A 57,671-nucleotide genomic window follows, 5' to 3' on the forward strand; every position below is an offset into this window, starting at 1 on the left:
ATGCTGCGCTCCCACGTGGCGATGGGTTCCACGCCATCGTAAAAACCTCTCACGGCCACGCGGCCGTCCTCGTCATGGAAGGAAGTGATTATTTCCGCCAGGGCCGCAATGGGGTTGGCTACCGCGCCGCCGAACACGCCGGAATGAAGGTCCGCGGAAGGGCCCTTCACGATAATTTCCGCCCCGGCCAGGCCGCGCAGGCCATAGGAAAACGTCGGTGTGTCCGGAGCGGCCATCCCGGTATCGGAAACCACAATCACGTCGCAGGCCAGTTCGTCCCTGTGGTCCTTGATGAATTGGGAAAGACTGCCGCTGCCCACTTCCTCCTCCCCTTCCAGCAGGAAGATCACGTTCACCGGAAGGTGGCCGCCGTTCTGGCGGAGCAATTCCTCCACGCCCAGAATATGGGCGAACAACTGCCCCTTGTTATCCGTGGCGCCGCGGGCGTAAATCTTCCCGTCCCGCACTTCCGGTTCAAACGGGTCGGACTCCCACAGCTCAACCGGGTCCACGGGCTGCACATCATAATGGCCGTAAATCAGCACGGTTGGCTTGCCTTCCTCCCGCGGGCTGCGGGCCATCACAATGGGATGGAGGCGCGTCTTGTGGGCCGCGGCTTCCAGCCCCATGCCGGACAGCTTGTCCACCAGCCAGTCCGCGCAGTCGCTCACGTCCTGGGCGTGCTCCTTCTGGGCGGAAATGCTGGGGAATCTCAACAAGGTTGCCAATTGATCCAGTCTGTTCATGGCACCATCAGACCACGCCTGAGGCTTCAAATCAACCGGTAAAGTGTGGCATTCCGCGCCGGAACGGGCCTTTTTTCAAAAAAATGAGGCTTGCCCGCGGGTCTGGGAACAATATTTGATTGCCCTCGCGCGAGATTTGTTCCTTTATATAGGATTATGTTCAGCAAATCCAAAGTGAAGAAAGTGGATTTCGTCACCCTGTCCAAATTTTACGGCAAATACAAGGAAGCCCTCCAACTGGAGCTCATCAACAGCCCCGCCGGCCTCAGCCGCCACATTTGCGAACCCGCCCTCAACCGCCCCGGGCTGGCGATCGCCGGCTTTTACTCCTACTTTGCCAACAAGCGCATCCAGGTCTTCGGCTCCGCGGAGCTGGCCTACCTTCAAAAACTGCCGGAGGGCATGCGCAAATCCCGCATCCAGCGCATGTTCCGGTGCGAGGTGCCGGGCATCGTCTTCTCCCGTGACCAGGACCCGCCCCAGGAAATCGTGGAGCTGGCGGATGAGGCCGGCGTCTGCGTCTTCCGCACGAGCCTGGTGACCATGAAATTCGTCAACTCCGCCACCATCATTCTGGAAAACGAATTCGCGGAAAGCCTCACCCTGCACGGCTGCATGGTGGACGTGCGCGGCGTGGGCGTCCTCATCCGCGGCAAGAGCGGCGTGGGCAAGAGTGAAACGGCCCTGGGCCTGATTGAACGCGGGGCGGCCCTGGTGGCGGACGACATGGTGTACGTGCGCAACGTGGGCGGAGAACTGGTGGCCAGCGCGCCGGAGATGAGCCGCGGCTTCATGGAAGTGCGCGGGCTGGGCATCGTCAACATCACCACCCTCTTCGGCCTCAAATCCATCCGCCACAACAAGCGGCTGGACCTCATCGTCACCCTCATTCCCGCCAAGGACCAGGAAGCGCTGGACAGGCTGGGGCTGGAAAGGGAGGGCCTGGACGTTCTCGGGGAAAAAGTGCTCCATGTGCAGCTCTCCGTAGCCCCCGGCAGGGACATCGCCCGCCTGGTGGAAGTGGCCGCCATGGACTACCATCTCAAGGACATGGGCATCGACATGGCCGGGGAGTTCAACCGCCGCCTCATGTCAAACTTCCAGCCGCCTGAAAACCAGGACTGACAAAAAACTCTTGGAAAAAAACTTCAATTAGTGTACTTACCGTTCTAGCAACCGTTATCACCCCTTACTTCAAATTCCATGGTTACCAAGGAACTCACCATCATCAACAAACTCGGCATTCACGCGCGTCCGGCTGCTCAATTCGTCAAACTGGCCAGTAAATTTGATGCAGACATTGTCGTGGAGAAGGATGGCGAGGAAGTTGATGGAAAGAGTATTCTGGGCTTGATGATGCTGGCGGTAGGCCACGGCTCCAAGATCACCATCACGGCGGAAGGAAAGGATGAGCAGGAAGCGTTGAACGCGCTGGAAGACCTGATTTCCCGCAAGTTTGAAGAAGATTGAACACTCCGGCTCACGGCCATATGAGACCGGGCCATCAAGCCCGCAGATGATTCAGGAACCCATTTCCACGGAAGAAACCTGGCTTCAGGGCATTCCCGTTTCCCCCGGCATCGCCCTGGGCAAGATCAAAATTCAGATCAGCGGTTCCAAGGAACCCGTGGCGTATGAAATTTCCCCGGAGGAGGTGGATGCCGAATTGGTGCGCTTCCACCAGGCGCTGCAAACCACCGCGGATCAGATCCGGACGCTGCGTGAGCGCATGATCCAGATATCCGGGGAAAAGGACGCCTCCATCTTTGACGCCCACATCCTTCTTCTTCAGGACAAGGTCATCCTCCAGCAGGTTCAGACGGAGCTGCTCAAGCGCCTCCAGAACGTGGAGCACATCTTTTATGTGGTCATGCAGAACTACATGGAAGTCCTGCGCCGCGTGGACGATCCCTACCTGCGCGCCAAGACCGCGGACATGGAGGACGTCATGCAGCGGGTCATCAACAACCTCCGCAGCACGGAACCCCTGGAAGACGAGGAAGAAGCGGAGGAAGCCCAGGTGCTGGTGGCCTATGACCTGACCCCTTCCGACACGGCGGCCATGGACGCCAGCCTGATTCACGGCTTTGCCACGGAAATAGGCTCCTCCGTTTCCCACACCGCCATCCTCGCCCGCTCCATGGGCATTCCCGCCGTGGTGGGGCTGGACCAGGCCCTCCTGCGGGTGGAAAGCCACGCCCCCGCCATCCTGGACGGCTACAAGGGAGTGCTCATCCTGAAGCCCACGCAGGAGACGGTGGAGTACTACAACCGCCTCCAGGTGGAAAAGGAAAAGGCCTACAAGGCGCTGGAAGCGCTGCGGGACCTGCCTACCATCACCAGGGACGGCCGCAACATCCGCCTTTCCGTCAACGTGGAATTCCCCCATGAATACTCCGGCATCAAGGAGGTGGGGGCGGAAGGCGTGGGACTCTTCCGCACGGAATTCTTCCTGCTGGGCAATCCAGCCGGCATGCCGGACGAGGAGGAACAGACACGCTACTACAAGAAGCTGGCGGAAGGCTGCGCGCCCCACGGCGTCATCTTCCGCACGCTGGACTCCGGCGGCGACAAGCTGCCGTGCGAACGGCTCTGCACGCCGGAACCTAATCCCTTCCTGGGCTGGCGCGGCATCCGCGTCTCCCTCAGCCGTCCGGAGCTCTTCAAGCAGCAGCTCCGCGCCATTCTCCGCGCCTGCGCGGACACGCCCGGCTGCGGCATCATGTTCCCGATGATCTCCGGCTATACGGAGGTGGTCACCGCCAAGCACATCCTTCAGGAATGCCGGGAGGAACTGGAAAAGAAAAACGTTCCCTACGCGCGGGACCTGAAGGTGGGCATCATGATTGAAGTGCCCAGCGCCGCCATCATGACGGACGTGCTCGCCCGGGAGGTGGACTTCTTCTCCGTAGGCACGAACGACCTCACGCAGTACACCATCGCCGTGGACAGGGTCAACAACCGCGTCGCCAACATGTTCCGCCCCACGCACCCCGCCGTGGTGCGCATCATCGGCATGACGATCACTGCCGGAGAACGGGAAAACGTCCCCACGGCCATCTGCGGGGAAATGGCGGGGGACATTACCCTGCTTCCCCTGCTGATCGGGCTGGGCGCCACCTCCATGTCCGTGGGCGTGCATCTGGTCCCCATCATCCGGTACGCCATCCGCAACCTGGACTACGGCCAGTGCCGGGACATGGCGCAGAAGGCGCTTCAGGCGCCCAACAGCAGGACCATCGTGGACCTGAGCACGGCTCTGGCACGGAAATCCTATCCGGCCCTGTTTGAATAAGGCCTTCCCTTCCGGCGCATGCCGTACCGGAAAAAACGGCTCTTATCCCCGGCAAACTGCCGCGGGAACACGAATCCTTGACAGAATAGCCCGTTTCATGCGTTATATGAGTACTGGTCTTTTTATCATGAAAACTTTCCGCATTGCATTTTCTCTCATCCCGTTCCTGCTGGGAAGCGCCCTGCCCGCTTCCGCAGCACCCTCAAACACGCCCCGCGCGGCAGCCCAGAAACGCCCCAACATCATCCTTTTCCTGGTGGACGACATGGGCTGGCAGGATACATCCCTGCCCTTCTGGAGGGAAGCGGACGGCACGCCCAAGCCCACCTTCCTGAACAAGCGCTACCGCACGCCCAACATGGAGGCCCTGGGCAAGCAGGGCATGGTCTTCACGAACGCCTATGCGCAGCCCATCTGTTCCCCCAGCCGGTGCAGCCTCATCTCCGGCATGAACTCCGCCCGGCACCGCGTCACCAACTGGACGCTCCTGCGGGACCAGACCACGGATGCCGGCCACAAGGCGCTCAAAGCTCCTGCGGACTGGAGCATCAACGGCGTGCAGCCACTGGGCACCAAATCTTCCGGCACCACCCTTCTCCCCCTGACGGAAGAGAAAATCCAGTACAAGATGGAAAAGCCCTTTACCCCGGTGCTGGGGCTGCCCGCCCTGCTCAAAAAACAGGGCTATACCACCATCCACTGCGGGAAGGCCCACTTTGGCTCCAAAAATACCCCGGGGGCCAATCCCAAACTCTTCGGCTTTGACTACAACATCGCCGGCACGGAAATCGGCGGCCCGGCGGACTACCGGGGCTCCCAGAAATACGGCACGGGGAACTTCCACGTCCGCGGCCTGGATGAGAACAACTATTATGAAAACGACGTCTTCCTGACAGAGGCCCTGACGCAGGAGGTGCTGAAACGCCTGGACGCCATCAGGAACAACCCCAAGGAGGCGGACAAGCCCTTCTACCTGTACATGTCCCATTACGCCATCCACGCCCCCTTCGACATGCGCGGCTATGACAAGCGGTTTGCGGAAGACTACTCCAACCCCAACGACGGCCACAACTGGTCCGACAACGAAAAACGCTACTCCGCCCTGATCCAGGGGATGGACAAGAGCCTGGGCGACATCCGGCAGTACCTGGAAAAGAACAATCTGGATAAAAACACCGTCATCATCTTCATGGCGGACAACGGCGGCCTCGCCATCAGCGGGCGCATGGGCAACAAGGAATCCAACTACCCGCTGAGCTTCGGCAAGGGCTCCAACCGGGAAGGCGGCATCCGGGAGCCGATGATCGTTTACTGGCCCGGAGTCACCAAGCCGGAAAGCGTCTGCACCACTCCCGTCATCATTGAAGACTTCTTCCCGACCATTCTGGAAATGGCGGGAGCCAAAAAAATCCAGGCTCCGCAGGTCGTGGATGGCAAAAGCTTCGTCACCCTGCTGAAGGGCGGCAAAATGAACCCCAACCGCCCTCTGCTCTTCCATACGCCCAACGTCTGGGGGGAGGGGAACGGCAACAACTCGCTTTACTCCCCCAGCACGGCCATGCGCCAGGGGGACTGGAAGCTGATTTACTGGCACCCCACCCAGAAGTTTGAACTCTTCAACATCAAGGAAGACATCAGCGAGGAGCACAACCTGGCGGAACGGCATCCGGACCGCGTGAAAGCCATGGCAAAAACCATGACCGCCCTGCTCAAGGACCGCAAGGCCCAGATGCCCACCTACAAGAAAGACAACCCCGCCGGAGCCCGGGAAGGCTCCCCCGTGCCGTGGCCGGACCAGGCGGCGGCCAGGCTGTAAAGGCATCTCCACCCCTCCCCGGAAAGCCGCATTATTCCCTTTTCTTTTAAGGAAACAGGGAGTATGGTGCGGCTTTCCTGTTTTTATTCCCTTTCTCCATTCTCTTTACAATATCATGAAAAACCTTCTTTCCATCGAACAGCTTACCGGAGACGAAATCAAGGACCTGCTCGCGCTGGGCCACAAGCTCAAGGCGGAACGCGGCCATCACGAACGCCTGCCCCTGAAAGGCCAGACCTGGGCGCTTATTTTCTCCAAATCCTCCACCCGCACCCGCGTTTCCTTTGAAGTGGGCATCAGCGAACTGGGCGGACGCCCCATGTTCCTTTCCGTCCATGACATCCAGCTCGGGCGCGGAGAACCCATCAAGGACACGGCCCGCGTGCTGGGCCGCATGATCCACGGGGCCGCCATCCGGACTTACGGCCAGCAGGAAGTGGAGGAATTCGCCGGCTTCTCCGGCATTCCCACCATCAATGCCCTGACGGACGAGGAACACCCCTGCCAGATCCTGGCGGACCTGCTCACCATTGAGGAAATCTACGGCCCCGGCTCCTGGAAGGACATGAAGATCGCCTTCGTGGGGGACGGGGACAACAACATGTCCCGCTCCTGGATGTGGGCGGCCAAGAGGTTGGGCTTCACCCTCGCCATCGGCGCCCCGACCAACTACCTGCCCCTGGAGGACTTCCGCAGGCACCTGGACTGTGACAACGTCATCTTTACCACGGACCCCGTGGAAGCCGTGAAGGGGGCCTCCGTCATCAACACGGACGTCTGGCTCTCCATGGGCCAGGAAGCGGAAGGCCTGTCCAAGGAAAAACACTTCTACCCCTACCAGGTGAACAGGGAGCTGCTGGAACACGCCGCCCCCAACCACTCCGCCTTCCACTGCCTGCCCGCCTACCGCGGCAAGGAAATCACGGAAGACGTGCTGGAACACTTCGCCCCCGTCATCTTCCGTGAAGCGGAAAACAGGGTCCACGCCCAGAAAGCCGTTCTCGCCACGCTGGCGGACGCCAACCGGGCATAACCGGCCTTTCCCACCAAATCCGAGCCATGAACTACGAAGAACGCCTGCAAGACCTGCTGGATGAACTGGACCTGTTCCAGGACTGGACGGAACGCTACGAATACATCATCAGCCTGGGCAAGAAGCTTCCGAAGCTGGACGAAGCCCACAAGACGGAGGACTCCCTCATCAAGGGCTGCCAGTCCCGCGTGTGGCTGTACACGGAGCCGGACAAGGGCGTGCTGAAGCTCTACGCGGACAGCGACTCCCTCATCACCAAGGGCCTCATTGCCGTCTTCATCCGGCTGCTCTCCGGCCTCCCCCCGGAAGAAATCCTGAAAGCGGACATGTCCAAGCTGGACAGGACCGGCCTGAAGGACCATCTGGCGCCCACCAGGGCGAACGCCCTCAACTCCATGGCCGCCCAGATCAAGCAGGCCGCCATGAACATGGTGGAACACCATTAATTTTTCCGGTACGATGACCCACGGCCTTCTCCCGCATCTCTTCCTTCTCTCCGCAGCCTGCTGCGCGTGCCTCTCATGCAGCAGCTCTTCCAGGGACATCACTATCCGCAGCGTCCCTTCCGGGGCCAGCCTGCGCGTGAACGGAGACTATGCGGGGCAGGCACCCGTCACGCTCTCTCTGAACAGGCACAAGCCCGTGCACGTGGCGGCGGACAAGCCCGGCTTCCTTTCCACGGAAAAAACCTTTTATCCGGAGATGACCACGCAGGGGGCCATCCTGTGGGGCCGCAACAACGAAAAGTCAAAAGACTTCAAGACGGACACCCTGACCATTCGCCTGAAAAAGGCGGACTCCGGAGCGCCGCCCCTGAGGGAACTGCCCGCACAGTGGTAACGGCCTCCCGGCCATGCCTCTCCCCGGGCACGGCTCCATTCCTTCCCTGACGCGCACGGCACGTGCCGCGCGCCCCCTTTGGGTCCTCTCCGCGTCCGGCCTTGATACGCCGGTTTTTCGCGGTAATGGCTATCCTTCCTCCTGCCCCAGGTGCCGGACCATGACGGCGGAACCCACCCTTTTCAGGACCAGGGCCGTACGCGGCAGCAGGTACAGGGAAAGATTCCCGTCTTCATCCGTAAAATGCGGCATGGAATCGTCCTGCCTTCCAAAGCCGCCGAAGCGGGCGCCGTCCGTATCCAGCACGACCCTCCATTCCCCCTTCTGGGGAGCGGGCAGCACGTAATCCATGATCGCCCTGTCTCCGGACCAGTTGAACACAAACAGCAGGCCGCCGCGGTGGAACGCCATGACCTGGTTGTTTTCGTCAATATTCAGCGGGAACGGCGGCGGATTGTTCAGCAGCCGTGCGTCCAGGGCCAGGCGGACCATGGCCTGGTCAAAGGCATTCAGGAACTTGAACCTGAGGGACGGATTATCCACCAGGGACCACTGGCGGCGGCAGTGCTCGTAAGACCAGCCGTTGCCTTCACGCGGAAAATCAATCCATTCCGGATGCCCGAACTCGTTGCCCATGAAATTCAGCCAGCCTTCCCCCCCGGTAGCCAGCGTCACCAGGCGGATCATCTTGTGCAGCGCCATGCCGCGGTCAACAACAAGGCTCTGCTGGTCCACAGCCATCTTCCAGTACATCTCCGCATCCATCAGGCGGAACGCCAGGGTCTTGTCCCCCACCAGGGCCTGGTCATGGCTCTCGCAGTAAGCCACGTGCGGCTCGCCGTAACGCCTGTTGGTCAGCGTATGCCACATGTCGCCCATGCTCCATTCCTCGTCCTTCTTCTCCTTGAGCAGCTTGATCCAGTAATCGGGAATGCCCATGGCCAGCCGATGGGAAAAGCCCAGGCCCCCTTCATCCACCGGGCGGCACAGCCCCGGCATGCCGGACATGTCCTCCGCAATCGCGACGGCGCCCGGTCTTACCCGCTGGATCAGCGTGGAGGCCAGCTGCAAATAAGCCACGGCGTCCAGGTCCACGGACGGCCCGAAGTACGCGCCCAAATCCCCGAACGGCTCGTGGCCCCGGTGGAAATACAGCATGGACGTCACGCCGTCAAAGCGGAACCCGTCAAAGCGGAACTCCTCCAGCCACCAGCGGACATTGGACAGCAGGAACTCAATCACCTCGTCCCGCCCATAGTCAAAGCAGCAGGAATCCCAGTCCGGATGATGGCCGCGCTCCCCGGGCAGGAAATACATGCCTCCGGAACCGTCAAAATTATTCAGACCTTCCGCCTCATTCTTCACGGCATGGGAATGCACCACATCCAGCAGCACGGCGATGTTCAGGCCGTGCGCCTGGTCAATCAGGTACTTCAGATCCTCCGGCGTGCCGAAACGGGAGGAAGGAGCGAAAAAGGAGGAAACGTGATAGCCGAAGGAGCCATAATAGGGATGCTCCTGGACGGCCATCAACTGGACGGTATTGTAGCCCAGTTTGGAAATGCGGGGGAGAACTTCATCCGCAAACTCCCGGTACGTATGCACGCGCTGCTCTTCCCCGCCCATGCCCACATGCGCCTCGTAAACGAACGGCACCTCTATCCGGGAAGGGTCAAAGCCGTTGTTCCTCCATTCATAGGGGTGCTCCGGCATCCATATCTCCCCAGCAAAATCATAAGTGGCGGGGTCCTGCACGGCCCTGGTGATCCACGCGGGAATACGGTCCTTGCCCGTGCCGTCCGCGCCGATTACGTGCACCTTCACCTTCTGCCCGTGGGCCAGCGCGTCAGGCGGCAGCGTTATCTCCCACACGCCGCGCTCATTCCGCACCAGCGGGTGGCTCTCCCGGTCCCAGCCGTTGAAATCCCCCGCCAGGAACAGCCCGCGGGCGGCGGGCGCCCATTCCCGGTACGTCCACGCCCCCGTCTCCGGATCACGGTTAAAGCCGTAATAGCGGTACCCCTGCGCATACCCCTCCAGAGAGCCGGAACGCTGGCTGATCCTTTTCATTTTCAGGTCAAACAAACGCTGGCGGTCGCGTATCTGGCGGGAATACGGCTGGAGCCAGCCGTCCGCCATCACCAAACCGGGAATCGGGGGTCTTCTCATTATCCGATGATACTCCGCCCCAATCAGCAGGGTCAAGGAGAAAGACGTTCTTCCGGGCCTCCCCGCGCATGTCCTGCGCCCGCAGCGTCAGGAACACCTCCTTTCCGGAGAATACGGCGCGGCGGAACGCCGGAACCACGCACCTCCTCCCATGCGCCCCTAGTCACATTCCGGCAAACGCCCGGTATCCCGCATGTACAGCATCCTGAGCAGCACTTCCTTGGAAATCCGGTTCAGGTCAAAATGCACAGGCGGAGAATCAGGAAGGACACCCCAGTCTCCATATTGCCCGTATAAAACCATTTCAGGCACCCGGGGCCCGGGAAAAGTCTTTCCTTCAAACAGGACGCTGGACAGGGGAAACATCCATTCATGACGGAAGGAATGGCGGCACGGTCCGGCAAAGGGAATTTCAAAACCCAGGCAGACGTTTCCATCCTCCACAGGATCCTTCCCTTCCATCACCAACTCATCCCTGATCCTCATTTTATCCTCATAAGAACACAGCGTTTGGTAACGGCGCGACGTGTTAGCTTCATAATCAATCAGCTTAGAAGCCTTGTAATTACGCAGCAGCCATTCCCGCTCCTCCGGATCATCCGGAGACCAGGAGCCGGGAGCAACATCGTACGGGAAAATGTCCACATTGCACAAGGTGCCCGGCAGCCCAATCTGGATAAACGGCTCCAGGCTGACGGAAAAGCCGCGGGAACCAAACAACTCGGCAGCACCCGCTCTCAGTCGTTCATAGTCGCTTCGCAGCATGGAAATATCCAGATCATCATCCCAGGGAATAAACCCCTTATGCCTGACCGCCCCCAGAAGGGTCCCGAAATCCAGCCAGTACTGGTAACCGTTTTCTTCAAGAATACTGCCCACTTCCTTTAAAAAAAATGCCATGGCCTGCTGCACAACCCTCAGCACGCCGGACGCCGCCGGAACTTCCTCCGCCCGGACGGTGGACTTCACCAGCTTTCTCATCTGTGCATGCTCATTTTCCTTCCCCACCCTGAACCGGGCGCAGGGAATGCCGAACAACCTGATGGTACGCTTCTTTCTATCCGTGATTGAAGAAAGCACCGTCAGGCCGCAGCAGCGTACTTCCGTCACCCACAGATGTTTATTTTTCATTAGCTTTCCGGTTCTTCCGGCAGTGATGAACGAAGGCAATCTCATGGTGGGCAAATCTAGGCAGTGAATACGGGAAAATATCAATCTTTCCGTAAGCGAACAACGGGGGAGTCCTGAAACGGACCTTATCCACCGGATACCATAAGTCAATGAAAAACAATGCGGCTTTTTAATGAAAAACAACCATTTCCGTATATTAAAACCATTTTCTCCAAGATGCAGCTTTTGAAAAAAATCCTCAATTCTCTTTTCCCCAACTTCCATAGCATGCGGATTGATCATCCGTTAAACGGATCGCTATCTCCATTTGAAGTTAAATCAATGAAAAGCGGGAAAATAGGGAAGGAAAATGAATTACGTACTTTTCCTTTTTCACCAATGTACTTTCCATTAACATGTTTTTGCAGAAATTTTTACTTTGACGGCGGATGATCAATCCGTTAAACATTGTTCTTGGTTCTTTTTAAGTTCTGAAGACAAATTAGAGTATTTATGCAGGCAATCATTTTAGCGGCCGGAATGGGAAAAAGACTGGGGCATCTCACCCAGGACAACACCAAATGCATGATTCAAGTGAACGGGGTAACGCTGATTGAGCGAATGCTGAGGCAACTGGACAACCTTTCCCCTTCCCTGGAGAAAATCGTCGTCGTCACGGGATACAAGGGAGCAAAACTTAAATCCTTCATCTCTCTTCTGGACATTTCCACGCCCGTGGAATACGTGGACAATCCCCTTTATGCCGCCACCAATAACATTTATTCCCTTTACCTGGCCAAGGAGCACCTGCTTCAGGACGATACGCTGCTCTTTGAATCCGACCTGATTTTTGAAGACTCCGTCATTGACGCCCTGCTCCACCATCCCTACCCCAGCCTGGCCCTCGTCGCCAAATTTGAAAGCTGGATGGACGGCACTGTCGTCACGCTGGATGAAGACGACAACATCAAGCAATTCATTCCCGGCAGCAAATTCTCCTATAAGAAAAAAACGGAATACTTCAAGACCGTCAACATTTACAAATTCAACAGGGATTTCTCCCGTACCCACTACGTCCCCTTCCTCACCGCTTACAGCAAAGCCCTGGGCAACAACGAATATTACGAGCAGGTGCTGCGGGTCATCGCCCTGCTGGACAAACCGGAAATCAAGGCCCTGCGTCTCGGCAGCGAAGCATGGTATGAAATAGACGACATCCAGGATCTGGACATAGCGGCTTCCATGTTCACACCAGACCGGGAGGAACACCTGCGCCTGATGGAGTCCCGGTACGGCGGCTACTGGCGCTACCCAAGCATCAGGGATTTCTGCTACCTGGTCAATCCATACTTCCCCAACAAGCGCCTCATGTCCGAACTCAAGGCGAACTTTGAGCACCTGGTGCGGGAATACCCGTCCGGCATGAGGGTCAACAGCCTGCTGGCCGCAAAATACTTCGGCGTCAGCCAGGAATACATCTGCATCGGCAATGGCGCGGCGGAACTCATCAAGGCGCTCATGTCCCGCATGGAAGGGAAAATGGGCGTCGTCTACCCCACCTTTGAGGAATATCCCAACCGGGCGGCCCCGGATATGGTGGTGCCCTTCCATCCCGCTTCCTGGAATTTCAGCTACACGGCGGACGACCTGATGGAATTCTTTTCCGGCAAGGACATCAGCACCCTGCTCCTTGTCAATCCGGGCAATCCTTCCGGCTTCTTCCTCCCGAAGGCCGACGTGCTGCGCCTCTGCCTGTGGACGAAGGAGCGCGGCATTCGCCTGATCGTGGATGAATCCTTTGTGGATTTCTCTGAAGGCATGCCGGACAACACGTTGCTCCGGGACACCCTCCTTGAGGAGTACCCCCATTTGGCGGTGGTTAAAAGCATTTCAAAGTCCTACGGCGTTCCAGGCCTCCGCCTGGGGGTTCTGGCCTCTGCAGACAAAAAGCTGATTGCATGGATAAAAAAGGACGTTTCCATCTGGAACATTAATTCCATTGCCGAATTTTACATGCAGATCTTCGGGAAATATGAACAATCCTACGTGCGCGCATGCCGCCGGTTCATGGAGGAAAGAGACCGCTTCATGCAGGAACTCTCCCGCGTTCCCTTCCTGAACGTCCTCCCCTCCCAGGCCAACTACTTCATGTGCGAGGTAATGCCGCCCATGAAAGCCCGTACCCTCACGGGTCTCCTGTTGAAAAACCACTCCATCCTGATCAAGGATTGCAGCCGGAAAAAGGGCTTTGAGGGTAGGGAATTCATCCGCATCGCCGTCAGGAACAAGGCAGATAACGACGCCCTGGTACGCGCCATGCACGAGATATGTTCAATGCGTTCAAACTAGTCATTAACACCCTTTTCCCAAACGCCGCTTTTACCTTACTCCTCCTACTATGCTGACAATTCCTCACGAAATTATTTCCTCCCTCAATATCTCTCCTCGGCAGGCACTCCAATGGGTAAAAGAGTCCTTCCGTATCAAGGATGAAGAATCTGTCTTCCTTCCCCATAAAATAAGCATCGCCTTTGAAGAAGGAAAATTCATGAATACGATGCCCTGCATCGTCCCCGGCCTGAACGCCATGGGGGTAAAAATTGTAACACGTTATCCGGAACGTACCAAAACCATTAATGGGGAAATACTCCTTTATGATTATCATACCGGAGAGCTTCTGGCTCTTATGGACGCCTTTTGGGTCACGAACGCCCGTACCGGAGCAGTGGCCGCCCTCGCCCTTCAAACATTCGCCAGACAGGATTTCCAGACAATTTCCCTGATGGGGTTGGGAAATACGGCCCGCGCCACCATGGCATGTATTCTGGCATTATATCCTGAGAAAAACTTTACGGTGCGTCTTCTTTCCTACAAAACGCATGTTTCCCAATTCATTGAAGAATTCCAATGCCATAGCAACGTCCGTTTTGAAGAAGTGGAAAACATCCATAGTCTCATTGATGGAACAGACGCCGTTATTTCCTGCATTACTAATGCGGAGGGCCTCCTTGCCGAAAATAGCTGTTTCAAACCAGGCATTACTGTTATCCCCGTACATACAAAGGGGTTCCAGAATTGTGATTTGTTTTTCGACAAGGTATTTGCCGATGATCGTGACCATGTTAAGAATTTCCGGCACTTTGAGTGCTTTCGTCAATTTGGGGAAATAGCTCCGGTGCTGGCCGGAAAAGCAGCGGGAAGAACTTCCCCGGAAGAACGCATCCTCAGCTATAATATCGGGCTGGGACTCCACGATATCGTCTTCGCCAAGCACATTTATGACCGCCTGATCAATATTGAGGAGCAGAAGGAAAAATCCCCCTCCTTTCACTTCCGGCAAACGGCATGCCTGCCCTGATCAGCTGATTTCATCAACATATTCCCCTCGCCTGAAGCGGGAAGTAACGTCAGCCATGAAGATGGAATCCCCACGGGTCAAAAGACGGTTGTCATGAAGACAGCCGTGAATCAGGCGCAAAAACGCGGCCAGCTCATAGCGAAGGCCGTCGCCCTCAAACCTGATAAAATATTTCCTGTTCTGCCGGGGGTCTTCAAAACGCACCTCAAACATCTCCGTCTTCCACCACGGGGAGGGCACGTAAATATAGCCGCGCGTTCCCGTGACGCACAGGTCCCCCTCCCGCTTGGCTCCGATGGCGACCGTAGCGGAGGCTGCCGCATTGGGATAAAGGAAATCCGCCCGCGTAAAAAGGTCCACGCCCGTTTCCGGCTTCCTGCAAGTCGTGAAGCGGATGCGGCGGCTTTCCGTCCCCAGCAGCTTTCCGATGACGAAAACGGGATAAGCCCCCAGCTCCGTCCACGCCCCCCCGGCCTGCATGGGATCGAACTCCCTGCTTGAATCATCCTCAATCAATTTGGTGAACGCGGCGTCCACCGCCTTGATGGAACCGATAACTCCGCTTTCCGCCACGCCTATCAACTGCTGGAAAGCCGGGAAAAAAGCCGTTTTCAGCGCTTCCAGTAAAACGCATCCCCTCTCCGCGGCCAGCAGGAACAGCTCTTCCACCTCTTCCCGGGAAAGGGCAAGCGGCTTTTCGCACAGCACATGCTTTCCTTTCAGGAGGGCTCTTTTGACCAGTTCATAATGCAGATGATGCGGAACGGCCACGTAAACGGCATGGACCTTGTCCAGGAACCGTTCATACTCCGTGTAATATTCCAGCAGTTCATACGATTCCGCAAACCGGCGCACCTTCTCCTCGTCGCGTCCGTAAACGGCCGTTATTTCAATGCCGCTGACGTACTTGGACTCCTGGAGAAAACGGCCCGCTATGCGCCCGTGGCCGGCAATTCCCATGTGGACAATGAAATTCCGGGCGGAACGGAGGTCGGTTGAAGAAACGCCCTTCGTGCGCTCCAGGTAAACCACCTCGCAATGTTCGCGCAGATAATCGAACTTGCCCGTCCAGTCGGAACCGATCACGAAAATATCCGCCCCATACTTCTGGATGTCGTGCAGCTTCTGCCCTTCCAGCTCCTCCGTGATAATAAGGTCCGCCAATCCGGTCTTCCGGACATTTTCCACGCGTTCCTCCAGGCTTTCCAGCACATTCAGCTTGCCCCGGCTCTGGTCGTAGCTGTCTGTGGTCACGCCGACGATGAGGCGGTCCCCCAGCGCCCGGGCTCTTTTCAGAAGATTGACGTGCCCCGTATGAAGCAGGTCGAAAGTGCCGTAGGTGATAACCGTTTTCATGACTGGGACATGTCAATCTGCTTTCCGTAGACGTCAATGAAACGGTTCACCGCCGTCTCAAAGGGGACATGTTCCATCATGTGCTTTACGGAAGGGTGCTTGAACTGGATGCGGTCTGGATAGGACAGGTAATCGCCATAAAAAAATTGCAGGTACTGGCGCGCATGGTTGGGCACGGAGAATTTCATCCCCTCAAACTCCATGGATCCCAGGGGAAAGAACGTCTCATAGGGCAGATGAGTGTTTTTCGTAAATGTGATGGCTGGGGAAAGGAAAATTCCGGGGGTGTCCTCCTCCGCCGCCGGGTCCTTGCCTTCCAGAATCTCCCGGCGGATTTTCTGCTGGATCTGGTCATCGGTCATGTTCATCCGGCCATCCACCAGAACCACGTCTTTTTTAAACGCAGTAAGCCGCCTGTCCAGGCTGCCGTGCTGTTCCGGGGACACGAGGCTTTCCGAATAAAAATGATAAGGGTATACGTCAATGTTGAGAGGAGTGCCCTCATACCCTATTTGCAGGAAGGCATGCCTTTTCCAGGTAAAACCTTCCTCCCGCGGAAAGAGGGAGGGCAGCAGTTCCAGAAGGCGGTCGTACTCCGGCCTCATCATGCTTGCGTCCAGATCATCGTCCCACGGAATAAAGCCCCTGTGCCGCACCGCGCCCAGCAACGTTCCGTAATCCAGCCAGTACCGGAGGCCGTTTTCCCGGCACTTCCGCGCAAAAAGAGCCAGCAAAACGGTATTGCCTTCCTGAAGCAGCCTCAGTTTGCCCGTAGCCGGAGGAACCTGGGAAACGGGATGGTTGTAAATGAGAAGATTGCGGATATCTTCCAGCTTTGACGCCAAAGATTCGTTTCTTCTTCTCCTGAAACCATTCATAAACCGATTGATGATTTTCCGCCCATAATAAGGGAGCTTACAGAGAACCATATATTTTATATGGTTTAATTCCATCATATTCAATCAGTTTTAAAAAATTCAAACCATCTGCCGAAATCGAACGGCCTTTAATCATTGAAGAGGAATCAGTATAATGCAACCTTTCAGCTATGCAACGTTTATTATATTGATTTTCATCAATAAAAAGCTTCTTTCACTCTGGCTAGAAGCTTGAAAATACAACTTTTACCTGAAAAGAAAAAAAGAGGGAAGCTTTCCTGAAATTCTTTTTTCCTTTTTCTGGAACGCATTAAAAAATACTGGAGCAACCGCTCCGTGAAAAATAACAGGCCGCATGAACAAAGACACTCCGCCAGCCGGGAAAAACCATGCGCTGCCGGTCAGCTACACAGCCCTAACCAGGCAAACTTTCCATAGCAAATGCCGCTACTTCAGTACGGGGTTATTTACAGCTTGTCCAGGGCGGAACGGCCGTAAGCCGTGTTGGGATACCTGTCCGCGGCTTCCTCCCAGTATTTCCGGGCCTTGTCCGGATTGTTGAGCTGGGAATCGTAAATCACTCCTATCTTGTACAGGAACAGGGCCCGGTCCTCCTTGCGCCATCTTCTGGATTCCAGGCCTTCCTGAAGGACTTCAACGGAATCCGCATACCGGCGCATATCGTTCAGCAGGCTGGATTCCATGAGCCAGGAACGCACCAGCCCCGAATTTTCCTTCCGGTAGCGTTCCAGCAGTTCCAGGGCTCCCTGCGGATCCCCGGAATTCAGCATGCGCCGGGCGGCGTCCACCAGCACTTCCTCATCCGTGGTGATGTTGGAGGAATACAGCGTCTTGGTCACCAGATCGCCCATCACGGGCAGCAGGTACTTGACCACGAGCCACACTTCAAAGGCAATCACCGGAATCAGGACGACCAGGGATTGCAGCGGGGAAAGGGGAATAGCCTGCGCCAGGAACGCAAAGAGGCCCAGGGGAAGCAGCACCAGCAGCAGCCGTATAAACGTGCGCCGGGCCAGCAGCAGAATCATTTTCAACATGACGGGATTGTTCAAGGGAGTTAGAGGCCGTCCGGGCGGCTCCGGAGAAAAAGGAACGCCTCCGCGGCCCCGCCCGGAGGAAAGGGCCGCGGAGGCTTCCGTTTAAAAGCGGTAAACGGCTTCCACGCCCACGCGGATGCGGAAGTCCTCAATCGTGCTCATGCCGGTGTAGCGGCGGATTTCGGAACGGGTGTTTCCGGCCCAGTCCAGCTGGATGAAGGGAATGACGCGGAACCCGCGGCTGGCATCCACGCCCGTTACGCGCACGGGAGCCGCCAGCTTGATGTTCACCTGGTCAAATCCGGCCACGCCGGAGCCCCAGTAGCTGGAAGAATAGCCGGTTCCGGCGCTCAATTCCAGGTCCACCTTCTCATGAATCAGGCCGCTCCAGCGCTTGCCCGCGTTCAGGTCGATACGCCAGCCAATCATGCCGTAAAAGCCGTACTGCACGTCCAGGGAGCCAAAATAGCCGTGGCCCGGATCGTCATACGCCAGGCCTGCCGTCACGGACTGAGCCACGGAATGGGGGGCCTTCCCCATGTACTTGCTCAAATAGCCCGGCAGGCCGCCGTAATTGAATTCGTACCCCCCCCGGAAAGACAGGTTGGGGAACAGCTCCTTGACGGCCTTCCAGTTGGCGTCAAAGGCATCCTTGTCGCTCAGCAGGCCGTCGCAGAAGGCCATGTATTCCGCGCCGATTTCCTGCTTCCAGTCCCGGGCCAGGTTGAGATTCAGCTCACCGCCGATGTTGAACACGCCGCTGCGGTTCAGCAGGGAGGATGCCACCACGTCCTTGTAGGCATACCGGGAATCATAACCGATGTGGGCCGCGCCGCTGACCGTATCATTGTAGGAACTTGCGGGACGGGGGTCATAACCATATCCGTCATAGGCGCCGGCGGAAACCGCGGCCAGGGCTGAGGCCGCCATGAACAGGGCTGTTGCTTTCATAGTAAGCTTATCTTAATCATTTCAACCCCGCCAACGCAAGCAGAATCCCGGAACGGCACGGAGAAACGGACCTTGGCGGCAGCAGCGGGAAAATCCCTTGAAAAAAGACAGGGTCTTTCTTGTAAAGAATCCCTTTCCTCCTATGATGGGGCAGTGATGGACTGGAACGCTGATTTGTACGAAAACAAGCATGATTTTGTCGCGGAATATGGCAGGGACCTGCTCTCCCACGTGCCGGAAAACCCCGGCCAGGCCATTCTGGACCTGGGCTGCGGAACCGGCACGCTGACGCACGCCCTGCTGGAAAAATCGACCTCCGTCGTCGGGCTGGACGCCTCCCCGGAAATGATTGGAAAGGCACGGCAGCTTTATCCCGGCATGGACTTCCGCGTGCTGGACGCCTGCCTCATGCCCTGGAACAACTGGTTTGACGTCATTTTTTCCAATGCCGCCTTCCATTGGATACCGGACCACGGGGCTCTTTTGAAAGCCGTCTCCCGCGTCCTGAAACCGCAGGGAAAACTGATCTGCGAATTTGGGGGCCACCGCAACATCCTCCGCATCAGGGAGGCCTTCCGGCCCAGCCTGGAGCGGATGAACCTCCCGTACAAGACACGTTTTTACTTCCCCACCGTGGAAGAATACCGCAGCATGCTGGAACAGGCAGGACTGCGCCCGGAAGTGGTGATGGACTTTGACCGCCCCACGCCGCTGAAGGACGGGCCGGACGGCTTGCGCAACTGGGCGCGCCAGTTCTTCTGGGCGGACCTGAAGTGCCTCCACGAAAAACGGCGCGTCCGGATTTTCGAGGAAATGGAAAAGGCCCTGCGGGACGAGCTGTGGGACGGCACCCAATGGGTGGCGGACTACCGGCGCATCCGGGTGATCGCTTCCAAATAAGCCGAAGGCCCCCACAGGGGAAAAGGCGCGCGGGCGTGCCGGATACGCTGATAATGCTTGAGCCTCCAACGGGCATTTTGTACAAAAGCCGCCAATGAGTATGTTCACTCCTTTTGAAGAAAAGATGGAGTCCGCCGGCGTTCCGGCCGCAGCCGTCAAAGCTTTCTCCCGCTGTTACGAAGCTCTCGTCTCCAACCACTCCGGCATGATTCCGGAAACGGACATCCAGCCCGCCGACCAGGTGGTGGACTGGCAGGACATCACGGCCTCCACCCCCGCGGCGGACAAGGGCCTGATCTCCCAGTGCGTGTGCATCAAGCTCAACGGCGGCCTCGGCACGAGCATGGGCCTCCAGAAGGCGAAAAGCCTGCTGAAGGTAAAGGGTGAAGACACGTTCCTGGACTTGATCGTCCGGCAGGTGAAGCACCTGCGCTCCATCTCCGGCACGCCCGTGCGCCTTCTGCTGATGAACTCCTTCTCCACCAGCGCGGATACGCTGGCCTACCTGGAAAAATACGCGTCTGACGGCTTTGCGGACCCCGCCCAGGTGGAGCTGATGCAGAACCGCGTTCCCAAAATCCTGGTGGACGGGCTCGCCCCGGCCAGTTGCCCGGAACAGCCGGAACTGGAATGGTGCCCGCCCGGCCACGGTGACCTGTACCCGGCCCTGCTGGGTTCCGGCTGGCTGGACCGCCTGCTGGCGGACGGCGTCAAATACGCCTTCGTCTCCAACTCCGACAATCTGGGCGCACAGCTTGACATGAACTTCCTGCGCTGGTTTGCGGAGAGCGGCGCCCCCTTCGTCATGGAAGTCACCCGCCGCACGGAGGCGGACAAGAAAGGCGGCCACCTGGCCGTCAGGAAGGCGGACGGCCACTTGATCCTGCGGGAAGTTGCCCAGTGCCCGGATGCGGACATTCCCGAATCCCAGAACATCTCCAAGCACCGCTATTTCAATACCAACACGCTCTGGATACGCCTGGACGCCCTCAAGGAAATCCTGGACGCCAACGGCGGCGTGCTCCCTCTGCCCATGATCCGGAACAGCAAGACGCTCAACCCCCGCGACCCGGAATCCGCCCCGGTGTACCAGCTGGAAACGGCCATGGGCGCGGGCATCGAGTGCTTTCCCGGCGCAAGGGCCGTCAACGTTCCGCGTTCCCGGTTCTTCCCCGTCAAGACCACGTCCGACCTGCTCCTGCTGCGTTCGGACGCCATCGCCGTGGATGAAGACGGCAAGGTGGCCCTGGCTCCGGAACGGGAAGGAAAAACTCCCGTTGTGGACCTGGACTCCAAGCTGTACAAGCTGGTGGACTCCCTGGACAGCCTGGGCCTGCCTTCCCTGATCGGGCTGGACAAGCTGACCCTGCGCGGCCGCTTCCACTTCCAGGACGGAGCCGTTCTCCAGGGCACGCTGCTGATGGAAAACGATTCCGAAGAAACGAAGGAAATCCTCCCGGGCGTTTATGCCGGAGCCTGAACTCCATTCTTCCGCCTCCGCCCCCAGCCCGGTCAAAGCCGGGCTGGGCGTGGAGGACATCCGGCACATTCCCGCCCGGGAAAGGGAGCTGCGCTTCACCCGCAACCGCGCGGGCTCCGTCCTGCTGGCGGCGGGATTCCTGCTGATCGCCATCGCCGCCTTCCTCCAGCTCACGGGTTACGATACGATCACCCCGTACCTGCCCGCCCCCCTGTGGGCCATGCAGGCTGCGGCGCTTGTTCCCTCCCTCCTCTGCCTGATTGCGGGGAGCCGCTGCCTGAAGCACGCGGCCGTCATCGTCACCCCGGTAGGTGTGGAAATCCTGCCCTTCCTGCGGGCGCGCCGCGCCATGCAATGGTGCTTCTGGCAGCAGATACGTTCTGCGGACCGGAAAGGCGGACGCCTGGACCTCCGCCTGACGGACGGCTCAACCGTCGCGGTCAGCCTGCGCTCCATGACAGCCGCCAGCCGGGAAATGCTGGTCCATGCGGTCCGGCAGCGCGTCAACACCCTGCAATGCTCCGGTTATGGTAAGGCCTGAAAAACTGGCCGCTCTCCAGGAGCGGATGGAAGCCCTGGGCATCCGTGAACAGGATCTGGAGGAAAGCTTTGTCCGCGGAAGCGGGCGCGGCGGCCAGAAGGTGAATAAAACCAACAACTGCGTTTATCTCAAGCACATCCCCACGGGAATCGCCGTCAAATGCCACGTGGACAGGTCCCGCGAGCTCAACCGCTTTCTGGCGCGCAGGGAACTGTGCGACGCGGTGGAACAAATGCAAACGGGCCGATGCGCCGCGAGAGCCCGCGTCATCCAGCGCATGCGCCGGCAGAGGGACCGTAGAAGACGCAGGCGTTCCAGTCCTCCGGCTCCCTCTCCGGACAACGAATAACGGCTCCAAAAGCCGCTAGGAACGCGGGAAAACCTCCCGGTACTTCTCCTTCAGCATGGCGAATACATTGTGGGGGACATAGCGGCTCACCTGGCTTTCCCAGCCTTCCGGGCCAATCAGCCCCTTGATCATGCTGGAGGACAGTTCCGCCGTATCCCGCGGAGGCATCAGGAACACCGTGCAGACCTTGGGAGCCATGTCCGCATTAATATGGCGCATCACGCGTTCATATTCATAATCCTGCGTGGAACGGATGCCGCGCAGCATGAACGTGGCCCCGTGTTCGTTGGCAAAATCCACCAGAAAGCGGTTGTGGAACTCGGCAATGCGCACGTCCGGCATGTCGGAAAGCGCCACCCGCAGCATGGTCATGCGTTCCTCATGGGAAAACGTGTAGTGCTTGTCCGGATTGTCGCCTATGGCCACAATCAGCTCATCAAACATCCTCGCCCCCTGCTTGATCATCCATAAGTGACCATTGGTCAGAGGGTCAAAACTACCGGCATACACGGCGATGCGCTTCATTCGTGCCATGCTATACGCCCTCCTGCGGAAAATACAATCCTTTTCCATGCGGCGGACCCGCCCTCTCCGTTCAGGCCCGCTCTTTTCCGGACATCCCTGCTTGACACTCCTGCAATAACGGCTAAACATTAACGGACAGCGCCTCACTCCCCGCGTGCGGGCGGCTGTTCCGCAACTATCCGACCTTTCTCCCATGACAGAACCTTCCTCTTCCTTTCCGGAGCGTCCATCCCTTCCGCCTTCCTGCCCCACCTCCGTCCGCAGAGATCCGCAGTCCCTGCTTTCCCCTTCCTGGTGGAGGCATGGGCACATCCCGCTGCTTGTCCTGATTGCCAGCGGCTTTGCCGCGGATTTCATGTTCGGTACATTGGAGGGCCTGGGCATCGGCACTGCGCTGGGCCTTCTGCTGTACACGGCGGCCTTTCTGGCACTGAGAACGGACCTCAGCCGGAAGGAGCAGGTGTTCCTCGTTTTCATGGCCGTGCTGAACGCTGCTGCGGCAGGCGCCAACCTGACTTCCTTTACCCAGTTCAATCTGCTCATCGGCGTGGGGCTTCCCGTGGTGATAACGTTCCTGCCGCGGAAAGAGGGCAACAGCTTTGACCCTGCCAAACGGTACGTCACCTGGTGGGGCTATAAATTTTTCCGGATGACCCAGGCAAAAGAGGCGGCCGCAAACGTCCTGGGGAAAATTCCGCTTGCAGGCAGCGTCGCCATCGGAGTCATTCTGTTCCTGGTCTTCCTGTCCATCTTTGCGGACGGGAACCCTGTGGTCGCCGCTGTCAGAACAGCCATGAACAAATGGTTCTGGAGCTATTGCTCCTGGCTGGTTCCGGATATGGGAACGGTAGCGGACATCCTCCTGTGGTGCCTGGGAGCCCTGGCATTCGGCATTGCAGCCATGCCGCGCTCCCGCTCTTCCTTCCCGGAACAACACCCCGTGCGTCCGGGCAGCCCCTGGCTCCCGCACCTCCCCGCCGTTTCCCTGCTGTTCATCAACCTGGCCTTTCTGGTCAACAACGGCACGGACGTGGCGTTTTTATGGCGGGGGAGCGTTCCTGACGGCATCTCCCAGACCGCCTATCTGCACGACGGGGCGGACTCCATCATGCTGGCGGCCTTTCTTTCCGCCCTGGTGCTGCTGGTCCTGTTCCGTCCGGAAGGCTCCGTGCGGGCGTCAAAAACGGGAATCGTCCTGGGCTTCATCCTGGCGGCGCAGACGGGGCTGCTCGCCGCCAGCGTGGGCATGAGGCTGTATTTCCAGATAAAAGATTTCGGCTTCTCTCCCAACCGCGTCACGGCCGGCATCTATTTGCTGATGGGAGCCTGCTTCCTGTACCTTCTCTTCCGCTACATGGCCGGTCATGGAAACTGGCTGCGTTATGGAAAACTCTGCGGCGCCACAGCCCTTGTTTTCCTGGCCCTGACCGGGCTCCGCAGTCCGTCCCAACTGAGCGGCGACCTGAACCTGATGACGATGGACAGACAGCCGGACTGGTATTTCAGCGATGGAGACCTGCCGCGCTTTGAACTCCGGGACAACATCCCCTTCGCCATGGCCGTCTACCGCCGGCTGGGAGGGGATACGGAAGCCGGAGCCAACGTTTACGCCATGACCCGGGAAGCCCTCCATGCCGAAAGCCGCATTTGGAACTGGCGTTCCCGCAACCTGCGGAAATGGAGACGGGACCGGCAGAGGATGCAGTTCCGGCAGCTTCCCGAACCCACGGCACAAGCCACCTACGGCACGGATGCGTGGCGTCCTTCCTCCCGGCCCACCGGAATGAGGCCGAACTGACGGAGGGGCCGGTTCCTGCGGCGCGGGGAAGATTTTCATCTCCCCGGCTTGTCAAGGAGCCGTATTTTTTGCATCATGCTTCTCCGTTATGCAGAAACGACGCGTCGTCATCCTGGGTTCCACCGGTTCCATCGGAACCAGCGCCCTGAAAGTCGCCCGGGACATTCCGGACAGAATGGAAATCGTGGGGCTGGCCGCCGGAACCAGCGTGGAGGCGCTGGCCCGCCAGGCGAGCGAATTCAACGTCCGCAACGTATGCATTTTTGACCCGTCCGGGGAGGACAAGCTGGCGCGCGCCCTTCCCGGCGCCCAGGTGGAAACGGGCGAGGAAGGCCTGTGCCGCCTGGCGCGGCTTCCGGAGGCGGACATGGTGCTGATCTCCATCGTGGGGACTGCCGGCCTCAAGCCCGCACTGGCCGCCATTGAAGCAGGCAAGGACCTCGCCATCGCCAGCAAGGAAATTCTGGTCATGGCCGGCCAGATTGTCATGGAAAAGGCGCGCCAAGCAGGTGTGCAGGTGCTTCCGGTGGACAGCGAACATAACGCCATCTTCCAGTGCCTGAACGGCAGCCACGGCGGACCGGATGCCGTTTCCCGCCTGATTCTGACGGCGTCCGGCGGCCCCTTCCGCACCTGGAAGAAGGAAGACCTGGAGCACGTCACGCTGGAACAGGCCCTCAAGCACCCCACCTGGAGCATGGGCCGGAAAATCACCATAGACTCCGCCACCCTGTTCAACAAGGGGCTGGAAATGATTGAGGCCCGCTGGCTGTTTGATGTTCCCATGGAAAAGGTGGACGTCATCGTTCACCCGCAGAGCATCGTGCATTCCATGGTGGAATACCGGGACGGCACGGTGCTGGCCCAGATGAGCAGCTCGGACATGTGCTTCCCCATCCAGTACGCCGTCACGTGGCCGGACCGCGTTCCCAACTCCCTCAGGCAGCTCAACTTTGCGGAGATAGGCCAGCTGGTGTTTGAGGCGCCCCGTCCGGACGCCTTCCCCGCCCTGGACCTGGCGCGCAGGGCCGGCGCCAGCAGCAGCACCCTGGCCGCCGTCTACAACGCCGCCAATGAAGTGGCGGTGGACGCCTTCATTCAGGGAAAACTCACCTTCCCCGGCATCTGGAGACTGGTGGAAGCCGTCATGAACGACCATTCCCCGGCAGATCCCCGCGGAGAGCTGGCCCCCATCCTGGAAGCGGACCAGTGGGCCAGGCGGCGCGCGGCGGAACTGATTCCTTCCCTTTCCCGCCCTTCCTGACGCCATGACCGCCCGGATTCCCGCCGGAGCGCCCCCCCGGGCGGCGCGCATCACCATCCTGGACATCCTCCGGGCGCTGGCCCTGCTGGGCATCGTCATCGTCCACGCGCACGACCACTTCAACCTGTACCTCCCCATGCCCCCTGCGGAGGGATGGCAGGCCGCGGCCAACAGCGCGGCGGACTGGGCCTACGAACACCTTTTCGTCAGCAAATCCTTCCTTCTCTTCTCCTTCCTGTTTGGCCTCAGCTTCTTCATCCAGCTGGACAGGCAGGAACAGAAAGGCATCGACTTCCGGAAGCGCTTCATGTGGCGGCTGGCGCTCCTGTTCCTGCTTGGGCTGGCGCACACCCTTTTTTATGACGGGGACATCCTCACCATCTTCGGCGTGCTGGGTTTTGCCCTGGTGGCCCTGTACAAACGCGGCACGCCTCTTCTCGTCATCCTCTGCCTGCTGTGCCTGATGCAGCCCGTCGCCTTCATGGACACGCTGTCCCGCGCCGGACTGGCGGACCTGTGGCCGCATTCCTCCGGCTGGTTCCACCCGGCCTCCCCGGCGGCAGGCCCTTCGCGTGAATTCCTGTACGCCCACGGCAGCTGGGAGGAAGCGGCCCTGTGGAACCTGACGCAGGGCCAGGCGGGCAAATGGCAGTTCTTCCTGCTCAGCGGCCGCATCTGGCAGACGCTGGGCCTCTTCATCCTGGGCATGCTGGCGGGGAGATGGCAGGTCTTTGTGGACGCTCCGAACAAGCGCCGCCTGTTTCTGCGGATGCTTGGAATCTCCGGAACCCTGTTTCTGGCTCTGCTGGCGGCGCGCCTGCTCCTCACCTCCCGGCTGGACTCCGCGCTGGGAACGGACGCTGGACACCTTCTGCACCAATGGGAAAACCTCGCCTATACCGCGGCCTTCGTCTCCGCCGCCGTCCTGCTGTTCACCCATCCCGGCCTTCCCCTGCCATCCAGGCTGCTCAGCAGCGCCGGAAAATGCACGCTGACGTGCTACGTCTCCCAAACGCTGGTGTTCACCTTCCTGTTCTTCGGGTGGGGCCTGGGGCTGGCGCAAGGCATGGGGCCGTGGGCGTGCCTCTGTGCGGCGGTAGCCGTCTTCCTGCTTCAAGCCTGGGCGTGCCGCCTCTGGCTAGCCCTCTTCCTGTACGGCCCCCTGGAATGGCTGTGGCGCACCGCCACCATGTGCCGCATGCAGCCGTTCCGCAAGCGCATGCCATAGGAAGGACGGCCCTTCTTCCTCCCTGCGTCTGTTAAAGCCCGGTTTCCCCGGAAGAAGGAGGAATGAAGCGCATGGCCTCCTGCGTCCGGTCCGTGATAAAGCCGTTCCTTTCGTAAAAAGGCACTCCTTCGCGGTAGGAGGTGAGCACCACGTTCAAATACCCGGCATAGCGCCTTTTGCACAGCTCCAGCAGGCGGGAACCGACGCCGCACCCCTGGTACAGCGGATGCACCAGCAGGTAATGGACATACGCCGTCATGGTTCCGTCATCCATGGCGGCGATCAGTCCCGCCAGCCTGCCGCCGTCCCAGGCGGAAAACACGGCCCCGTAATGGAGCAATGCTTTCGCCAGGCGTTCCGGATGCCGCCCGGATTCCCATTGGACGGAAAGGAACAATTCCTCCAGCGCCGCCGGGGAAAATTCTTTGGTGTCAGTGTAGGAAAGAACCATGGAAAAAGGCATTTGTCCGTAAAAAAGGCTTTCCGCCCTACAGGGCGGAAAGCCTGAAAAAAGAGGGAAAAGCGCTTCACTCGTCGTCTTCCGCGTCAAAGGCGGAATCTTCCGAATCAAAGTCCTCATCCAGGTGGGCAGTGAATTTCTTCACGCGCTGCTGGACGGGAAGCGGAGAGAGCACCATGTGCATGGTGTTGCCGGCCAGGCGGGGAGCCTGGTCCACCTGCGCCATGGTCTTCAAGTCCGCAATGACCTTGTTGAACATGTCATAGCCAAGTTCCTGGTGGGCGTTCTCACGGCCGCGGAAGCGGAGCTGGAAACGGACCTTGTGGCCATGGTCCAGGAAGCTTTCCGCACGGGCCAGCTTCACGTTGTAGTCGTTCGTGTCCGTCCCGATGCGGAGCTTGACTTCCTTAAGCTTGATCGTGCGGCTCTTGTTGTTTTTCTGGAGCTTGGACTGCTGGTACTTGTACCGTCCATAGTCCACCACGCGGCACACGGGCGGATCGGCATTGCCCGCCACTTCCACCAGGTCCAGGCCCAGGGCCTTGGCCTTTTCCAGCGCGTCGCGCGTATTCATGACGCCGAGCTGGTCGCCGTTGGCAGTCACCACGCGCACGCGGGGGGCGCGGATGCGTTCATTCACACGGGTTTGATCACCGCGCTCACGGCGGCGATTACCATCATTATTCTTCGTTGGCTTGATTGGCACGTCCGGATACTACTAAACTAAATAAAATAACTTGGCAACTCAAATCATGGGGGAAATATGACGCTCCGCAATTTCCCTGACCACAACGTCCGCAAACTGTTCAAAGGGCATCGCCCCCAGGTCTCCCTTGTCCCGGTGGCGGACGGAAACGGTGCCTTCCTCCGCCTCACGCTGGCCGAGCACCAGCATGTAGGGAACGCGGTCCAGGCGGGCGTTGCGGATCTTCGCGCCGATCTTGTCCGGCGTTTCATCCACCGTCACGCGCACTCCCCTGGCGGCCAGGGCGGCGCGGTGCGCGGCGGCCACGTCCATCACCTTGTCGGAGATGGGGAGCACGCGCACCTGTTCCGGTGAAAGCCAGGTGGGGAATTTCCCTTCAAAATGCTCAATCAGCAGGCCCGTGAAACGCTCCATGGAACCGAACGGCGCGCGGTGCACCATCACGGGGCGGTGCGGCTTGTTGTCCGCTCCGGTGTAATGTAGGTCAAAGCGTTCCGGCAGGTTGTAGTCCACCTGCACGGTGCCCAGCTGCCATTCGCGCCCGATGGCGTCGCGCACGATGAAGTCGATCTTGGGGCCGTAAAAGGCGGCTTCCCCGGCTTCCTCGCTGTAATCCGCACCCAGCCATTCCGCGGCTTCCCGCAGGGCCTGTTCCGCCTTGTCCCAGTTTTCCGGAGAGCCCACGTACTTGTCGCTTTCCGGGTCGCGCATGGAAAGGCGCACGCGGTAGTCCGTCATGCCCAGCGTGCCGAAGATGGTCTTCACGATGCCGAGGCACTGGCGGATTTCCCCGGCAAGCTGGTCAGGCGTGCAGAAAATGTGGGCGTCGTCCTGCGTAAAGCCGCGCACGCGGGTCATGCCGCCCAGCTCACCGCTCTGTTCCCAGCGGTACACGGTTCCGAATTCCGCCAGCCTCACGGGCAGGTCCCGGTAGGAATGGGCGTCATTCGCGTAAATCTTGATGTGGTGCGGGCAGTTCATCGGCTTGAGCATGTAGCCCTCAATGGTGCCGTCAGCCAGCCCGTTGAACAGTTCCGCGCAGGAAGCTCCTTCCTGGCTCAGCTTTTCCATGGCGTCCCGTTCCGGGATGGGCGCGTACTGGCTTTCCTGGTAATACGGGAAGTGGCCGGACGTGCGGTACAGGTCCAGCTTGCCGATGTTGGGGGTGTACACCTGGGAATAGCCCAGCTTGTCCAGCTCCTGCGTGATGAAATCCTGAAGGGAGCGGCGGATGAGGGCTCCCTTGGGCTTCCAGAGGATCAGGCCCTGGCCCACGGCCTCGTCAATGCAGAAGAGCCCCAGTTCACGGCCCAGCTTGCGGTGGTCGCGGCGGCGCGCTTCCTCCAGCCGTTCCAGGTGCTCGTCAAGCTGGGTGCGGTTCGGGAAGCAGGTGCCGTAAATGCGCTGGAGCATGGGACGGTTCTTGTCCCCCTTGTAGAAGGCGCTCGCCACGCTCATGACCTTGAACGCCTTGCAGTTCCCCGTGCGGCCCACGTGGGGGCCGGCGCACAGGTCCGTAAAATCTCCGTTGCGGTACAGGGAAATCTCCTCGTCTTCCGGAATGTCGTTCAGCAGGTCAATTTTAAACTGGGAAGGCGTATTGCGCGGCCCAAGGGCGCCCAATTCCCCGGATTCCGCCATCTTCATGGCCTCCGCGCGGGAAATAACTTCCTTCTGGAAAGGCTGGTTTTCCTTCACCACCTTCTTCATCTCCTCCTCAATGCGCTCAAAATCCTCTGTGCTGATGCGGTGGTCCAGCTCCACGTCGTAATAAAAACCGTTATCCACGGCAGGGCCGCCAGCCAGCTGGGCGTCCGGCCAGAGGCGGCAAATGGCCGTAGCCAGAACGTGCGCGCAGGAGTGGCGCAGCCGTTCCAGATCAGACATCTGATGGCGTTCTTCAAGAGTCTTTCTTTCCTTGTGTTCGGACATACGCGCATTAGTTAACCTCCCCCAGGCACTGTTGGCAAATGCAAAAAACCCTCCTCTCCAAAAATTCAAGGCATGAACGCCGCGGAGACTTTCCGGAAGAGAACGAACACTCTCCCCTTTTTCTTCTTTACGGTTGCCGCACCGGAAAATCCGGTATAACAAGAAATTCATGCTGAATGTCATCTGCCATACCTTGGGAGCCGCTCTTCTTCTGCTTGGCATATGGATCATTCTGCTGGACTGGTACGTTTTCATCTCCCTTCATTTCACCAAGTCTGAACGATGGAACAGCTTTTCCTTCACACCATTCGCAGGATGAATCCTCGGTTGCGCCGCTCTCCGGCTTCTTCCTCCTACCCGAGAAATGGGCATCCGATGGCTTCCCATCCTTCCGGATTCCGGTGTCATCCTGTACAGCGTCCATCTGGTTAAACAATTCTTCAAGTTTCTTTTTCGTCGTTCCCCATAAGCATTTTCTCATTTTTCACCATCGCAGGGAGAACTGGAAAAAACGGAATGCAACCATTTACCTTCCATCCGCTATCCCTCCCTCAACGAGTGATTTACACCTGCGGCCGTTTATGCCATAGTGGCGGCCAGCGGTTATGAAAATCCTCCCCCTCTCCCTTCTCTGCCTCTGCCTGCCCTGCGGCCTCTCCCGGGGCGACCAGCCGCCGGACGGCTCCCCTGTCCGCTTCCAGATCAGCATGGACCAGGCCGCGGAACACAAGGCTCCGGAACCGGACCCTGTTCCGGACCAGAGCACGCCGTTCAATGCGGCCAGGCTGCTGCTCCGCGCCCTTCAGGAAAAAACTGACTGGAAAAACGAACCGTACAAATCCCTGCCCGCCACCTCCCCCTTTGTAGGCCAGCTCAAGCTGAAAAGCATCCTTTCCCGCATGGAGGCGGTCCAGGCGTATGTAACCGGAGCGGCCCCGGAACGCCCCCTTTTGTGGATGAAGCCTCCATCATTACCCAGGGAGACCTGGCGATGGCCTACATCCTGCTGCCGGACAAGACAAACCCGTACGTCTATGCAGCCACTGCGGTGGCCCTGGTGAAAAAGGGCGGCCAGTGGAAGGCCTCCCTGACCCCAGGGAGCTTTGACAATACGTTCCTTCCCTTTGACGACCAAATCCGGGAGGAAGCGAAAAAAATATCAGCGGAAGCCAAGAAGAAAATCTTCGGCCTCGCCCACCAGTACTCCGTGGCCGCCGTCAAAGCCGCCCTGGAGCACATCAAGCGGTTCCGTGTGGAAGCCGTAAAGGGGAAATCGGACGACGAACTCAAGACCCTGCTCATCCGCACCGTGAAAGGGGATGACCCGGCACGCATTGCCGCCCTGCTCGTTTCCCCGTACTACATGGAATCCGCCATCACCCAGAGCGCCCGGCTCACCCCCGTGGTCAAGGCCATGCGCCTTCAGGACAGGAGGGAGGAAAGCCGCTACATCCAGCCCACCAACCTCAGCTTCATGACCTTTCCGAACACCATCCTGGTTCCCCTGCGCCCCCATCCGGATGACCAGACAGACCCGAACAAACGGGATGAGGACCAGCAGGAGGAGGCCAATAAGAACAATGCGAAGAAGAGCGGCAAGGACATTCACAGCATTGCGGCCATGACCATCCTGCCCCCGCGCATGAGCATGCCGGACACGGACAAGCCCGCTCTCATTTACCGCTATGCGCTGGAGAAAATCAAGGACCCCACGGATGGCTTCCCCGTTTTCAAAATGTATCTGACGGACGCCTTCACTTCATGGAACCTGAAAGCGGACGAATCCACCACCGCCCGCATCATGGCGGATTTCCACCGGACCTACCCCCCCCTGGCCTTTCCCACGCCGGAAGAGGCCGTGACCGCCGCCGGGTGCGCCCTGGCGAACCGGGACAGCCTGGCCATGATACGCATGCTGGCTCCGGCCAAATTCGCCTCCGTGAAGGAATTTGAAGACGCGCTCTCCCAGTTGAAAACGGTCATGGGCAGGATTCCCGCCCCCCGGACCGAGGTGAAGGAAAAAGGCGCTCCCGTCGTCAAGGCTGCCTACGTTCCCGTCACCAGGGACGGCGCCCCCGGCATCAAGGCCACCATCGGCGTGCGGCCCGCTTCCAGAAACGGATTCTCCGTCAACAACCTGTACCTTACCAAAACGGACAGCGGCTGGATGATCACTGGAGCTGATGTGGAGAACCCGCTGGCGCTGGACGAACAAAAAAAACCCTGAAAACCGCCCGGGGAACGCCCGCCCCTCTATCACACAACCTTTTCCATTATCACACCATGATGAATCTACCGATACGGCCGCGCCGCAACAGAAAATCCGCCAACATCCGGGGCCTCATCCGGGAAACCTCCCTCTCCCCGGAACACCTCATTTATCCGGTCTTCGTCCATGAAGGAACCGGGAACCAGCCCATTTCCTCCCTGCCCGGCTGCACGCGCTGGAGCGTCAAGGGCCTGGTGGAGGAAGCCAAGCGCCTGATGGACCTGGGCATCCGCACGCTGGACCTTTTCCCGGCCATCCCGGACGGGAAGAAAACCCCGGACGCCTGTGAGGCCTGCAACCCTGACGGCCTCATTCCGCGCACCATTTACGCGCTCAAGAGCGAGGTGCCCGGCATCACCGTCATGACGGACGTGGCGCTGGACCCCTACAATTCAGACGGTCACGACGGCCTGGTGGAATTCCGCTCCGACGGCACGATGGAAATCCTCAATGACGACTCCGTGGAGGTTCTCTGCCGCCAGGCTCTGTGCCACGCGGACGCCGGGGCGGACATCGTCTCCCCCAGCGACATGATGGACGGCCGCGTGGCCGCCATCCGCGCCACCCTGGATTCCGAGGCCCTGGACGACGTCTCCATCATGGCCTATACCGCCAAGTACGCCAGCGCCCTGTACGGGCCGTTCCGCGGCGCGCTGGAAAGCGCGCCGAAGGAGGGGGACAAGAAAACATACCAGATGGACCCCGGCAACATCCGTGAAGCCCTGAGGGAAGCGCAGCTGGATGAAGCGGAAGGCGCGGACATCCTGATGGTGAAACCCGCCACGCTGTATCTGGACGTGATGGCCGCCATGCGGAAGCACGTGACGCTGCCGATAGCCGCCTACCACGTCAGCGGGGAGTACCTGATGATCAAATCCGCCGTGGCTTCCGGCTGGCTGGATGAACGGGAAACCGTTCTGGAGACTCTAACCTCCATCCGGCGCGCCGGGGCGGACATGATCCTCACGTATTACGCCCCCCAGGCTGCCGAATGGCTTAAACAACGCTGACGCCGCACGGCCTCCGCACAGGAGGTGGACGTACGGTCCAGAATACCGCTCTCCGCATGTCTACCTCCACAAAAATATTTGTCGGCATCGTGATCGTCGTCGTCATGGCGCTCACCTCCCTCTGGGGCGTCTATGCCCCCACCTTCTCGGAAGCCTACGTACTGCCCGTACAGATGACGACGGCGGACGGCGCCCCGCTGGGCAACTTCCAGTGCCGCCCGGTGGCCGCGGAAAACGGGAAGACGCTCCTGGTCTTCCGGGATACGGACTTCCTGCGCCAGACCACGGGGAACATGGTCCATTCCAAGATCATCCTTTCCTACAAGGGCACGCCGTTCTTTGAAGGCATCGTCCCCGGCCCCATGGAGGCCATAGAAATTCCCTCCGGGAGCCTTCCGCCCCAGTTCCAGGCGCTCCAGCAGAACTGACCTGGGCTGCTCCGGAAAAGAAAACCTCCGGACCGGGAACCGCCCTGTTATGGCATTGTTACTGAAAGGGCGCAGGTTTCTCTATACAAACAGGGAAACATTGTGGTTTTATAGAATCAAACGATGAGTGATTCAGCCTATACCATTCTGATTGCGGAGGATGACGACAGCATCAGGCACGCCCTGACGGACGTGCTGACCGCATCCGGCTACGAGGTGCTGGCGCTGGAAGAGGGCCTGGCCGCCATCCGCGCCGTGCGGGAACGCAACTTTGACCTGGCCCTGCTGGACGTAGCCATGCCGGGAGCTGACGGCTTCCAGGTGCTCCAGGTCATGTCTGCGGAGCGCCCCGGCACGCCCGTCATCATGCTCACGGCGCGCGGGGAGGAGGAGGACCGCGTGCAGGGGCTCAAGCTGGGGGCGGACGACTACATCGTCAAGCCGTTCAGCATCCGGGAGCTGCTCGCCCGCATCGAGGCCGTGCTGCGCAGATCCCCGGAACGGCCGCGCCAGCTCCGGGAAATCCGGATCCCCGGCGCATCCCTGGACAGCGCCAACCGCCTGCTCACCTTTGAGGACGGAAAGGAAACCTCCCTGACCGCACGGGAATTCGAATTCCTCACGTACATGGCCACCCACCCCAACCGCGTCATCACGCGGGACGAACTGCTCCGGCGCGTGTGGGACGTGGACCCGCGCCTGACGGATACGCGCTCCGTGGAAATGACCGTCATGCGCCTCCGGGACAAGCTGGGGACCGTCGCGGCCGCCCCGCTGGAAACGCTCAGAAGCCAGGGCTACCGCTGGAACTCATCCTTCGTCTCCTGACCCGTGAACCGGCGCATACGCATCACTCTGCTGGCAATCAGCCTGCTGCTGGTCATCGGCACGCTCGGATGGCTCACCCACGTTCTGCTGGTGCAGGCGGAGGAAACGGGCCGCTCCGAACAGCGCATCAGGGTGGAGGCCCTGGCTCATGAAGCCAAGCTGGAAATGGACCGCCTCCTGACCTCCTTCATCACCTTTGAACAGGCCCGCGGCTACTTTGAATACCAGCCCTTTTACGCCTACAAGCGCCCTTATGACCAGCGCATGGGCTCCCCGGAACCCGGAGAGGCCGCCCGCGGCTCCAACCTCTCCTCCTACCTGCCGGACTACGTCACGGCCTATATCCAGATTTCCCCCTCCGGCCATGTAACCGGACCCGCGCTGAACCCGCAGCTTGCCGAACATCTGAATGAGCAGAAGGACCTCTACCAGCGGCTGAACGGCAAGGTCTCCGCCCTCACCTCCGTGCCGTCCAGCGGCAACCTCTGGACGGACATCCGGAATGAAATCCTGCATGAAGCCCCGGAACCTGAGCCGACGGCATCCGGCACGCCGGCCCAGGTGGAAACCGTCACCTCCTTCGTCCCAGTGGAAGACGGGGGGAACCTCTATATCCTGCGCCAGGTGCACACCAGCCGCGGCGTCTATTTGCAGGGGGCCCTGATGAACATGGACAACCTGAACCGGCGGCTGCCCGGCCAGGTAAAGCTGTTGCTTCCCCACAGCCGCCTGGCTACCTTCGATCCCTCCGCCCCGCCTCCCGCAGAAGCGCGGCAAACGGGCACGCTCCCCTTTGCCAACGCCCCCCTGGTCTTTCTGCCGGGAGACACCGGAGCCGTCCCCCTCCAGGACCACAAGAAAATGCTGACCTGGACGCTCACGCTCATCTGGAGCATGGTACTGCTGGGCGCGGCAGGCGTCATCTGGCTCATGCTGGGCACCTTCCGCCTGGAGCAGCGCCGCGGGGACTTCGTCTCCGCCGTCACCCATGAACTCAGGACGCCGCTCACCTCCTTCTCCCTGTATACGGAAATGCTGGAGGACGGCATGGTGCCGGAGCAGAAAAAGCCGGAATACTACGCCAACATGCAGCGGGAATGCCGCCGCCTGGAACACCTGATTGAAAACGTGCTCTCCTACTCCCGGCTCCAGCGGAACGCCATCCGCCGCACGCGGGATACGCTCACCTGCCAGGAACTCTTTGAACCCATTGCGGAAAAAATAGACCGACGGCTCCGGGAGGCGGGCATCAGCTTCTCCTTTGCCCTGGCGCAGCCCATCCGCATCCTGCCCATTCATACGGATGCCGTCTCCGTGGAGCAGATCATGGACAACCTGACCTCCAACGCCATTAAATACGCCAAGGGGGAAAACGCCAAAGTCCAGCTCACCGTCCAGGCGGACCGCCACAACATCGTCATCCGCTTCCGGGACAACGGCCCGGGCATCTCCCCGAAAAACCGCAAGCTGGTGTTCAAGCCCTTCCGGCGCACGAAGGACGCCTCCGACAGCCGCAAGCCCGGCGTAGGCCTGGGGCTGGCGCTGGCCAAGGATACGGCACGCTCCCTGGGGGGGGACCTGAAACTGGAATTCGGCACCTTGGGGGGAGCCAGCTTCCTGCTGACACTTCCCAAATCCTGACCCCGCCAAGGGGCCTGCACGCCTCCATCTGCTTCCCGGCCCGCACGGAACCATCTTTCCTCTTCCATCTTTCCTCTTCCATCTTTCCTCTTCCATCTTTCCTCTTCCATCTTTCCTCTTCCATCGCATCCCCTTCCCTTGCAACATCCGGCCCAGGAAAATCCCGTCCGGCATGCTATGCGCTTGCCTTCACGTGACGGATATGTGACATTGAACCGCAACGCACGGCGGGACGAAAAATTCCCGTTCCACGCAGGAATATCCGCCTTCCCTTCCGGCGCGGCGGAGCGCAAAACGCATGGACATGCTATCATGAGTAAAAGGATTTTGATCACCGGAGGAGCCGGCTTCATCGGCTCCCACCTCAGCGAACGGCTTCTGAAAGAAGGCCATGAAGTCATCTGCATGGACAACTTCTTCACGGGCAGCAAGCAAAACCTCCTTCACCTGGCGGACTATCCCGGATTTGAAATAATCCGCCATGACGTCACCGTTCCCTGCGTGATGGAAGTGGACCAAATCTACAACCTGGCCTGCCCTGCCTCCCCTCCCCATTACCAGTTTGACCCCATCCACACGGTTAAAACCTCCGTGCTGGGCGCGCTGAACATGCTGGGCCTCGCCAAACGGTGCAAGGCCAGAATCCTCCAGGCTTCCACCAGCGAGGTATACGGCGACCCCGTGGTCCATCCCCAGCCGGAAACCTACTGGGGCAACGTCAATCCCGTGGGCGTCCGCTCCTGTTACGATGAAGGCAAAAGATGCGCGGAAACCCTGTTCATGGACTACCGCCGCATGAACGGGGTGGACATCCGCATCATCCGCATCTTCAACACCTACGGACCGCGCATGAACCCGAACGACGGCCGCGTGGTCTCCAACTTCATCGTGCAGGCGCTGAAAGGGGAAGACATCACCATTTACGGAACGGGCAGGCAGACCCGCAGTTTCCAGTACGTGGACGACCTGGTGGAAGGCATGGTCCGCATGATGAACACGGAAGGCTTTTCAGGCCCTGTGAACCTGGGAAATCCCGTGGAATTCACCATGCTGGAACTGGCGGAAAAAGTCATTGAAATGACGGGTTCTTCTTCCAAAACGGTCTTCCGTCCCCTGCCCCTGGACGACCCGGCCCAGCGCAAGCCGGACATTCGGCTGGCGGGAGAAAAACTGGGTTGGAAGCCCAATATTCCGCTGGAAAAAGGCCTTGAAAAAACCATCGCCTACTTCCGGAGCATTCTGTAGCGTTTCCGAGGCGCCGCATGCTTATGCGGCAACTTAATCATTATTGGCGAACTGATTTCATTAAAAGGCGTGGCTTACAGCCGCGTTCCTTTCGGTTGCCGCATAGGCAAGCGGCGCTCCAAGGAAGCAATCCGGAAATTCCGGGAAGCTTCCCATGCGGTCCATGAACTCCGGCATGCCGAGCGGCTCATTACCCGTTTTTGGCTGGTGCGGTAAAACGGTTCGGCTAAAATGAATTGTTATGAAACATGCCGACGCCCACGGAATCTATTCCACTCAAGCCACTGTCCGCACTTATGAAAGCGGTGCGGACGGCCTCATGAAACCGGAAACGGTTCTGCACTGGTTTCAGGAAATAGCGGAGGCCCACGCCTCCTCCCTCGGCTTCGGCTATGACTTTGTGATATCCCGCGGCCTGGCCTGGGTGGAAGTGCGCCTGAACACGGCCATCAGCCGCCTCCCCCGGTGGAAGGAAACGGTGGAACTCCGCACCTGGACCGCGCAGGAAACGCCGCTGCTGGCGCGCCGCAATCTGGAAATAAGGGACGCCCTGGGAAACCAAATCGTCACGGCAAGCTGCCTGTGGGCCGTCATTGACGTACGCCGCAGACGCCCGGTGCCGTTGAACAGGCACATTGATGCCTTCCCGGATACTCCGTGTGAAGAAACGGTGGCTCCGGCAGCCATGGATACCTCGGGCCTTCTGCCGACCATCCGGGAATGGATGGCGGAACGCCGCGATACGGACTTCAACCGCCACATCAACAATGCCGCCTACCTGGTCTGGGCGCTGGAATCCCTGCCGGATTCCTGGCTGGAGAACCATGAATTGACGGGAATCCACCTGCATTTCAAGAAGGAAACCCATGCGGGAGAATCCATGAAATCCCTGCTGTTCCGCCAGGACTCCCTCACCTCCCACCACATCATGCACGGAGACGAACTGCGGGCGGAAGCAGTGCTGGAATGGAAAGCCGCCGCAATCGCATAAAAAAGGCCCTATTCCTCGCCTTCCGGATTTTTCTGACATCAGACAGCGGACGAGGGCATGCAAGAGTATTCTGCGCCGTTTTATAGAATCGGAAGGGGCGTGCCGTGTGAAGGGCGGCGAGCGGCGCGGGGAGAGTAGTGGACAAAATGGACTTGATGGACAGGATGGACACCATTTTCTTTTTTCTATTCTGTCCTTTCAGCCCACACGGCCTATTACTCCGGAGGACGCTATTTCCTTACACAAGCAGGGCCGCCCCGGCTCTTGTCCGCAACGGCCCTGCTGGCTTGGAGAGTGGAACGTCTCCGCTCAACTCTCCTCTCTCAACTTTCAACTCTCCTTAAAAGTCATAACGGTAGCCCACGCTCCCGTTCACCGAGTTGGCTCCGTCACGGAAGTCCGCGTTCCCGTTGATGAAGACCGTTCCCTGCGTTCCTACCGGCACGCTCAGCCCCGCTCCTATTTGCAGCGCCGTCGTTCCAACCTTGGCCCCACGCACGCTCTGCATGAAGCCGGGGTTGCCCAGCAGCGCCACATTGGTTTCTCCGCGGCGGTCGCCCATGTCCTGGGCCGCGTTCACCCGGAACTCAGCCAGCGCTTCTCGCCCGAAGATGTTGCTGCCGATGAGCCCCATCCACCGGCCGCCCAGCGCAACCGTTCCCGTCGTCCATTCCTGCTTGCCTACGTTCAGGCCCGCGTTCCCCGCTCCCGTTTCCGTGTAGCCGTCCATTCTCGTGGTTACTACCGAGGCGTTGGCCAGGGGCTGCAGGATGCTGCTCTTGTCTTCATTGAGGTACACGTCGTAGGTCAGTTCATACATCGCTCCAAAGCCCCACCCGTTGGTGTTGCCCTGCGTCCTGTAGCTGCCTTCCCCGTAGTTGACCGTGCGGTTGAGCTTCGCGTCGTTCCACCCTCCCGTCAGGATCAATGTGTGCGCCCAGCGCTTGCTCTGGTAGCGGCCGAAGAGGTTGGCGTAGTAGCTGTCCAGGTGGCCGTCCGCGCTGTCCGCCGCGCTGGCCGTCAGGTCGCCGTAGTTGGCCGTGAAGGCCGCTCCCATGGTAAAATGGTCGCTGAGGTCCACGTCCATGCCCACGGTGCCGCCCCAGGTGGTGAGCTGGTAGCCGCTTTCATCCCCCCTGGTGTCCAGTTTGGCGTAGGAGCCCGTGCCTTCCATCCACATGTGGAAGTAGGGGAGGTCATCGTTGACGTAGGCGGGGTTGACGCCCATGAGGGTGGTGCGGTTGCGGATCCATCCCATCTGGTCGCGCAGGGCGTCCTTCTGGGCCGTTCCCAGCGCGTTGACCGTGCTGCCCGCTACGGCTGCCAATGCCCTGGATGCTCCCGCCAAATCAGGATTGCTCCCCGTAACCATGGTGCTGATGGCATTCATGACCTGCCCGAGCTGGGAAGTGGCGTCCAGGTTGTTCCTGGCTCCCCACAGAAGTTCGGAACCTGCTCCGGAATTATGGGAATTCACCGCAGGCTTAAAAATATTATCCTGCTGTACCGTGGCGTTCAGCACAATATTGTTTCCTTCCCGGACCATGGTCGCATCCTTGTAATACACGGCAAAGAGTCCGGAAGTACCCACGGACATGGATTCCCCTTCCGCCATGCCGTCAATCGCGTCCGCGGTCATCAGCACCACTCCGTCCAGGTTGTCATACGTTCCCAGGCCCGTGTTGCCGGTCATGTTGGCAAGCGTAAAGCCGGCGCCGTTCCCGATGGTAATGGAATCCGCCGTCAGCATGGCGGAGCCGAAAGGATCGGCCGCGCTCAGGTTATACACGAATTCCGTCATGGAACCGCTCTGGAAGTCAACGCTGCCGACGTTCAAGGTGGTATTGGGGTCCCCTGCTCCATTCCCGATGGCCTCAATGCGCAGGGTGCCGGAAGCGCCTACCGTAACGTTGCGGTAGTCAAGCGCGGGAGCGGCGGACGTGCCTTTCAGCACCAGGGTGCCCCCTCCGCGCACGCCCAGGTCATACGTGGAGCTTCCGGTCTGCATCACCTGGGTTACCTTGCCGGAGACGTCAATGCTCCCTTCCCCGTCCAGTGTGCCGGAGAAAGAGCCGTTCACGGCGGATGCGGAGGTGACGGACAGTGCATTGCCATTCAGGGCCAGCGTTCCAGCGCCGGAGAGGGCCAGAATGGACTTCTCCCCGGTCCCGGACAGGCTCAGCGTTCCGTTCAGCGTCACGGAGGTTCCGAACAGGCCGGCTTCCCCTGCCAGGGTGAGGGAAGAACCTTCCTGAACGTTCAGGCGGCCTGCTCCGGAAATGGTGGTCGCCTGGTCCAGGGTGGAATCCCCGGCAGTCTTGAGCGTTCCGCCCGCAGAGATTTGCAGGGAGCCGCCCTCCGCGTCATCTGCCAGGGTGGCCGTCGTGGTCCCTCCGATCACGACGCGGACGGGTTCATCCGCAGAGGCGGAGGACAAAGTCAGCGTGCCGATATTATTGGCGCTCCCGTTCAGGGCCAGCGTGCCTTCCCTGGCAACCACCGCATTGGAGGTATTGACATTGCCATTCAGCACCAGGGTCTTTTCTCCCGTCTTGATCAGGTCCGCGCCGTCACCGTTCACGGTAAGATTGCCGTTGAACACGGAGTCGTCCAGATCGTTCGCAAGTTCGATATCCAGCGAACCGTCCCCGGCGGCATTCACCACCAGGTTGCCCGTGCTGCCGGTGCCGGAGGAAAGATGCCGGATGATGGTCTTGTCCGTATTGGCCGCGGGCACGTCAAAATTCAGGGTGAGGTTTGTGTCCACAATCACCTGCGCATAGGAATTAAGGGCCGGAATTTCCGTCACCGTGGAACCGTCCACGGACGAAATGTAAATCTGGTCCGTTCTGCCGGAAATGATGATGCTGCCGCCTTCCACCCCCTTGATGCCGAATCCCAGGCTTTCCAGCGTGGCATTGAACGTAAGGTGCTGGTTGAGCCACGCCACCAGGTCGCTGGAAGGCAGGCCGGTGATCGTTCCGTCGGTCAGCAGAATGCCTACGGATTCCAGTTCGCGCATGGCGATCAGGATATCCGTATCAATGTCCATGTGCAGCGTGAGGTCGGAAGCGTCCCCGCCGAAGGAAACGGTGCCCGTGGCCGTGTCATTGAACTGGAGCAGGCTCTTCTGGTCCCCGGCAGCGGCATACGTGGTATTGTTCGCACCCACATGCAGGGAATTATTCCCCGTCAGCGTCAGATTTCCCGTCAGGCCGGTAATGGCCGTTCCCGCCGTGGTGGTATTGATGCCGCCCACCTTGTCCCCGGACAGGCCGCCCAGGTCAATATCCCCGGAATTGGCCTCCGCATTCACGGTTACGCCGCCGGCAGTGGCGTAGGCTCCTGCATGTTGCAGCCCTCCCTTGGTAATGGTGATGTTGTTGGCAATCGCCTGGTTGTTCATGTCCAGAACGGAACCGCCGTTAACGGAAACATTCCCGGTCCCCAGGGAACCGGCGCCCAGCGCCTTCACCGTGCCGCCGTTCAGAGTGGTTCCCCCCCTGGTAATTGTTGGTGGCGTTCAGTTCCAGGACCGGAGAGCCTCCGGCCCTGTTCACTACCAGGGCCCCTGCCCCGGTGATCTGACCTACCCAGGAGCCCGTGGCTTCTCCATTGCCCAGCTGGACCGTGCCGCTGGTAATGGTGAGCGTCCCCGTAGCGGTATTGTCCTGCGTCAGCACCAGCGTTCCGGTTCCGGCCTGTTCCACCCTGGCGTTCAGGGCGCCTTCCGCTCCTACGGTGGCGTTCATCAGAACGAGGTCATTGGTGTAGGAGAATTTGAACAAGCTTGTTCCGCCGTCAGCCTTTAACACCACACCATCCCCGAAAAGCTTGCCATCATTCAGGGTCGCCGCCGTATTGTTGCCGAATGCCCAGGTAAACAGGGCATTGCCAGTGCGGGTGAACGCCCCGTGGAACCCGGTCATGTCTCCCGTCAAGTAGGCGAAGGCATCCCCCAGTGCGGTGGTCACCGTACCTGAACCGGTGAATGCCCCGCCAAAGTAATAGGACTTGCCGCTCCCTCCGTTCAGGTAGGTTCCTTTCTCCAGCACATTGATCGTTGCCATGACGGCGGTATCCGCCGTGTTGACGGCATCCATCCAGAAACCGCGTCCATTCAGGGTTAACGTCCCCCTCCCCATGCTGGCGGCGGTGGCAAACTGGAGGTCGCGGGCATCATTTATACTGCCCGGATTATTATTCAACCCGGATGCGACCAGTTCCCCGGTAAAGGATGAATTGTCTCCTGAAATGTAAAAACGGGATTTGGCCGCCTGGTTGTCCAGCTCAATCCGGCCCGCTCCGCTCATGCCGTTGATGACGATGTTGGCGCTGTTTCCGGAAGGCATTCCATCGATGGCGCTGGAAATGGCGAGGGTTCCCCCCGCATTCACCGTGACTCCCGCGGAAAACCTCGTTTGAACACTTCCGGAGGCAATGGACACGGAACCTCCGTCCACCGTCAGAGCGCCCGCATACACGGCGGCGCCAAGATTCAAGGTGCCGTCTCCGGATTTTTCCATGGCCATCGCCTTGTAATTATCCACGGAAGCCCACGTTACGGCGTTCCCGTTGGTATCCACTTTAATGGAGTTCTTGCTCGTGGAGGAAATCTGTCCGGAAATATCCGCCGTCACGCCAGCGCCATACTGGAGGATACCGCCGTCAAACGACAGACTGCCGGCGCCGAGGGCGGCGTCATCTCCCATTTCAAGCGTGCCACCGCCCAGGATCACCTTTCCGGTATAGTTGGTATTGGCCGTATTGATGGTCAGCTTGGCGTTGCCGGTCTTTTCCAGATTACCGTTGCCTTCCAGAGAGCCGCCCCCTGCCGCGGCATCCCATACATAATCCGTCGTATCCGCCTGCACCATGATAATCGTGGGAGAGACGGCGCCATCAATGGTCACCGTCTGCGGGGCGCTGCCGCCAATGTCTCCCATGACGACTCCGGAATTATCATTGTAAACGCCGTCGTCCTTCCACGGGGAAGCGGCGGGAGCAGTGACGGACCAGATTCCGTCGCCCCCCTTCCATTCAAGCAAAGCCACCTGCGCCACCACCAGGGTAAGCTTGCCGTTCCCCGTGCTCCAGGAACCCAGAAGATTGTCGCCCAGGACAAAGGAACTGGCAGGAACTCCGGTGACGGTGCCCGCGCTGATCAGGTCATAGGAACCCTCCGTCCAGGCCACGCCGTCTATCGTTCCCTGCCCCAGAAGCAGTTCGCTGTTCACGGTCAGCGTTCCGGTCACATTAAGCAGAGACGCGCCGGAAGCCGGAAGAGCGGAGAAATTCAGGAGGGACGAGTTTCCCAGCGTCAGGTTTCCCGTAATCGTGCCGGACGCGCCCAGCGTCAGACTGCCAGCAGCGGCAATACCAAGAGTTCCACCATTCATGTTCAGGGAACCCGCGGCGGCAAGAGTCACATTGGAAAACTGCGTGGCGGCGTTTACCGTCAGGCCAGATGAACCACTCACGGTCAGCGTATTATTGTAGGTAGCATCATGCTGCGCTTTCAAATTGCCTCCATTCAGGTTCACCATTCCCGAACCCAGAGCAGTAGCATTATTCAACTGCAATGTTGCCCCTCCCGTAACCATCCAGTTCGCTGTCATGGCCTGACGGTTCCTGTTGACGGATTGATCAGTTACATTCGTCGTCTGTGCGGCCGAATTCAAAATCAGCGTACCAGAATACCCCACACCTCCCACAGTAATTGTGGGGGGATCAGTAATCCCTTCCCCAACCGCAAGCGCTCCATAAACGTTCATGGTCTTGCCTGCAGCGATCTGGAACAAGGTATTCGCATAAAATGAAACGCCCTCCCAGGCCGTACCCGTTGATCCTAACGAAAAATCCTCCCCGATGTTGAAAACCGTCGCCTGCCCTTCTCCCGGAGCACGGAAATTGACGACGCGGGAACCGCCGTCGCTGGAGGATACACTGAATCCTGAAGCACCCGCCGCCACATTAATGCCACCCAGCGACAAGCTATTGAACTGGGCCTTGACGGCCTTTTGAACATTATCTCCATATGGTCCGCTGAATTGCATAATATTGGCACTGGTTCCGGCCCACACGTTTGCATAATTGGTCGGCGCCGGATTCCAGTTGGCATTTGTATGGATCCAGCCATCCGTTCCGCCAAGCCATGTATAGGTTTCCGCCAAGGCATGCGGTGAGGAAACGGCGGCCATGCAGGCAATCAGAGAGGACAGGAGACCCAAGGGAAGGTGCAGCTTCATAATTTTTAATGAAAATGAACGTGAAAATACCTCCTGAACCTGACAGGAGGCTTTTTATCATCATTAACGGATTAAAAATCCTCCTACAAGCTTAAACGTTGATTCCGTAGGCGTTGCAACTCTCCTGGAAGACCGTTTTCATGCTATATCTGGTCCGCAATCAGGTATGTTCGTGGTGGTATCCTTATCAGTATAAACATGCAAGCAGGTTCATTCTGGTATATTGGCGGCTTTTCCGTTCCCTAGCGGATTTTTAATCCGCCTTGCGAATCATTCCGGATGGAATCAATAATCCATTTTAACATCATTTATTCCACTATATGATATCAACTGCGCTACTGCACCATGCCGGCAGAAGCGCCGCACAGCATGCAATGTTCCGTGACGCAGCAGGGCCGTTCCGGACAATGCCGGAACGGCCCTGGAAGTCCGGAGAGCAGAGCGTCTCCGCTCAACTCTCCACTCTCAAACTTCAACTCTCCTTAGAAGTCATACCGGTAGCCTACGCTTCCGTTCACCGAGTTGGCTCCGTCACGGAAGTCCGCGTTCCCGTTGATGAAGACCGTTCCCTGCGTTCCTACCGGTACGCTCAGCCCCGCTCCGATTTGCAGCGCCGTCGTTCCAACCTTCGCTCCTCTGACCGTCTGCGTATAGCCGGGATTGGCCAGGAAGCCTACGCCCGTCTTGCCGCGGTGGTCGCCCATGTCCTGGGCCGCGTTTACTCGGAACTCAGCCAGCGCTTCTCGCCCGAAGATGTTGCTGCCAATGAGCCCCATCCACCGGCCGCCCAGCGCAACCGTTCCCGTCGTCCATTCCTGCTTGCCTACGTTCAGGCCCGCGTTCCCCGCTCCCGTTTCCGTGTAGCCGTCCATTCTCGTGGTTACTACCGAGGCGTTGACCAGGGGCTGCAGGATGCTGCTCCTGTCTTCGTTGAGGTACACGTCGTAGGTCAGTTCATACATCGCTCCAAAGCCCCACCCGTTGGTGTTGCCCTGCGTCCTGTAGCTGCCTTCCCCATAGTTGACCGTGCGGTTGAGCTTCGCGTCGTTCCACCCACCCGTCAGGATGAGCGTGTGCGCCCAGCGCTTGCTCTGGTAGCGGCCGAAGAGGTTGGCGTAGTAGCTGTCCAGGTGGCCGTCCGCACTGTCCGCCGCGCTGGCCGTCAGGTCGCCGTAGTTGGCCGTGAAGGCCGCTCCCATGGTAAAATGGTCGCTGAGGTCCACGTCCATGCCCACGGTGCCGCCCCAGGTGGTGAGCTGGTAGCCGCTTTCATCTCCCTTGGTGTCCAGTTTGGCGTAGGAGCCCGTGCCTTCCATCCACATGTGGAAGTAGGGGAGGTCATCGTTGACGTAGGCGGGGTTGACGCCCATGAGGGTGGTGCGGTTGCGGATCCATCCCATCTGGTCGCGCAGGGCGTCCTTCTGGGCCGTTCCCAGCGCGTTGACCGTGCTGCCTGCCGCGGCTGCCATGGAACGTGCCGCCCGGGAGGTGTTGCCGGACTGGATGTCGTTTCTGACGGCTTCCCTCAGGTCACCGAGCTGCGTGCCTTTCGGCGCGTTGCCGCGGTTGTTCCAGAGCAGGTTGGCCCCCGCTTCCGAGTTGGCCGTGTTGGCCGCGTCCATAAAGGCGTTCTCCGTCTTGACCATGCCCGTCACCACAATCTTGCCGCCTTCCGTCCGGATGCCGAATTCCTGGTAGTAGAAGTCAAAGTAGCCGGAGGCGTCCACCGTGGCTCCGTTGGCCGAAACCGTTCCGGCTCCCGTCGCGTCCACCAGCGTGAAGTTGAGGTTGGCCGTCGGGTCCGCCGGATCGTCGTAGTCCCCCAGGCTTCCCAGGGAAACGGTAGTTCCGTCCAGATTGACGTCTCCGGCCTGCACGGTGATGACCGGGCTGGAGAAGAGGTCGTCACGGTTGGTGTTGATGACCAGGTCCAGATGGGAGTTTTGCAGGTTGAGTCCGTTGGCGACGGTGAGCGTCGTGTTGACCGCTCCGGTTCCCTCCCCTACCGGACTCAGGCGCACATGGGCGCCGCTTGCCGCCGTGAGGCTCTTGTAGGTGACGGAGCCGTTGCCGCCTTCCGCTCCCGTCAGTTCCAGCGTGCCCTTGGTGACGCTGAGGGCCTGCCCGATCGCGCCGTTCCCCTTCAGGACCTGCGTGCCGGTGCCGTTCATGGTGATGCTGCCTTCCCCGCTGAGGGTGCCTTCATACAGGGCATTCCCGGCGGTGGTGATTTCCAGGGCAGACCCGTTGTTCAGCGCGCCGATTCCCGTCAGGCCGGAGATGGTGTTGGCCGCGTTGCCGAGTTCCAGCATTCCGCTGCCGTCCAGGTCCACCTGCACGCCGTCAAGCTTGGAGGTGCCGTTGAGCGCGAGGGAGGCGGTGTCCGCCACATGGAGCACGCCGGTTCCGGAAATGGTGCTGTTGGAGAGTTCGGAGCCGGCTCCCGTAAGCGTGAGCGTGCCGTTTTTACCGATGGCGAGGTTGCCGCCGTTGCCTTCATCCGTGAGCGTTCCCGCTTGCGTTTTTCCAGTGATGTCCAGGGAGGAAAGGTCTCCGGAGTTGGTGGAGTTGAGCCTGATGGAGCCCAGGTCCGCCGTGCCGGAGAGGATAAGGCTGCCGTCCTGCATGTCCAGCGTGCCGCTGGTGTTCAGGGTTCCGGCGAGTTCCAGGGAGCCTTCTCCCGTTTTGGTAATGTTGGCCGTGCCGCCGTTGATGGTTCCGGAGTACTTCGTATCGGGACCGGACGTATTCGGATCTGTTCCCAGCAGCTCGTTGTTCAGGATGACGGATGCCGTCTTGTCGTTCGTGCTGGTGATGTTGATGACGCCGGAGGCCGCGCCGGAGAGGTTGTTAATCGTCAGGCCGTCAGCCGTATCGTCCACGCCCGGGAGGTTGAGTGCGAGGTTGCCGTCCACGATGACCGCGCGGTACGGGTCGAGTTCGGAGTTGCTGGAGACGGTTTTGTCTTCACTGCCTACCGCGTAGATTTGCGTGGCGTCACCGGTGATGCCGATGGAGCCGCCGTTGATGCCCGTGACGGCAAAGCCGAGGGTTTCCAGCAGCGGGTTGAAGACGGCCGTGCCGTAGCCCAGCGCTCCGTTCGTGAGGTTGAGCCACGCGGTGCGGTCGCCCGCTCCCCAGCCCTGCATGGCATTGATGAGGTCGGCGGAGAGGGTGAGGGTGAGGGTTTCAATTTCCAGCTGGGTGCCGTCCGCGTCAAATTGGATCATGGAGGTGCTTCCGGCCAGGTCCTGTGTTTTGGAGACGTTGCCCGTTCCCACCACCAGGCTGGCACTGTCCAGGCTGGCGGCGCCGTTGATGCCGCTGATGACCGTTCCGGCGTCCGTCATGTTGACGGTCTTGAGCGCGGAACCGGAAAGGCCGCCCAGGGAAATGGCGCTGACGCCGGAGGCCGCATTGACGGAGACGTTCTTGACGCCCTTGTAATTCTGGCCGCCCGTCACGTTGCCTCCGGTGATGTTGAGCCCGGCTTTATAGCCATCGGCGGTGTCCTGGAAGGAAAGCGTTCCGGAAGCAAGCGTCACGGTACCCGTGTAACCCGCACTGGCGGCCCCTATGCTCAGAGTGCCCGTACCGGTTTTCAGAAGGTTGCCTGAACCGGTGAAGGCGCCGTTGAGGGTGATGTCCCCCCCCGTGGTATCCACCGTGGCGGTCTTGCCGGAAGCGGCGTTGAGGGCGACTCCGACAGAAGTTGTCCAGGCAGCGGAGGAGTTGAGCGTGCCTTCTCCCAGCGTGAGGGTTCCGGACGTGCCGGTGATATCGCCGCCCATCGTGAGCGTACCGCCGCCGCTGAGGGTGATGCCGGAGTCGGAGCCATCCAGGAAGGAGGCGGCCGCCAGCACGGCAGTGCCGCCGTTGATGTTGAGATTGCCTGCCAGGGCTCCCTGCCCGTTGGCGCCGCCCAAATTGACGCCGGTGGTGGAGGTGAGCGTGACGCCCGTCCCCACGTTGACCGCGGAAGCCTGCGTGTTGCTGCCCATCGTGCCGCCGCCTATTTGCAACGTGGCGATATCAAGGTCTTTCTTCAAGTCCAGCGTCACGCCGTACGTGACGTCAATGAGGTCGGCATTCAGCGTGCCGTTCATCGTGATGGTACGGTTGGCCGTAGCCGCTCCGTAGCCGGAAAGAACGATGCTGCCTCCGGCATTGCTGAGCGTGCCGTTAAGCGCGTCATTGCCGTTGGCCGCCTTGACGAGCAGGGAGCCCCCGTCCGTCTTGGCGAGCGTGCCGCTGATGTTTTTGAGTACGCCGGAGAGGGCGATTTCATTGCCTCCGGAGAGCTTGAGGGTGGAGCCGCTGGCCACCGTCACGGTTCCGGAGAGAATCTTGGTATTGGCGATGTTCCCCAGCGCCACGGCTCCATTCCCGGAGATGTTCCAGTTGAGGGACAGGAAGCTGTCCTGCCCGGCCGTGTCCACCGTCAGCGTGGTGCCGGTTCCGGAGGCAGCCAGCTTGACCGCGTCCCCGGCGTTTTTCTGCACCATGGTCTGCGTCAGCGTCACGTTCCCGGAGGCCTGCAGGGTGCCGCCGCCGAAGATGATGGAACCCGTTCCCAGCGCTCCGTCTCCGTTGATGTCCACAATGCCCCCTTCCAGGGACGTGGAGCCTCCGTAGGTGTTCGTGTTGCGGATTTGCAGGGTGCCGTCCCCCCTCTTGGTCAGGATGGTCGTGGCACCCGTGATGTGCCCGTCTCCCTGGAAGGTGTAGGTGTTGTCCGCGCCGCTGTTGCTGACGACGATGGAGGAGGGAGCCACGTCTCCCGTAATCGTCACGGTTTTGTTGGCTGCCGTGTTGTCAAAGAGCAGGGGCTGCCCGTCCGTGGTCGCCGGCGCGGAGCCGCTTCCGCCGTAGGTCCAGTTGCTCACGTCGCCCGCGCTCCATGTTCCGGCGTCCGCCGTTCCGTTCCAGGTGAGCATATTCGCGGAGGACTCAATCTTGAGCTGAAGCGTTTTGCCGTCCGCGGAGAGTCCCAGCGTGTAGGTCAGTTCCGGATGGGCGTCATTGATGAGGTCCCCGATGTTGAAGGAGCCGAGCGTGAGCGTCCCGCTTCCCACCGTGAGCAGGGAGTAGTCTCCCGCGTCGGTGAGCGTGTCGTAGTTGTTGAGGGTGACGTTGTGCGTTCCGGTGAGCGTCAGTCCGCCGGTGAGCGTCACCAGGGCGTTTCCTCCCGCCGTCAGTCCCGTCATGTCAAAGGTGAAGGAGGAGCCCGCAGCCATGGCCATGTCTCCGGTGACGTTGAGGCGCGAGTAGCTGCCCAGCGTCAGGCTGCCGATGGAGCCGCCGTTGCTGGTGATGGCGCCCGTGGAGAGCGCATCCGCCGTGCCGGCTTTCACGTTGACCGCGTTATTCACCGCATAATTGCCGATGTCCAGCGTCGCTCCGGAGGAGATGGAGACCGTGCTGGTCCCGAACGCCGTAGCGCTTCCCGCCGCCAGCGTTCCGGCTTCCGCATTGGTCGTGCCGGCATAGGTATTGGCGCCGCTGAGCGTCACCTTGCCCGGACCCTTCTGGGTGATGGAACCCGTTCCGCCGATGGCGTTGGCCACCGTCTGGTCCGCATCCACCGCATAGGTCAGGAAGGCGTCTCCATTGCCGCCGAGCGTCACCGCTCCGGAACCCAGGGAGCCGGCTCCCGTCAGCAGGATGGTCCCTTCCTTGATTAGGGTCTGGTTGGTATAATCGCTGGCCTTGGTCAATTGAAGCACGCCGTTCCCCTGCTTTACGAGGTTGGCGCCGTTGCCTTCCTTGGCTACGATTACATCCAGCTTCAAATCTGCCGTATTAGTATCGTCCAGCGCAAAATTCCCGCGCGCTATGTCAAAGATGACCGTGCCGCCGCGGAGGGTCAGGGCATTCGCCTGACCGGTGGAGGGGGCTCCCTCCGCCACAGAGAAGACGCTCATTCCGGTAGCGGACTGCTGCGTCACAATGGTATTGGTGCCGCTGAACAAGTCGAAGCCGTTTAATCCCCCACCGGGTATATTCAGAATGACCCGGCTGTTGTTGAACACCATTCTGGTATTGGCCATGGTCGTATTGCCGCCGCCGACATTCCAGGTGCCGTTGTTCAGGGTCAGCGTGCCGAAGTTCCCGCTATTATTGTAGCCGAACGGATCGCCCGCCGTAGTATTCAGCGTGCCGCCGTTCACCATCAGGTTGCCGTAAAGGATGGACTCTCCTCCGTCTCCATTCTTGCCGAGGTTCAGGACCGCGCCCTCGCCCACCGTGGTCAGCGCGGTTTTCGTCTGGGCGGTGGAAACCGTCAGGGCCGTTCCGGCGCCCGACACTTCCAGATTGATGCCGGAGCCGTTGGCCAGATTGGTTCCAAGCGTATTGGCGCCTCCGGAAGCAAAGGCGATCGTGCCTCCGTTAATCGTCGGCATCGTGGCTCCCAGAATATCCGCAATTCCGCCCGTTACGCCGATTTCCAGCCGTCCCGTCCTGTCCACGGTCACCGTTCCGGTCCCCAGGGCCATGTTCGCCTTCACGGCAACGGTTCCTTCCTTGATGTTGACCGCGCCGGAATAATCGTTATTGGAGCTGTTGAAGGTCACTTTTCCTTCACCCAGCTTGGTCATGGCGCCGTTTCCGGAAAGCTTGCCTCCGTTGTTGGTCAGCTCCAGGTCCTGCCCTGCCCCGTTGTTGAAATAAATGGCCTTGGCATTCACGTCCCCCGTCAGGGACGCCACTCCCGTGTGCCTACCGTCAAACAGGTAGGTTGTGGTGTTGTCCACGGCGCCGATCGGGTTGCCGTCCCAGACTACCACGCCGTCCGCCATGCTGACGGAAACGGTCACCGTCTTGTCCCCGGTGTTTACGTTGAAGGTTCCCTGGTACAGGCTGGCCAGCGCCCCGGTCAGGGTCATCGTCCCCGCATCCGCGAAGTTGCCGGCCGTCAGGTTGTCCCAGGAAACCAGCGTATAAGTCCCCGCGGTGATATTCCCGTTAATGTCCAGGCTGACGCCCGCATCCGCGCCCAGCGCCAGGTTGCTCACCGTCAGCGTCGCTCCGTCCGCGCTCAGGGCGCTTCCGTCAACCGCCAGTGAAGCGGCGTTCAGCGTTCCGGTCACGTTCTGCTTCCGCAGCGCCGTCACCTTGGCGGTGGAGGCGTTCAGCGTTCCGGCCAGCGCCGTATCCGCATTCAGGTAAAGGTTGGCTCCAGAAAGGTTCAGCGTTCCGGAAAAACCGGAGACGTCCCCGCCCAGCGTCAGGGCTCCCGCATTGTTGCGGGTATTGACAGCCAGCGTGCCCGTTCCGCCCAGGCCGCCGAGCATCTGGAGGCTGTCCCCGCTCGCGATGGCCGCCGTTCCCGTGCCGGACGTTTCCACGGATACCTTGCCGTTGAGGTTCACGTTCACGGTGGCTCCGTTAAAAATGCTCAGCGCCGTGGCCGCATTCGTCCCTTTCAGGGTGATGTCCCCGTCCAGGGAAACTCCCCCCGTGACGGTATTGGAATTCAAGTTGCTAAACGTCACGGTGACGTTTTTCTCACTGCCGCCCAGCGTTACGTTGCCCTGCCCCCACGGGGTCAGGGTCTGGCCGGAGACGATGGAGGCGTCCCCGATATTGTACGTCAGATTGACCAGGTTGCCCGTTCCGGCTATTTCCGTATCCCCGTCATAGGAATTCTTCACCCAGCCCGTTTTAAAACCCCACCCGTTCCCCCCGGCATCGGAAATGATTTTAAGGCCGCCCGTTCCGGTGATGGTGGATGAAACCGCGGTGGCATTTCCATAAATGGCTCCATTCAGGAAAGCAAATCCTCCTGCGGCATCCAGGACGATTTTCATGTCGAAATTCGCGCCGGCGGCATTTCCGTTCTTCAGATGCAGGGTGGAGCCGTTCCCCATGGTAAGAGTACCCGTTCCCGTCACCTTGGTTCTGGCGCCCGCTACGTCCATCACGGTATTTTCCCCCAGCGTAATGTTCAGGTTGGAGCTCCATGTTCCGGTTTCGTCCGCAAGCATCACGGTGCCCTGTTCCACAACCAGCGTTCCTCCTCCTGAAGCGTTGAAGGAATTAAGGCCCAGCGTTAACGTTCCCGTACCCGTCTTGGTGATGGTGCCGTTGATTCCCCCGTTCAGGGTGGAGTCCCCCGCGCCAATGACCAGGGAACCGGGGCCGCTGTTGGTCAATTTGCCTCCATAAGTGCCGGCCCCCAGCAGGAGGCTGCCGCTTCCCGTACGGGTGACGGTCCCCGTCCAGCCGGCCAGTGAAGCCCACGTTACGGCATTCCCGTTCGTGTCCACCAGAATGGAGTTGGAAGCCAGCGCATCCGTCTTGATCTGGCCGGAGACGTCTGCCGTAATGCCCGTGCCGTACTTGAGCGCGCCTCCATTAAAGATGATGCTGCCGGTGCCCAGCGCGGAGGCATGCTGCATTTCCACCGTGCCGCCGCCCAGCAGGACTTCTCCGGAAAAACCGGCGTTGTCCGTGGCGATGGACAAGGTTCCGCTGCCGGTCTTCTGCAGCTTGGAGCTTCCCACCAGGGAACCGGACCCCGTCCACGTGTAACCGGTTGCCTCAGCATTGACGACGATCAGGCCTGGATTCACCTGTCCGGCGATGTTCACGGTCTGCGGCGCATTGCCTGCTACGTCGCCGAAGATGACTCCGTTGCCGTTGGCAAAAGACAATCCCGCATTCCAGGGGGAATTCCCCGTTCCTCCCACCGTCCACGTATTGTCTCCGCCGCCCGTCCAGGTCAGCGACGTGACCTGCGCCACGACGAATTTCAGGGTATTGTCCGTCGTGCTCCAGTTGCCGATGTATTCGGTCCCCAGCAGAATGGTATTGGCCAGATCCCCGGTGATGCCGCCCGTGGCATTAATCAGATTGTACGTGCCCGCGCTCCAGCTCACGCTGTCGCTGTTCTCCAGCAGCAGGCTGCCGTTCACCGTCAGGGCGCCGTTCAGGGCCAGCAGGGGATTGCCGTTCACCGTCATGTGAGTGGCGTCAATCCGCACGGCCGCTCCCAGGTTCAGGTTGCCGGTCATCGTATTCTGCCCCCCAAGGGACAGGACGCCGCCGGTCATGGACAGGCCGGCATTGCTGTCCACGGCGGAGACGTCCAGGCCCGCTCCCGCGGACAGGGAAAGCCCGCCGTACCCCGCGGAAATTCCGCCGATGGCCGCATTCCCCGTTACGGAAAGGTTCTTGTTCGTTCCCATTCCGGAGGCATGGCTGACAATGAGGGTGCCCCCTTTCAGTTCCACGCCGCCCGTGAAGGAAGAGGAATTGGCCAGGGTCAGCGTTCCGGAGCCGTCCTTGATCAAACGCCCGGTTCCACGGAATGCATTGTCACTGCCCGTGATCATGTTCCCTGCTCCGGTAATGGTCAGGGCGCCGTTCAGCTGGATATTATGAGTGTCGTCAGCAGTGATGGACATGGTGCTGCCGGCATTCACCACCTCCACGGCGCCGCCGCCCGCGGCGACTGTCAGGCCGTTCCCGAAGGTTCCGTCGCTTTCCTTGGTAATCTCCAGGCGCCCGTTGTTCAAGGTCCAGTACCCCGTATTGACGGCCATGGAACCCAGCCCCGCGCCGTCATAGGCATATTCTCCCACGCGCAGCACGCCGCCGTTGGTGACGGTTACCTTGTAGCGCGTATAATTATCCCCTTTCATGCTGAGGCTGGCTCCCGGAGAGCTCAAATCCAGCGTGGCGTTGTCAATGGTCAGGGTCCTGGTTCCGGAGCCATTCCCCGCTTTCACGGTAGCCGCCGTTTCAATCTTGAACACGCCGCCGCCGGTAATGGTAAGGCTGTTGTCCCCGACGTTGAACGCTCCCTCCGCCTGGGTAAGCGTCTTTCCGGCCTCAATGGTCAGCGTCAGGTCGTTGGCGCCGATGGTCGTAGCCTCATTCCAGGTAACGTCCGTATCAAACGTCTGGTTGGTCGTAATGGTGAGGGGATCAGCCTGAACAGAGGCGGACAACGCAGCGCAGCAGGCAAGAAGAGCGGACAACAAATTGAGGGGCAAATGCAGCTTCATAAAGAAAACAATTAATTATAAATATATTGAGAAAGACGTGGTCTTTTAGCAGAAATGAGACATGCTATTAGGTAGATGAAATATCGGATTTGAAATCCGGTGTCAATCTGGAAGTGCCGTTTCCAAAGCTTTAAATTATTTCCGTTATCTCCATTCTATTCCATGCCCTCATTCAAATTAGCCACATTATTCAAAAAACAAAACCAACAGAATTTAAAATAAACATCTGATCATAAACAAATTATTTCATTTCCACCACTCTCACGACTTCCCTGACGCCCTTCTTGTCCGGATTTCAAATCCGTTCATTTTCTTTCCCTGCATGCAGGGCCTTCAGGCAGCCGGGAAGCCATCCATGAAGGGCACAGTAAAAAACCTCCTAAGGATTTCATCATGAAACCGCTTGTTTCCGGAAATTCCGCCGCGGGAGCAGAAGCGTGAAATCCAGTCAGTCCCATGAAAAACAACATCCTTCCCATAAAAGGCATGCCGGAGCCAGGGACAAATTCCGGGACCGGTCCGGAGGGAGCAAAAGCAGCGCGGGATGTATTCTTTCCTCCTTGCTCCCCGCCCGGCAAGTTGCTAGAATACGTCAAGCAAGTTTTTCCCCTTTTCCCATGGCCATTTTTGGTTCCTCCAATCTATCCGACTCCGGCGACCTGCTGATTTTCAACAAAGTATCTCATAAAACCCTGCTGATGTTCGAAAAGGAACTGGGCAGGGACCGCATGACGTACCTGGTGGAAGAAAGCCTCCCCCCGGATGCGGCCACCGCCGCCCATCTGGAATCCACCAAGGCGGACGGCATCCTGTTCCAGGCCGGGGGCAGCGATCCCATTGCCCTGCGTTCCGCCATCATGGAACGCATCAACGAGGGCAGAAGGGTAGTATTCCTGCCCGGTCCCGTAGCCCACGTGAAAGGCTCCATCAGCCACATTCCCCCACGGGTGATCAAGGCCCTGGAAGCACTCCATATTTCCCCCGTGCCGGTATGCACGGGCTTTTACACCAGCTCCGTGCTGGACGCGGAGGCGGATACGGACGCCCAGGCGGATATCCAGGTGCACATTCTCCCCAAGCTGGCTCCCGGGGCGGAAATGGCGGCGCGCCTCACCTCCGCGTGGCTGGAATGCTCCGCCCAGGCCTATGCCACGCTGCCGCAGTTGCACGGCTCCCTGTCCGCCCTGCTGTTCCGCAGCCTAAAGCTTCATTCCGACTGCCGGGTGATCGACGGCATTGACGATACCACGCTGACCTACGGCCAGCTTCTGGCCATCTCCGTGGCCTTTGCCAAACGGCTGAAAAAGATCACCACGAACCGCCGCGTAGGCATCATTCTGCCGCCCGGCAAGGGAGCGGCAATCGCCAACCTGGGCTGCCTGTTCGCCGGAAAAACGCCGGTGAATTTCAATTATTCCGCCTCGGAAGGGGCCTTTGCCAGCTCCGTGAAGCAATCCGGCGTGGACTGGTTCATCACGGCGGATACCTTCATGCGCAAGCTCCAGAACTTCCCGTGGCCCCCCCAGCGGGACCTGATCCTCATGGAGCGGGAGATTCCGCTGCTCAAGGGCTCCGCCAAACGCTGGGGCGTGGCCATCAAATTCCTTACAGCGGGGTTCATGATTAAAAAGCTGGGGCTGGATGCGCCCACGGGCGCGGATGAAGCCGTGCTGATGTTCACCTCCGGCTCCTCCGGAGAACCGAAAGGCGTGCCGCTGACCCACCACAACATCCTTTCCAACATCTCCCAGTGTTCCTCCCGCATCACGCTGGCGCCGCAAAGCAGATTCCTGGGCAGCCTCCCCGTATTCCACTGCTTCGGCATCACGATCGGGCTGTGGTACCCGATGATCGGCGGGTACGACATGGTCACCTACCCCTCCCCGCTGGAGGCCAAGCGCCTGGGCGCCCTCATCAAGCAGTACGGCATCAGCCTGGTGGTCACCACCCCCACCTTCCTGCGCGGCTTCATGAAGCGCTGCGAGCCGGACACCTTCAAAACCGTGCGCTACCTGATCGTAGGAGCGGAAAAATTGCCGGACGAGCTCTCCGCCGCCTTCCGGGAAAAGTTCGGCACCGTTCCGTGCGAAGGCTACGGCCTGACGGAAGCCTCCCCGGTCTGCTCCGTCAACTTCATTGACCCGGCCCCGTCCAACGCCGCCGGAGACTTCATTCCCGGCATGAAAAAGGGCTCCGTGGGCGCTCTGCTTCCCGGCATCGCCGTACGCATCACCAGCCCGCATACGGGCCGCGTGGTACCCGTGACGACCTCCGGCATGATCTGGCTGAAGGGGCCGAATATCTTCCCCGGCTACCTGGGCGGTCCGGAAGCCGACCGCGACATTTTCGTGGACGGCTGGCTGAAAACCGGAGACATCGGTTCTGCGGACGAATTCGGCTTCCTGAAAATTGAAGGCCGCATCTCCCGCTTCTCCAAGATAGGCGGGGAAATGGTGCCCCATGAAGCCCTGGAAGCCGCTATCATGAACATCTGGAACCTGGACCCGGCGGACGAGGAACGGCGGATAGCCGTCGTCACCATTCCGGACCCCGTGAAGGGGGAGGCCGTGGCCCTGCTCACCACCCTGGTGACGGACTACGTGCACCAGGCGCGCACCCTCATCAGGCACGGCCTGATTGACCAGGGGCTCCCGGCCCTGTGGTGCCCCAAGGAAATCATTCCCGTGGAGCACATTCCGGTGCTGCCCTCCGGCAAGCTGGACATCAAGCAATGCAGGATGCTGGCTTATGAAGCGCTGAACATTCCCTTTGAACCATAACCCATGGAATTCCCGGAGGAAACGCCTGCCGCTCCCAGGCCCATCACGGTCAAACAGCTCGTTTACCGCCTGAGGGATACGGTCAGCATTGCCGTGGGGACCCAGTGGGTGGTGGGAGAGCTCAGCAACGTCAAGCACCATACCAGCGGCCACGTTTACTTCACCCTGAAGGAACAGGGCGCGGAAATCTTCTGCGCCTTTTTCAAGGCTGCGGCTTCCAAATGCCTCGTACGGCTCCAGGAAGGGATGAAGGTCCATGTGCTGGGCAGCGCCACCGTGTACCCGGACCGGGGCCAGCTTCAACTGGTCATCAGGCAGGTGAAAGCCGCCGGCCAGGGAGACCTGCAGGCGCGCTTTCTGGAACTGAAGGAAAAACTCCAGCGGGAGGGGTTGTTTGACGCTGAACGCAAAAAGGGCATCCCCGC

General features: G+C 59.7%; 41 protein-coding genes (2 of these 41 running past the window's edge). 26 read left to right on the forward strand and 15 right to left on the reverse strand.

All coding sequences use genetic code 11. The features are described 5' to 3' along the window. Positions 1–746, reverse strand: partial view of a dipeptidase gene (locus P8A25_RS07430; RefSeq protein WP_404838618.1) — the 5' portion only. The gene continues 595 nt to the left of window position 1, outside the view; the window shows 746 of its 1,341 coding nt (coding positions 1–746); its start codon is at positions 744–746; its stop codon lies beyond the left edge, outside the window. A gap of 156 nt (positions 747–902) precedes the next feature. Between P8A25_RS07430 and hprK the strand changes: the two genes are divergently transcribed. The 7 genes from hprK (at position 903) to P8A25_RS07465 (ending at position 7,730) form a co-directional block, all read left to right on the forward strand. Continuing rightward, the gene (gene hprK / locus P8A25_RS07435; RefSeq protein WP_022398068.1) at positions 903–1,871 is read left to right on the forward strand and encodes an HPr(Ser) kinase/phosphatase; all 969 of its coding nucleotides are present in this window, start codon (positions 903–905) and stop codon (positions 1,869–1,871) included. Positions 1,872–1,949: 78 nt separating this feature from the next. Then, positions 1,950–2,216 carry an HPr family phosphocarrier protein gene (locus P8A25_RS07440; RefSeq protein ID WP_022197994.1) on the forward strand — a complete coding sequence of 89 codons (267 nt, stop codon included), beginning with the start codon at positions 1,950–1,952 and terminating at the stop codon, positions 2,214–2,216. A 46-nt stretch (positions 2,217–2,262) separates the two neighbouring features. Then, a complete protein-coding gene (gene ptsP, locus P8A25_RS07445) occupies positions 2,263–4,041 on the forward strand; it encodes a phosphoenolpyruvate--protein phosphotransferase (protein WP_022398069.1) in 1,779 nt (592 codons plus the stop codon). A gap of 127 nt (positions 4,042–4,168) precedes the next feature. Continuing rightward, a complete protein-coding gene (locus tag P8A25_RS07450) occupies positions 4,169–5,857 on the forward strand; it encodes a sulfatase (protein ID WP_215443023.1) in 1,689 nt (562 codons plus the stop codon). 115 nt (positions 5,858–5,972) lie between these two features. Further along, on the forward strand, positions 5,973–6,890 hold the full coding sequence (gene argF, locus P8A25_RS07455) for an ornithine carbamoyltransferase (protein WP_215443025.1): 918 nt from the start codon (positions 5,973–5,975) through the stop codon (positions 6,888–6,890). A 26-nt stretch (positions 6,891–6,916) separates the two neighbouring features. Continuing rightward, entirely contained in the window at positions 6,917–7,336 is a 420-nt protein-coding gene (locus tag P8A25_RS07460) for a SufE family protein (protein ID WP_022398072.1), read from the forward strand. A gap of 13 nt (positions 7,337–7,349) precedes the next feature. Beyond that, positions 7,350–7,730: a PEGA domain-containing protein gene (locus tag P8A25_RS07465; RefSeq protein WP_022398073.1), complete on the forward strand. Its 381-nt coding sequence runs from the start codon at positions 7,350–7,352 to the stop codon at positions 7,728–7,730. Positions 7,731–7,859: 129 nt separating this feature from the next. On the opposite strand, the gene P8A25_RS07470 is transcribed toward P8A25_RS07465, so the two are convergent. Both P8A25_RS07470 and P8A25_RS07475 read right to left on the reverse strand, forming a co-directional pair. Then, on the reverse strand, positions 7,860–9,899 hold the full coding sequence (locus P8A25_RS07470; protein WP_215443027.1) for an alpha amylase C-terminal domain-containing protein: 2,040 nt from the start codon (positions 9,897–9,899) through the stop codon (positions 7,860–7,862). A 159-nt stretch (positions 9,900–10,058) separates the two neighbouring features. After that, positions 10,059–11,030, reverse strand: a complete 972-nt coding sequence (locus P8A25_RS07475; RefSeq protein WP_286011374.1) for a LicD family protein — start codon at positions 11,028–11,030, stop codon at positions 10,059–10,061. A gap of 492 nt (positions 11,031–11,522) precedes the next feature. On the opposite strand from P8A25_RS07475, the gene P8A25_RS07480 reads away from it, so the two are divergent. Next, positions 11,523–13,358: an aminotransferase class I/II-fold pyridoxal phosphate-dependent enzyme gene (locus tag P8A25_RS07480; protein ID WP_215443036.1), complete on the forward strand. Its 1,836-nt coding sequence runs from the start codon at positions 11,523–11,525 to the stop codon at positions 13,356–13,358. A gap of 49 nt (positions 13,359–13,407) precedes the next feature. Further along, a complete protein-coding gene (locus P8A25_RS07485) occupies positions 13,408–14,367 on the forward strand; it encodes a hypothetical protein (RefSeq protein ID WP_215443037.1) in 960 nt (319 codons plus the stop codon). On the opposite strand, the gene P8A25_RS07490 is transcribed toward P8A25_RS07485, so the two are convergent. From P8A25_RS07490 to P8A25_RS07505, 4 genes are all read right to left on the reverse strand, one after another. Continuing rightward, entirely contained in the window at positions 14,368–15,723 is a 1,356-nt protein-coding gene (locus P8A25_RS07490) for a Gfo/Idh/MocA family oxidoreductase (protein WP_102721727.1), read from the reverse strand. It lies immediately after the preceding gene. Then, positions 15,720–16,601 (reverse strand): phosphorylcholine transferase LicD, encoded by an 882-nt coding sequence (locus P8A25_RS07495; protein WP_180971802.1) that lies wholly within the window; start codon positions 16,599–16,601, stop codon positions 15,720–15,722. The genes P8A25_RS07490 and P8A25_RS07495 overlap by 4 nt, the downstream gene beginning before the upstream one ends. A gap of 467 nt (positions 16,602–17,068) precedes the next feature. Next, positions 17,069–17,659 (reverse strand): tol-pal system YbgF family protein, encoded by a 591-nt coding sequence (locus tag P8A25_RS07500; protein WP_102721729.1) that lies wholly within the window; start codon positions 17,657–17,659, stop codon positions 17,069–17,071. 102 nt (positions 17,660–17,761) lie between these two features. Further along, entirely contained in the window at positions 17,762–18,610 is an 849-nt protein-coding gene (locus P8A25_RS07505) for a hypothetical protein (RefSeq protein WP_102721730.1), read from the reverse strand. 156 nt (positions 18,611–18,766) lie between these two features. Between P8A25_RS07505 and P8A25_RS07510 the strand changes: the two genes are divergently transcribed. The 4 genes from P8A25_RS07510 to P8A25_RS07525 all read left to right on the forward strand — a co-directional run bounded on the left by P8A25_RS07510 (position 18,767) and on the right by P8A25_RS07525 (position 21,880). After that, positions 18,767–19,510, forward strand: coding sequence for a methyltransferase domain-containing protein (locus P8A25_RS07510; RefSeq protein ID WP_102721731.1), 744 nt, complete (start codon positions 18,767–18,769; stop codon positions 19,508–19,510). A 100-nt stretch (positions 19,511–19,610) separates the two neighbouring features. Then, a complete protein-coding gene (locus P8A25_RS07515; RefSeq protein WP_404838619.1) occupies positions 19,611–20,990 on the forward strand; it encodes a UTP--glucose-1-phosphate uridylyltransferase in 1,380 nt (459 codons plus the stop codon). Next, positions 20,977–21,531 (forward strand): hypothetical protein, encoded by a 555-nt coding sequence (locus tag P8A25_RS07520; RefSeq protein WP_215443038.1) that lies wholly within the window; start codon positions 20,977–20,979, stop codon positions 21,529–21,531. Before P8A25_RS07515 ends, P8A25_RS07520 begins: the two co-directional genes overlap by 14 nt. Further along, complete coding sequence (locus tag P8A25_RS07525) at positions 21,518–21,880, forward strand: peptide chain release factor-like protein (RefSeq protein WP_102721734.1); 363 nt, start codon at positions 21,518–21,520, stop codon at positions 21,878–21,880. Before P8A25_RS07520 ends, P8A25_RS07525 begins: the two co-directional genes overlap by 14 nt. A 15-nt stretch (positions 21,881–21,895) precedes the next feature. Here the strand turns inward: P8A25_RS07525 and coaD are convergent, their stop codons facing one another. Beyond that, positions 21,896–22,405, reverse strand: a complete 510-nt coding sequence (gene coaD, locus P8A25_RS07530) for a pantetheine-phosphate adenylyltransferase (protein ID WP_102721836.1) — start codon at positions 22,403–22,405, stop codon at positions 21,896–21,898. A 193-nt stretch (positions 22,406–22,598) separates the two neighbouring features. Between coaD and P8A25_RS07535 the strand changes: the two genes are divergently transcribed. From P8A25_RS07535 to P8A25_RS07545, 3 genes are all read left to right on the forward strand, one after another. Next, positions 22,599–24,203, forward strand: a complete 1,605-nt coding sequence (locus tag P8A25_RS07535) for a DUF4153 domain-containing protein (protein ID WP_215443039.1) — start codon at positions 22,599–22,601, stop codon at positions 24,201–24,203. An 88-nt stretch (positions 24,204–24,291) separates the two neighbouring features. Next, a complete protein-coding gene (locus P8A25_RS07540) occupies positions 24,292–25,467 on the forward strand; it encodes a 1-deoxy-D-xylulose-5-phosphate reductoisomerase (protein WP_215458349.1) in 1,176 nt (391 codons plus the stop codon). A gap of 4 nt (positions 25,468–25,471) precedes the next feature. Next, on the forward strand, positions 25,472–26,695 hold the full coding sequence (locus tag P8A25_RS07545; protein ID WP_215443040.1) for a DUF418 domain-containing protein: 1,224 nt from the start codon (positions 25,472–25,474) through the stop codon (positions 26,693–26,695). Positions 26,696–26,726: 31 nt separating this feature from the next. On the opposite strand, the gene P8A25_RS07550 is transcribed toward P8A25_RS07545, so the two are convergent. The 4 genes from P8A25_RS07550 to P8A25_RS07565 form a co-directional block, all read right to left on the reverse strand. Next, positions 26,727–27,146, reverse strand: a complete 420-nt coding sequence (locus tag P8A25_RS07550) for a GNAT family N-acetyltransferase (protein WP_251827947.1) — start codon at positions 27,144–27,146, stop codon at positions 26,727–26,729. 76 nt (positions 27,147–27,222) lie between these two features. Beyond that, complete coding sequence (gene infC, locus P8A25_RS07555; RefSeq protein ID WP_240454308.1) at positions 27,223–27,795, reverse strand: translation initiation factor IF-3; 573 nt, start codon at positions 27,793–27,795, stop codon at positions 27,223–27,225. 105 nt (positions 27,796–27,900) lie between these two features. Next, a complete protein-coding gene (gene thrS / locus P8A25_RS07560; RefSeq protein ID WP_215443041.1) occupies positions 27,901–29,793 on the reverse strand; it encodes a threonine--tRNA ligase in 1,893 nt (630 codons plus the stop codon). Positions 29,794–29,920: 127 nt separating this feature from the next. Beyond that, entirely contained in the window at positions 29,921–30,274 is a 354-nt protein-coding gene (locus P8A25_RS07565; protein WP_102749234.1) for a hypothetical protein, read from the reverse strand. 124 nt (positions 30,275–30,398) lie between these two features. On the opposite strand from P8A25_RS07565, the gene P8A25_RS07570 reads away from it, so the two are divergent. The 8 genes from P8A25_RS07570 to P8A25_RS07605 all read left to right on the forward strand — a co-directional run bounded on the left by P8A25_RS07570 (position 30,399) and on the right by P8A25_RS07605 (position 38,205). Continuing rightward, a complete protein-coding gene (locus P8A25_RS07570; RefSeq protein ID WP_404838620.1) occupies positions 30,399–30,854 on the forward strand; it encodes a hypothetical protein in 456 nt (151 codons plus the stop codon). Further along, positions 30,746–32,020 (forward strand): hypothetical protein, encoded by a 1,275-nt coding sequence (locus P8A25_RS07575; protein WP_404838621.1) that lies wholly within the window; start codon positions 30,746–30,748, stop codon positions 32,018–32,020. Before P8A25_RS07570 ends, P8A25_RS07575 begins: the two co-directional genes overlap by 109 nt. A 59-nt stretch (positions 32,021–32,079) precedes the next feature. Continuing rightward, the gene (gene hemB / locus P8A25_RS07580; RefSeq protein ID WP_180971058.1) at positions 32,080–33,072 is read left to right on the forward strand and encodes a porphobilinogen synthase; all 993 of its coding nucleotides are present in this window, start codon (positions 32,080–32,082) and stop codon (positions 33,070–33,072) included. Positions 33,073–33,128: 56 nt separating this feature from the next. Beyond that, the gene (locus P8A25_RS07585) at positions 33,129–33,500 is read left to right on the forward strand and encodes a hypothetical protein (protein ID WP_102728397.1); all 372 of its coding nucleotides are present in this window, start codon (positions 33,129–33,131) and stop codon (positions 33,498–33,500) included. A gap of 123 nt (positions 33,501–33,623) precedes the next feature. After that, the gene (locus P8A25_RS07590) at positions 33,624–34,328 is read left to right on the forward strand and encodes a response regulator transcription factor (protein WP_022398097.1); all 705 of its coding nucleotides are present in this window, start codon (positions 33,624–33,626) and stop codon (positions 34,326–34,328) included. Positions 34,329–34,331: 3 nt separating this feature from the next. After that, on the forward strand, positions 34,332–35,969 hold the full coding sequence (locus P8A25_RS07595; protein ID WP_022398098.1) for a sensor histidine kinase KdpD: 1,638 nt from the start codon (positions 34,332–34,334) through the stop codon (positions 35,967–35,969). 312 nt (positions 35,970–36,281) lie between these two features. Beyond that, positions 36,282–37,214 carry a UDP-glucuronic acid decarboxylase family protein gene (locus tag P8A25_RS07600; RefSeq protein WP_022398099.1) on the forward strand — a complete coding sequence of 311 codons (933 nt, stop codon included), beginning with the start codon at positions 36,282–36,284 and terminating at the stop codon, positions 37,212–37,214. A 241-nt stretch (positions 37,215–37,455) separates the two neighbouring features. Continuing rightward, entirely contained in the window at positions 37,456–38,205 is a 750-nt protein-coding gene (locus P8A25_RS07605; protein WP_022398100.1) for an acyl-[acyl-carrier-protein] thioesterase, read from the forward strand. A gap of 340 nt (positions 38,206–38,545) precedes the next feature. Here P8A25_RS07605 and P8A25_RS07610 read toward each other — a convergent pair whose 3' ends face one another. The 3 genes from P8A25_RS07610 to P8A25_RS07620 all read right to left on the reverse strand — a co-directional run bounded on the left by P8A25_RS07610 (position 38,546) and on the right by P8A25_RS07620 (position 54,466). Beyond that, positions 38,546–41,680, reverse strand: a complete 3,135-nt coding sequence (locus tag P8A25_RS07610; RefSeq protein ID WP_404838622.1) for an autotransporter domain-containing protein — start codon at positions 41,678–41,680, stop codon at positions 38,546–38,548. Then, entirely contained in the window at positions 41,631–44,453 is a 2,823-nt protein-coding gene (locus tag P8A25_RS07615) for a beta strand repeat-containing protein (protein ID WP_404838623.1), read from the reverse strand. The genes P8A25_RS07610 and P8A25_RS07615 overlap by 50 nt, the downstream gene beginning before the upstream one ends. 482 nt (positions 44,454–44,935) lie before the next feature. Beyond that, the gene (locus P8A25_RS07620) at positions 44,936–54,466 is read right to left on the reverse strand and encodes an autotransporter-associated beta strand repeat-containing protein (protein WP_404838624.1); all 9,531 of its coding nucleotides are present in this window, start codon (positions 54,464–54,466) and stop codon (positions 44,936–44,938) included. Positions 54,467–55,083: 617 nt separating this feature from the next. Here P8A25_RS07620 and P8A25_RS07625 point away from each other — a divergent pair. After that, positions 55,084–57,246, forward strand: coding sequence for an AMP-binding protein (locus tag P8A25_RS07625; RefSeq protein WP_022395996.1), 2,163 nt, complete (start codon positions 55,084–55,086; stop codon positions 57,244–57,246). A gap of 3 nt (positions 57,247–57,249) precedes the next feature. Then, positions 57,250–57,671, forward strand: the 5' portion of a protein-coding gene (xseA, locus tag P8A25_RS07630; RefSeq protein WP_215443054.1) for an exodeoxyribonuclease VII large subunit. It continues 943 nt past the right edge of the window; 422 of the gene's 1,365 nt are visible here — the first part of the coding sequence; the start codon lies at positions 57,250–57,252; its stop codon lies off the right edge, out of view.

Origin of the sequence: Akkermansia sp. BCRC 18949 (genome assembly GCF_045011645.1) — a bacterium.
Taxonomy (GTDB): Bacteria; Verrucomicrobiota; Verrucomicrobiia; order Verrucomicrobiales; family Akkermansiaceae; genus Akkermansia; species Akkermansia massiliensis.

Bases quoted from the DNA above. Each gene is read 5' to 3' on its own strand.
- P8A25_RS07500 (WP_102721729.1), bottom strand. From the start codon at position 17,659: ATGTTGAAAATGATTCTGCTGCTGGCCCGGCGCACGTTTATACGGCTG.
- P8A25_RS07485 (WP_215443037.1), top strand. From the start codon at position 13,408: ATGCTGACAATTCCTCACGAAATTATTTCCTCCCTCAATATCTCTCCT.
- hprK (WP_022398068.1), top strand. From the start codon at position 903: ATGTTCAGCAAATCCAAAGTGAAGAAAGTGGATTTCGTCACCCTGTCC.
- ptsP (WP_022398069.1), top strand. From the start codon at position 2,263: ATGATTCAGGAACCCATTTCCACGGAAGAAACCTGGCTTCAGGGCATT.
- P8A25_RS07540 (WP_215458349.1), top strand. From the start codon at position 24,292: ATGCAGAAACGACGCGTCGTCATCCTGGGTTCCACCGGTTCCATCGGA.
- hemB (WP_180971058.1), top strand. From the start codon at position 32,080: ATGAATCTACCGATACGGCCGCGCCGCAACAGAAAATCCGCCAACATC.
- P8A25_RS07505 (WP_102721730.1), bottom strand. From the start codon at position 18,610: ATGAAAGCAACAGCCCTGTTCATGGCGGCCTCAGCCCTGGCCGCGGTT.
- P8A25_RS07480 (WP_215443036.1), top strand. From the start codon at position 11,523: ATGCAGGCAATCATTTTAGCGGCCGGAATGGGAAAAAGACTGGGGCAT.
- P8A25_RS07450 (WP_215443023.1), top strand. From the start codon at position 4,169: ATGAAAACTTTCCGCATTGCATTTTCTCTCATCCCGTTCCTGCTGGGA.
- P8A25_RS07465 (WP_022398073.1), top strand. From the start codon at position 7,350: ATGACCCACGGCCTTCTCCCGCATCTCTTCCTTCTCTCCGCAGCCTGC.
- P8A25_RS07620 (WP_404838624.1), bottom strand. From the start codon at position 54,466: ATGAAGCTGCATTTGCCCCTCAATTTGTTGTCCGCTCTTCTTGCCTGC.
- thrS (WP_215443041.1), bottom strand. From the start codon at position 29,793: ATGTCCGAACACAAGGAAAGAAAGACTCTTGAAGAACGCCATCAGATG.
- P8A25_RS07475 (WP_286011374.1), bottom strand. From the start codon at position 11,030: ATGAAAAATAAACATCTGTGGGTGACGGAAGTACGCTGCTGCGGCCTG.
- P8A25_RS07525 (WP_102721734.1), top strand. From the start codon at position 21,518: ATGGTAAGGCCTGAAAAACTGGCCGCTCTCCAGGAGCGGATGGAAGCC.
- coaD (WP_102721836.1), bottom strand. From the start codon at position 22,405: ATGAAGCGCATCGCCGTGTATGCCGGTAGTTTTGACCCTCTGACCAAT.
- P8A25_RS07520 (WP_215443038.1), top strand. From the start codon at position 20,977: ATGCCGGAGCCTGAACTCCATTCTTCCGCCTCCGCCCCCAGCCCGGTC.
- P8A25_RS07590 (WP_022398097.1), top strand. From the start codon at position 33,624: ATGAGTGATTCAGCCTATACCATTCTGATTGCGGAGGATGACGACAGC.
- P8A25_RS07495 (WP_180971802.1), bottom strand. From the start codon at position 16,601: ATGAATGGTTTCAGGAGAAGAAGAAACGAATCTTTGGCGTCAAAGCTG.
- P8A25_RS07565 (WP_102749234.1), bottom strand. From the start codon at position 30,274: ATGAGAAAATGCTTATGGGGAACGACGAAAAAGAAACTTGAAGAATTG.
- P8A25_RS07545 (WP_215443040.1), top strand. From the start codon at position 25,472: ATGACCGCCCGGATTCCCGCCGGAGCGCCCCCCCGGGCGGCGCGCATC.
- P8A25_RS07510 (WP_102721731.1), top strand. From the start codon at position 18,767: ATGGACTGGAACGCTGATTTGTACGAAAACAAGCATGATTTTGTCGCG.
- P8A25_RS07615 (WP_404838623.1), bottom strand. From the start codon at position 44,453: ATGAAGCTGCACCTTCCCTTGGGTCTCCTGTCCTCTCTGATTGCCTGC.
- P8A25_RS07625 (WP_022395996.1), top strand. From the start codon at position 55,084: ATGGCCATTTTTGGTTCCTCCAATCTATCCGACTCCGGCGACCTGCTG.
- P8A25_RS07600 (WP_022398099.1), top strand. From the start codon at position 36,282: ATGAGTAAAAGGATTTTGATCACCGGAGGAGCCGGCTTCATCGGCTCC.
- P8A25_RS07585 (WP_102728397.1), top strand. From the start codon at position 33,129: ATGTCTACCTCCACAAAAATATTTGTCGGCATCGTGATCGTCGTCGTC.
- argF (WP_215443025.1), top strand. From the start codon at position 5,973: ATGAAAAACCTTCTTTCCATCGAACAGCTTACCGGAGACGAAATCAAG.
- P8A25_RS07605 (WP_022398100.1), top strand. From the start codon at position 37,456: ATGAAACATGCCGACGCCCACGGAATCTATTCCACTCAAGCCACTGTC.
- P8A25_RS07490 (WP_102721727.1), bottom strand. From the start codon at position 15,723: ATGAAAACGGTTATCACCTACGGCACTTTCGACCTGCTTCATACGGGG.
- P8A25_RS07570 (WP_404838620.1), top strand. From the start codon at position 30,399: ATGAAAATCCTCCCCCTCTCCCTTCTCTGCCTCTGCCTGCCCTGCGGC.
- P8A25_RS07515 (WP_404838619.1), top strand. From the start codon at position 19,611: ATGTTCACTCCTTTTGAAGAAAAGATGGAGTCCGCCGGCGTTCCGGCC.
- P8A25_RS07440 (WP_022197994.1), top strand. From the start codon at position 1,950: ATGGTTACCAAGGAACTCACCATCATCAACAAACTCGGCATTCACGCG.
- P8A25_RS07460 (WP_022398072.1), top strand. From the start codon at position 6,917: ATGAACTACGAAGAACGCCTGCAAGACCTGCTGGATGAACTGGACCTG.
- P8A25_RS07550 (WP_251827947.1), bottom strand. From the start codon at position 27,146: ATGGTTCTTTCCTACACTGACACCAAAGAATTTTCCCCGGCGGCGCTG.
- P8A25_RS07470 (WP_215443027.1), bottom strand. From the start codon at position 9,899: ATGAGAAGACCCCCGATTCCCGGTTTGGTGATGGCGGACGGCTGGCTC.
- P8A25_RS07535 (WP_215443039.1), top strand. From the start codon at position 22,599: ATGACAGAACCTTCCTCTTCCTTTCCGGAGCGTCCATCCCTTCCGCCT.